Source organism: Paucisalibacillus globulus DSM 18846, assembly GCF_000482485.1.
In the GTDB taxonomy this organism is placed as follows: domain Bacteria; phylum Bacillota; class Bacilli; order Bacillales; family Amphibacillaceae; genus Ornithinibacillus; species Ornithinibacillus globulus.
This window is the reverse complement of sequence record NZ_AXVK01000001.1, coordinates 460879-518549: the sequence shown is the minus strand read 5'-3', so window position 1 is coordinate 518549 and position 57671 is coordinate 460879. Positions and strand designations below refer to the sequence as shown.

The following is a 57671-nucleotide window of genomic DNA, read 5'->3' as shown; positions in this document are numbered from 1 at the left end:
TTCATAGCGCGAAGCATTGCGTCAGCGGTTTGAATGCCAACACCATCATCTGTAAAAGCAAAGATATTTAACTTAGATAAGGCTTCTATATCTGTTAGTTCTTCCCCTTTTAATCCTTTGGTAATAGATGCATACGGTAAAACACGAACAACTGCATCTTGATCAATCTTATCTAGCAAGATATTAATTGTTTCTTCACAATCTGGAACTGGATTTGTATTTGGCATGGAACAAACTGTTGTAAATCCACCTCTTGCAGCAGCCATAGTTCCTGTTTTTATTGTTTCCTTATGCTCGCCACCTGGTTCACGTAAATGGATATGTACATCGATGAATCCTGGGGTTAGAAGTTTTCCTTTACAATCTATCGTTCTGTCGATTTCCTTTATCTCAATCGAAGTATTAATCTTTTTAACTTTCCCACCATCGACTAATACATCGCAGCTTTCTAACTCACCATTATCTACTAATCGTTTAACATTCCTTAATAGAATTCTCATCAATACTCCCCCATTCGTTTAATACATGTGTTAAGATTGCCATTCTCATATAAACACCGTTTTTCATTTGTTTAAAAATCCTTGAACGCCCACATTCGACTAAATCTCCATCTATTTCCACACCACGATTAATTGGTGCTGGATGTAATATAATCGCATGTTGTTTCATTTTTCTTTCTCTATCGATTGTTAATCCATATTTTGTGAGGTAACTTGACGTTTCATATATTTCCTCATGTCTTTCGTGTTGGATTCTTAAAAGCATGACAACATCACAAAATTGAGTTGCCTCATCAAGACTTACATATGGATAATCAAGTGACTCATCTTCATATCCTGGTGCGGCACTTAAATATACTTTTGCACCAAGTCTTTCCAGTGCATGTGCATTTGATTTGGCTACACGGCTATGCTTAATATCTCCTACAATTACAACATTTAAATCTTCTAATCTACCAAATTCCTCATAGATGGTGAGAAGATCTAGCATACATTGTGTTGGATGCTCTCGCTTACCAGCCCCTGCATTGATAATAGGAATATTTATTCCTGATTCTAATTCTGTAAACCAATCGTCTGATCTATGTCTAATTATCGCCACATTGGCACCAATGGATTCAAAGGTTTTCACCGTATCAAATAGTGATTCCCCTTTTTGTATGCTAGACTCTTCCGCATGAAAGTCTAGTACTTCTAAACCCAGTTTTCTTTCTGCAACAGCAAAACTCATTTTCGTTCGCGTACTTGGTTCAAAGAATAAGTTTGCAGCGAAAAGTTGTTTTGGAATGTTGTCGTTCTTTCCCTTTTTATACTTCTCAGCGTTTACTATTAGATTAAAGATTTGTTGGTTCGTTAATTGATCAATTGATATAAAATGATTCACGTATATCCCCCATTGTGTTCAATATTTTTATTTACCTTAGAATAATAGGCAATAAAAAAACCTCTTTGCAATTTGGTCGCAAAGAGGTATACGTGCAGAATTTTATGCACGTAACTTGAGCGACCTTTTAAATCTCTCTGGATTTTATTAAAGGTCTTATCATTATTTTTCATATATGGACACGGAGTCAGTTCCATCATCTATTTCGTTTAGCTGAACAACAATTATCTCTTTTTCTGATGTAGGAATATTTTTCCCTACGTAGTCTGCACGGATCGGTAGTTCGCGGTGCCCTCTGTCAACCAGTACAGCTAATTGTATTTGTGATGGCCTTCCCAAATCCATCACAGCGTCCATTGCAGCACGCACAGTTCTTCCAGTATATAATACGTCATCAACTAAAATTACTTTCTTATTACTAATATCAACAGGTATATATGTGTTACGAATTTCAGGTTCATTTGAGTCCACTGCTTTTACTAAGTCATCTCGATATAGTGTGATGTCTAAGTCACCAATAGGTAATGATAACCCTTCAATTCTTTGAATTTTTTCTTGTAAACGATTTGCTAGTGGTATTCCCCTAGTTTTAATTCCTACAATAACTAGTTCCTCTCCACCTTTGTTTTTTTCTAAGATTTCATGAGCAATACGAGTAAGTGCTCGATTGATAGCTTGTTCATCTAGAATTTCCGTCTTTTTAAACATGGTTTACCCCCCAAACAAAAAACCCTTTTCTCCATGAGGAAAAAAGGGTTTTAAATACATGTATCCCGTATAAATAACCGTACCCTTTTTAGCCTCTCTGGACTGATTTAAAGGTTCTTATTCATTTGTTTTATTATTTCAAAATAAGTGGATTCTGTCAATACATTTGTTCTAACGTCCCCAATAATTCCTTAAAATAACTAGGTGCTTCCACTTCAAATCGAAGCCACTCCCCTGTTACCGGGTGAGTAAATCCTAATACTTTTGCATGAAGCGCTTGTCCATTTGTATCTAATGTTTTACGTGGACCATATTTTGGATCTCCAACAAGAGGGAAGCCAATATATCGCATATGAACACGAATTTGATGCGTTCTGCCTGTCTCTAGTCGACATTCAATATGGGTAAATTCCTTAAAACGATGTAAAACTTGAAAATGAGTTACTGCTTGTTTACCATTTTCAGCTATGCCCATTCTTTGTCTATCTTTTGTATCTCTTCCAATTGGAGCATCTACCATACCAGTATCATGATTGATAACTCCGTGAACAACAGCCTCATATTTTCTTTCAACATCTTTATTAGATAGTTGTTCAGCAAGGCCAGCATGTGCTTTGTCACTCTTTGCTACTACCAATAGCCCACTAGTGTCTTTATCGATTCGGTGGACAATCCCTGGACGCTCAACACCATTAATTCCTGATAAATCATCACAATGATATAAAAGTGCATTCACAAGTGTACCTGATTGATGCCCAGCAGACGGATGCACGACCATTCCCTTTGGTTTATTAACTACTAATAAATCTTTATCTTCAAATACAATATCTAAAGGAATATTTTCAGGTGTAATATCTAATGTTTCAATCTCTGGCGTTTCCCAAGAGATTACATCCTCAAGTTGACATTTATAATTAGCCTTCACAATCTCACCATTTACCTTCACAAGCTTCTTCGTTATCCAACCTTGGATTTGTGAGCGTGATTGATCAGGGTTTATATCAGATAACAGTTTATCAATCCGTATTTTGCTTTCATTTTCCGTAACAACATGTTGTAAGCTCATTTACGCTTTTCCCTTCTGTTTCTTTTCCTCGAATAGTGTTGCAATGATAACAAGGATAACACCTATTGTTAATGCTGAATCAGCAATATTAAAAATCGGGAATTCATAACCGAATATCGTAAAGTCGAAGAAATCTACTACTTCTTGATGGAATAATCGATCAATAAAGTTCCCAATCGCTCCTCCTAAAATAAGACTAAGTGCGGAAGCAAACAATATATTATCCTTACCATATTTATGTAAATAATAAATAATCCCGATAATTACAATGATGGTAATGACGTAAAAGAAACCCATCTTTCCTTCTAAGATTCCCCAAGCAGCACCACTATTACGATGTGAAGTAAGATTAAAAAAACCTTCAATTATTGGTATTCTTTCATATAACTCCATGTTTTTCACTACTAAGTATTTCGTAAACTGATCAATTGCTATTACAAAAATTGCTAAGAGATAATATCGATACATTTCTCGTGTCCTCCGATTTAAACTACTTTATCTACTTATAGATTAGAATAAAACCTTAGTTTATCTTATACTTTATTAGGCAAAAATTCAATGGTTTGTGAGTTGGATTGGATTTTCAAGTAGAGAATCTCGACGTTTTTCTATCTATTAAACAAAAGGGAGTACAAATCACGATGGATTTGTACTCCATAAATTATTAACTAAAAGCTTACGCGTGATAGTGTTTTTCAACTACATCTGCACAACGTGAACATAATGTTGGATGGTTTCCATTTTCCCCAACTGTTTCTGATGCAACCCAACAACGCTCACATGTGTCGCCAGGGTGTTTTTCGACAAGAACATCGACATAGCGATATTCTTTCGCATTAGCAGCACTTTCTGTAATATCTGCTTCTGACACGATAAGTAGTTGATGAACATGTTCAATAGATGATAATACTTCTTTTGTTTCATTATCCTTAGGAACTACTGTAATTTTAGCCTCTAATGATTTTCCAATTACCTTTTCATTACGGGCTTCTTCTAGTGCTTTTAGTACATCGCCACGGATGGACATAAAATGATTCCATTTATCTTCTAAACCAACAAAGCCTTTAATTTCTCTTGGTTCAGGAATGTCGGTAAGCTGTGGACTCTTAGCCTGAACACCAGGAATGTACTCCCAAACCTCATCCGCAGTATGAGGAATTATCGGTGTTAATAGTTGGACTAATGTTGTTAAAATTTCATAATAGCCTGTTTGAATACTACGACGACGGTGATTATCAGCAGCTTCAATATATAGAATATCCTTAGCAAAATCCAGATAGAATGAGCTTAAATCATCCGCACAGAAATTATGGATACGATGGAAAATTGGAGAAAACTCATATTTCTCATAGCTTGCTCTAACTTCCTTTACTAGCCCTTGTAATCGATGTAACATGTAACGATCTACTTCTTCCATTTGTGCTTCCTGAATACGATCGGTTTCCGGATTAAAATCAGCAAGGTTTGCTAGCATGAAACGGAATGTGTTACGAATTTTACGATAGCTTTCCGATGTTTGTTTTAGAATGTCATCTGAGATACGTACATCCGCTTGATAATCTACAGAAGCAACCCATAAGCGTAGAATATCTGCACCTAACTGCTTCAATACTTTTGAAGGTAAAATAACATTACCAAGTGATTTACTCATTTTTCGGCCATTTCCATCTAGTGTAAAACCATGACTAACAATTGATTTATATGGTGCCTTACCGGTTACAGCAACAGCAGTTGAAAGTGAGGAGTTGAACCAACCACGATATTGGTCACTTCCTTCTAAATAAACATCTGCAGGTCTTCTATGATCCTTACGTGTTAATAATACCCCTGCATGTGATGAGCCTGAATCAAACCATACATCCATAATATCTGTTTCTTTCGTGTATTCACCATTTGGACTGTGCTCTGAAGTAAACCCATCTGGTAATAAATCTTTTGCTTCACGCTCAAACCATACATTCGAACCATGTTCTGCAAAAAGATTTGCTACATGCTCTACTGTTTCTTCTGTAATGATTGGCATTCCATTTTCACCATAGAATACTGGAATTGGTACACCCCATGTACGTTGACGAGAAATACACCAATCCTCACGATCACGAACCATATTATATAGTCTAGTTTCACCCCAGGAAGGATACCATTTAACTTGTTTAATCTCGTCTAAAATATCCTCACGGAAGTCTTTAATTGACGCAAACCATTGAGGAGTTGCACGAAAAATAGTTGGTTTTTTCGTTCTCCAATCGTGTGGATAAGAGTGAGTAATAAAGGTCATTTTTAATAATGCGCCTGCTTCTTCAAGCTTTTCTGTCACAACTTTATTAGCATCGTCATAGAACATACCTTCAAAACCTGGTGCTTCATTTGTAAATACACCTTTGCCATCAACTGGAGATAGAGCTTCAATACCATATTGCTTAGAAACGTAAAAGTCATCTTCCCCATGGCCAGGTGCAGTATGAACACATCCAGTTCCGGCATCAGTAGTTACATGCTCTCCTAGCATTACTAATGATTCACGATCATAGAAAGGATGTTTTGCAGTTGCACGCTCAAGTTCTTTACCCTTGAATGTTTTAACAACTAGTGGATTTTCCCATTCTAATTCTTTTGTGAGGTTCTCTAACAGTGCTTCTGCAACAACATATTTTTCATTTTTCACTTCAACTAAAACATAGTTAAAGTCAGGGTGTACACTAATTCCTAAGTTTGCTGGAATTGTCCAAGGTGTAGTTGTCCAAATTACTATTTTATCTCCTACATCCAATACGCCTTTCCCATCAACAACATTAAATGAAACATAAATAGATGCAGAACGCTTATCATAGTATTCAATTTCCGCTTCCGCTAATGCTGATTCAGAAGATGGTGACCAATAAACTGGCTTATACCCTTTATAAATATAGCCTTTCTTTGCCATTTCTCCGAACACACGAATCTGCTCTGCTTCGTAGTCTTTTGTAAGTGTGATATATGGATTATCCCAATCTCCACGTACACCTAATTGTTTAAATTGTGTACGTTGTCTATCCACTTGTGTCATAGCATACTCAGCACATAATTGTCTAAATTCAGCAACAGTTAACTCTTTACGATTAACTTTCTTGTTTTTTGTTAATGCTGCTTCAATTGGCAGACCATGTGTATCCCAACCAGGGATATATGGAGCATGGTATCCTGACATAGACCTGAACCTAGTGATAAAATCCTTTAAAATTTTGTTCATGGCATGGCCAATGTGAAGGTCTCCATTTGCATATGGTGGGCCATCATGAAGGATAAATAGAGGTCTACCTTCTGTTCTTTCTAAAGATTCTTCGTATAGATTTTCTTCTTCCCACCTCTTTTGTCGTTCTGGTTCTTTATTTGGTAAATTTCCTCGCATTGGAAATTCGGTCTTTGGCATCAGTAACGTTTCTTTATAGTCCACTACTATTTCCTCCTTATGTTTAACAATTCATTAATTATTTAGGCTGTAATCGATAATTAATTATAAACCGCGTTTGCAACCCTATTTATACACTTCGCTGTAATCGCGCTGCTAGTGAGCCTCCCTTAGCAGTCTAAGTGTACACTGGCTGCTCCAAGCTAAAACCTATTACTCATCTCATCAATAAGTAACTATTTGCAAAAAGCTCAAAATTTAGAAACAAAAAAAGCCTCTCAAATCCCAAAAAGGGACGAGAAGACTCGCGGTACCACCCTTATAAATTTGAAATAAATAACATTTCAAATTCACTCGATATTCGTAACGTGAATGGTCGTCCAATTCTACTTTGCTTTTCAAATTGGATACTCGAGAGTGATTTTCTAAAAACGTGCTGTACTAGGCTCCCACCAATCCCTAGTTCGCTAAACAAGCAACTTGTTTTTATACTTTCTCTGTCATCATATTTCTATAAATATTTACCTGTTCGTGTAAGCATTATATGTAAATTTTTATAAAAGGTCAAGATTTAAGAATCCTGATTAGCTAATTCTAGCTCTTTACCCATTTCAACTTCAAATAATTCTTCCCAATCATCTGTTCCAATCATATCAAGTTGCGCTTCTACTAACATCTTCAACCGGGTGCGGAATACTTTTGCTTGTTTCTTAAGTTCTTCTACCTCAATTGAAATTTTACGTGATTTACTTAATGCCTCATTAATGATTCGGTCTGCATTCTTTTCAGCCTCTTTGATAATAAGCTTTGATTCTTTGGAAGCATTCCCTTTTACTTCTTCTGCAGTTTCTTGAGCAATAAGAATGGATTTGTTCAATGTTTCCTCTATATTAGTAAAATGACTAAGTTTTTCATTCATTTGATCAATTTTCTCTTTTAATTCTTTCTTTTCTCGAATAACTATTTCATAATCTTTAATAACCTGATCTAAAAATTCATTAACCTCGTCTTCATCATATCCACGAAAACTTCTAGTAAATTCTTTATTATGAATATCTAATGGCGTTAATGGCATAGTTGTTACCTCCCTATAGAATTTTAATAAATAATAATAGTCCCTAATTAGTATACCAAGTAAATTCGACAAAAAGTATGTAATTCCTGCAATTTTAGATAATTCTTTTTGTAAAAGGTCAAATTGGTAAGCCATTTCGAACATACGTTAGCTTTCTTAGTGAAGCAATAATAACTTACTACTAAAAAACTTAAAAGAACGACTCTTTGATATACATTATATATCAAGAAACCGTTCTTTACTATACCTGTAATAGAGCAGTCGTTATTTTTATTTTTTCTTTTTTTGTTTGTCCATTAATTCCAATTAACTTACTTCTTCCTTTACCCCTTAAAGATAATAAGTCACCTTCTCGTAAAATAAACTTACTATCTTCGACAATACGATAGTTAACCTTAACCAGACCTTTTTGAATAAAACTTTGTGCATCTTTTCTTGAAATGGCGTATACTTCTTTCAAAATTGTATCTAGTCTTAAAGAAGAAACAATTTTTTCTGAATTAGTCCAAGTAGATTCTTGTTCAATCATATTAGAAAAGGCTTTTTCTTCAAAATTAATATTTGCCTTCTTGATTCCTGTCAAATTCATCAGGACAAAAGCAGAAATATCTTGATCAAGTAATATTTGTACTTTACCGTCACCAGCGAAAATATCCCCTAATTTCTTTCGTTTAATTCCTAAGGATAAAACAGAGCCTAACACATCTCGATGTGCAATTGAAATAAACTTTTCATGATAGGTCGCCTGTACTAAAGAAATATTAAAATCCTCATCCGAAATTTCTTCATAATATGGAGCAATTAATGCCCTTTTTCTCTCTGAATAGATTCCACCGCCAAATAGTCTCAGTTGAAGTTCTTCATTAGTTGTTCCGATTAGCATTTCAACGATTTGTTGTTCACGAGGATCAAGAAAATCTGTTAATTTAGATTGAAAAGAACGTTCAACCTGGTCTATCCACGACAAAACTTGATCAATGAAACCATGCTCTTCTTTACGAAAATGTTGATAAATATCCATTTAATCCAATCACCCAGCAATAAACCTAACAATTATATTATATAAGCCCCATATTCCTGTTCCAGCGAAACGTAACACAATAATTGCTACAATTGGTGAAAGGTCAATCATTCCAAGTGGTGGGATAATTTTACGAAATGGTTCTAAAAAAGGCTCATAAAGCTTCGTCATAACATTACCAAATGATGACTCACGAGCACCCGGAAACCATGACATAAAAATATAAATAATTAATCCAATAGAATAAATCTCTAAAGCTCTTGCCAAAATATCAAAAATAATATACAACATATACTAAATTACCATCCTTTATTTAAATCTTCTTCAAATGATTCTGATATGGAACCAGATACATCAACATTATCCGGTGCACAAAGGAAGGTTTGTGATCCTAAGCGCTGAATAATACCATCGACTGCATATACTGTGCCACTTAAAAAATCTACAATTCTCTTTGCTTCATATGGTTCCACTCGCTGAAGATTAATGACAACTGCCCGTTTATTTACAATATTATCTGCTATTTGTTGTGCCTCTTCAAATGTCCTTGGCTCACAAAGAACAACCTTAGATGAGGCTGTTTTTACACTTGTTAAATTGATAATATTATTATTTGTAGGTTTAATCTTATTACTTGGTGCCACTTCTTGTTCTTCTTCTACATACTCATATTCATCTTCATCTACAGCAAAAAGAGTTTTAATCTTGTTTTTTATACTCAATATTGTCACCTCACATATTTGACCCTACTAATTTTGAGCCGATTCTAATATGGGTTGCACCCTCTATAACGGCAATATCGAAATCATTACTCATTCCCATTGATAAAAATTCACATGGTGCTTGTTGATAATTTTCTTGTTTTACTTTGTCTCTTAATTCTCTCAGTTCGCGAAATACTTTATGTAATAACATTTTGTCAGCAGAGTGTGGTGCCATTGTCATTAGTCCAACAATACGTATATTTGTATAGTCAGCTAGTTTTTCAATAAACGGTATGACTTCCTCTGGCTGTATGCCGTGTTTAGATTCTTCGCCACTTACATTAACTTGCAAAAAACAATTAACAACAGCAGAAGCACGTTTGTTAATTTCCTTTGCTAATGACAGTCTGTCCAAAGAATGGATATAATCTACCTTATCGATAATATCTTTTACTTTCCTAGTTTGTAAGCTTCCAATAAAATGCCAGGAAACATGATTACCGAAATGATTATACTTTTCGATGAACCCCTCTTGTCGATTTTCGCCAAGATTCAATATACCAGCATTCACTGCCTCCTCGGTTCTATCTATTGTAACATATTTCGTAACAGCAATGATGGTAATATCATCTGGGTTTCGATTGCTCTTTCTACAAGCAACTTCAATCTCTGCTTTAATTTCTGCTAAGTTTTGTGAAACATCCATTACTGCTTTTTTCTCCTCCTTAAAAGTCAACCGCTATAGCCAATAAACCCTAACATCCGACCAGTTTTACCATTATCTCGTCGATGTGAAAAAAATAGGTTTTCATCTCTAAACGTGCAATAATTTGTTATATCTATATTACTACGAAATATACCTGATTGTACAAGGATTTCGACATTAAGTTGTTTTAAATCTAATAAATAATGCCCATCGCTCACAGATGTTAACACTCTATCTGCCAGTTCTTGTGGTATACGATTCTTTACATATTCATCTACCTCATAGTATTCGCATGAAATGCATGGTCCAATTGTAACAAGTACGTCGTTTTTGTTGCATCCTAATTCCAAAAATTTATTAGTCATTTCCTCAGCAATTCGCCCAACCGTACCTTTCCAACCTGCATGAGCTATACCTATATATTTGGTAACGGGATCAAAAAAGAATAAGGGTACACAATCAGCAAAAAATGCAGTACATAGAATAGCAGTCTCCCTTGTTATCAAACCATCTATCCCTTTTAAGGAGGATTCTACTGACCTTGCTCCTCTTCCAACATCTGTTGATTCCACTATATGAATAGAGTTATGGTGTACTTGTTCACCAGAAACCCATTGTTCTAAAGAAATATGTAATATCTTTGCTAACTTATTCCTATTTTCAATTGCGTTATCATAACTATCTGAAACATGCAGGCCAAAATTATTGGTGGAAAAGTATCCTTTACTAGTTCCCCCATTGCGAGATGTGAATCCTACCTTTAGGTTGGAGTCTATATTCATCCACTTTTTAATATATAACAATTGTTTTCCATCGTATTCAAATACGTCTTGCAAAATAATTCCTCCTACTAGTTATGGCTCCATTCATTCAATGTATAATTTAGGACCAGTTACATCTTTAACTAATATAACGTCAGAGCCAATTGTTACGATTTGCTCCCAATATATCATCAATTCATCAGACTTTCCAAAAAAACCACCTTTTTTATCTTTCGTGTAAATCACTAAGGCAATTATTCTTCCACGGTCTGGATCAATTTCTAAATCTGATATATGACCTAATCTACTTCCATTGTTGATTACAATAACCTCTTTAACTTGAAGATCAGATAATTTTATCATCACGGCTCACCTACCCTTACTAGTGATGTATATGCATGGGTTACTTAATTCATTCTGAGCTCGATTATGATTCTACCATGACTTGTAAAATTAAAAGTGGAGCCTGTTATGAAATGTTATTCATAACAGGCTCCTCACAATCAAACTTAATCTTTTCTACGTATTTCCCTCAGGGCTTCTCGTTTTTCATCCAAAGCCATTTTCCTTGCTATCCTCGGTGCATTCCACAATGGAGGTAGTAATAAAAATGAAACTGGAACCGCAGTAATAACAATGGAATTTTGAATGGAAGAGATACTATCGCCCATTGGTAGTATCATTACCGTTGTTAATCCAAAAATCATTGCCCAAAAGACTCTTAACCAGCGTTTTGGATTATCATTCCCTGTTAAAGTTGCTGCAACAGTGTATGACATTGTATCAACTGTTGTAACAACAAATATAATAGCAACAATCAAAAATCCTAGTCCAAACATTGTTCCTAAAGGTAGTTGATCTGTTATTGCCATCACAGCCGCTTCCATACCACCATCATTTAATGCGTTGGAGACAGATCCTGGATTTTCCTTTTCAAAAAACACTCCTGTACCACCAACAATGGAGAACCAAAAATTATTAACAATAGGGGCAACGATAGATACAGCAATTACTAATTCCCGAATTGTTCTTCCTCGGGAAATCCTGCTTAAAAATACGATTAACATTGGTGCATAGCCGATAAACCACCCCCAGAAGAATATTGTCCAGGAACCTAGCCAACCACCATCGCCACGATATAAACTCATCGTAAAGAAATTTTGCAAATGTACCCCTGTTCCACCAACAAAAACATCTATGATAAACATTGTTGGTCCTAAAAGGAGGACCATAACTGCCAGGAAAATCGTAAAGATTACATTATAGCGGCTTAAGGTCAATATCCCACGATCTACACCTGTCGCTGCAGATATAGCAGCAATAATTGCTAGAATAATTACTACAATAATGCTTACTGTCAATGTATTCGGCCAACCAAATAGATGGTTAAATCCATAAGCAATCTGTAACCCTAAAAATCCAAGTGGTCCCAATGTCCCAGCAACAGTCGCAATTATTGAAAAGGTATCTACAGAGGTACCAACAATACTTCTATGATAAATCTTGTCTCCAAAAATTGGATATAATAACCCCCTAGGCCTTAAAGGGAGTTTTTTATTATAATGCACATACATCATAACTATTGTAGCCAATGTTCCTAAAATTGCCCACGCCGTAAATCCCCAATGCATGAAAGACTGGGCAAAGGCTGCAAATATATTATTAAATTCCCCTCCACCATATGAAGGTGGTGTATTCATATAATGATACATCGGTTCTGAGGCAGCCCAGAAAACACCGCCACTTGCCAGCAATGTCACTAAAATCATAGCTATCCAGCGAAAATAACTATAAATTGGTTTATCTAGATTCCCCAATTTCACCCTGCCATACTTGGAAAATGCCAGTCCTAGCCCAACTAAAAAGTTACCTAACAACAGAAGCTGCCAATAGGCCCCAAATAAATTTGCTGAGTGGTCAAACAAAAATGTAATTGTTTTCCCTACTCCTTCGCTGTTAATAACGGATAACACTATAAATACAATCAAAAAACCACCACTTGCAATAAATACAGGCCAATCCAAATGTTTCTTTTTGTTAACTCCCACGCTTTTCCTCCTGAATAGTTAGAAGCAAGTGTCTAAAATATAAATGAATATGCCATTAAAGACCGTTGGGTAGGTAGTGATTATTATATCTATTTCATCTTAATAACCATTGACGAAACCACCGGCTTGCTCAAATTTAAAAATACGATTTATAATTATATAGTTAATAAAGCAGTATGTAAACTTTCGAAAAATTCATGGTTTATTAAGAAATCACATTATCTATCACTATTTTTTTCATATTCAGCCGTATTATTCTATATTTTGTATAATGCCTAATAAGTAAAAATGACTACCAAATCTATTTACGATTTGATAGTCATTTAACCACCCTTCTATAGCCATTACTTTGAAATAAGCAGTATAACTTCGATGAACTTTTTCTTTCAGTTCTACAACTTATTCAAACATTTGTTTATTCATTTGATTTATAGCTGCTTTTTCCAATCTAGATACTTGAGCTTGAGAAATACCAATTTCATCAGCTACCTCCATTTGGGTTTTTCCTTGGAAGAAGCGTTTATTTAATATCATTTTTTCCCGTTCATTTAACTGGTACATACCTTCCTTTAGGGAAAGCTTGTCGACCCAAGAGTCATCTTTATCCTTATCATCACTAATCTGATCCACAACATAAATTGGGTCGCCCCCATCGTTATAGATAGGTTCAAATAATGAGACAGGATCTTGAATGGCATCCATTGCAAACACAACATCCGAATGTGGTACTCCCATCTCTTCAGCTATCTCTGCAGGTGTTGGTTCTTTTGAGGTTTTATTTATAAGTTTTTCACGTACTTGTAAAGCCTTATAAGCAATATCCCTTAAAGAGCGAGAGACCCGGATTGGATTATTATCCCTTAAGTATCTTCGTATTTCTCCAATAATCATTGGCACTGCATAAGTAGAGAATCGAACATTATGACTTAAATCAAAATTATCAATTGATTTCATAAGACCAATGCAGCCTACTTGAAATAAATCATCTACATATTCGCCACGATTATTAAAACGCTGAATCACACTTAACACAAGACGAAGGTTTCCATTAACCAATTCTTCTCTTGCAAAAATGTCCCCGGCTTGCATTTTAACGAATAATTTTTTCATTTCCTCATTCGTTAAAACAGGTAATTTTGATGTATCAACTCCACAGATTACTACTTTATGTCTAGTCATTCTTTACCCTCCCAGTTGGAGATGCTGTTCAAGGACAGTATCTCCTAGGAAGGTAAAATTTATGCAAGTTGACAAATAAAATTAAGGTCTTAAAACTTCTAAATTCTTGTTATATCAGGGCTAAACCATTTTATTAAATTCTTTTTTCAAACGACGTATAATTTTCTTTTCTAAACGTGAAATATAGGATTGAGATATTCCTAACATATCTGCAACATCTTTTTGTGTTTTTTCTTCTTCACCAACTAAACCAAATCTAAGCTCCATGATTTGTTTTTCCCTTGCATTAAGTTGTGATAAAGCATCTTGCAATAAATGCTTATCAACTTTTGTTTCAAGGTTTTTCGTTATTACATCATCATCTGTTCCTAACACATCTGACAATAACAATTCATTTCCATCCCAATCAATGTTTAATGGCTCATCAAATGAAATTTCTGACTTAAGCTTATTATTTCTTCTTAGATACATTAAGATCTCATTTTCAATACATCTTGAGGCATATGTAGCTAGTTTAATCTTTTTCTCTGGGTTAAACGTATTTACAGCTTTAATTAAACCAATTGTCCCGATACTAATTAAGTCTTCAATATTTATACCTGTATTTTCAAATTTTCTTGCAATATACACTACTAGTCGGAGATTACGTTCAATCAATACGGATCTTGCAGAAAGATCTCCCTTTGTTAATAAGATTAATAACTCACCCTCTTCTTCCTTAGAAAGAGGTGGTGGTAATGCTTCACTTCCACCTATATAATAAATTTCCTTAGATTTAATTCCTAATTTTACGAGTAGCTTATACCACCAAACACGCATTTTTAATGTTAATTTCTTCATAACTATTCGCTCCTTTTTCTGGATTGTATGATAAGTTTTTTAGACTATTATTACTAAAAACCAAACAAAACCTACTTCAAACTTTAACGGCCACTAGACCCAACCGTAATGCCTTTAATTACGAACCGGTTAATTCAACACTCATTCCTAGGCAGTGTGAATTGTTGCTAGCTTTATAATTTGAGGATGAAGTAAACAATGATAGCGTTTATCTATTGTTAAATCTGCAAACTGTATGCCAATTAAAATCTTTGTAGCTATTATTTGCTGGTTATCATATAAGATTGTTAGTTTTTCAGGTTTAATTGTAAAGAGAAACTTACTTTTCCCTTCAACCCCATGAAACGGAACAATTTGTATATAGTTCTCCCAGGATACAGGAATTCGTTCAACATCAAATTCCTCGTATGCTTGCCTAAGATTTTCCCAATCATCTTTTTCAAACCATTGTTTTAAAAACGTCTCATCACAAATAATAACTGGTCTTTTGGTAAACGGATCCACCAATTGATTACCACTATCAATATATCCAGTAGTTGAATAAACTTTATTTTTAATGCTAATGGATACGTCATGTAGCTGGTCATAACGGATTTTCTCAATTGCATGCTTGTCCATACGATTCTTCGTAAACCAAAAAGCAATTGGAAATCCAATTACAACAAAGAGCCAACTTATCGGATCTCCAAGTCCACTACTAAAAGAGATTAATCCAGTGGTGGTTAATGCAACTGGGCTTTGTAAAAAATAATGTGCTGCAAACAGCCCACCTCCAATTGCAAATGATACAAAATAAAACAATATTAATTGCTTTAACATTCGATTTATAGAGATAAACCGGAATGTAGCCAAGATAATTAGAATAGAATAAAGTATCTTTCCAAATACAGTTGAAATATATGAATTTGGAAAATAGAGTGTCATTGGTACAATTAGTGATGCAACAAAGGCCCCTATTATCAATCTTCTTTTTGATGTATACTCACGACACAGTACTTGAGTTAACATCAAAAGCATAAAATCTAGGAAAAAATTCAATAGCCATACTGCATCAAGATAAATAGTCATACTATTCCTATCCTTTCCAGCATTACAAAGGGTTCTTTCTAATTTTTATTATTTCACCTAAGAAATTCACTCCTCCTAAACACATGGTAATTCTGGAGAAAACTACTCAGATATTCTTTTTCATAAATGAGTAATCCACTGATTGATGAAGTATAAAGAGAAGTATAAACTAGTTATCAAGCGAAGTCTGTCACTTCTTGTATGCAAAATAATGCTAATTTCAACTAGTTATGTCGAGGATTTTTTGAAAAGAACTATTACCAATTATTCATTTTATAATGTATTTTGATAAAGATTTTTTCTTAATGTTTGTTGCTTTATATTTTCTCAGTTGATAGAAACTGTGCGGTAATTCACTTTAGAATTTAATTCGAGCGTCTAACTCCGCTGGTAGTGAATTAGAATCATTGTACTTAATTACTAAGAAAATAAATACGTTACAAACAATTCATAAATAGGAAAATCTAACTAGCGCAGGCAGAATACGGAGACTCCTGCGGGAACAGCACGTGTCCGAAGACCCCGCAGCGGTGTTTTTTCCGCGAGGAGGCTGAGGCCGTGCCCGCGGCAAGGTAGACACTGTGAGGTCGTTTCGAACAGATGTCGCCCCTGTGCTGGAAGTAAAAGCGGAGTATTCTGCCGGAGCGGGTTGATAGCAGTTCACCAACTCCAGCTATATACAAAAGTTACCGCACAGTTTATACAAATAGTGAATTTCACAAGAATCTTTTAGGAAAATGCCTTAGTAGAAAAGAAAAAACGTACAGCTATTATTAGCTGTACGTTTTTCTAATCAATAATTATCTATTTCTATTTCGGTTACGTAAGAACGTTGGGATATCTAAAATATCTTCTTCTTGACGTGGACGTATTTGTTGTTGCACTTGTTCTTTTACGTGAACATTCTCATCATTAGCTCTTGTTGTAGTAGGTTGGTTTTGATTTACCGTTGGTCGTTGCCTAACTGGCTGTTCAACTTTTTTATTCTCATCAAAACCAGTAGCAATAACAGTAACAATAATTTCATCTTTCAAGTCTTCATTAATTACAGAACCAAAGATTACGTTAACCTCTTCATCAGCAGCATTCGTAACAAGATCCGCAGCTTCTTGCACTTCATATAGACTTAAGTTTGTACCACCAGTAATATTCATTAAAATACCATGGGCACCATCAATTGATGTTTCTAATAAAGGTGAAGAAATTGCCTTTTTAGCAGCTTCTGTAGCACGATTTTCACCGGTTGCAATACCAATTCCCATTAATGCAGATCCTTTGTTAAACATAATTGTCTTAACATCGGCAAAGTCAACATTAATCAATCCTGGTTTTGCAATCAAGTCAGAGATACCTTGAACCCCTTGACGTAATACATTATCGGCTTCCCTAAACGCTTCAAGCATTGGGGTATTTTTATCAACTATTTCTAGTAAACGATCATTAGGTATAACAATTAATGTATCTACATTATTCTTCAATGCTTCAATACCGGATATGGCTTGTGTAGATCTTCTACGACCTTCAAATGAAAAAGGACGAGTGACAACACCAACGGTTAGAGCACCAAGGTCTTTAGCTACTTGAGCAATTACTGGAGCTGCACCAGTTCCTGTTCCTCCACCCATTCCAGCAGTAACAAAAACCATATCTGCACCTTGTAAAATTTCTTCAAGCTGTTCTCTACTTTCTTCAGCAGCCTTTTTCCCTACCTCCGGATTTGCACCTGCACCAAGTCCTCTAGTAAGCTTTCCACCTATTTGTAACTTAGTTTCTGCTTTTGATAAATTTAAAGCTTGTGCGTCTGTGTTAGCAGCAATAAATTCTACACCTTCAACTCCATGGTCGATCATTCGGTTAACAGCGTTATTTCCGCCACCACCAACACCAATAACTTTAATTGTAGCTAATTGGTCAATACTTGTATCAAACTCTAACATTTTTCGTTCCTCCTAATATGCAAATTACAAGATTTCTAGAAGCTAATTTTAATGTGGGAACGCTTATTAATCGAAGAAATACTTAAATAAATTAGCAATTCCAGACTCTTTTTTATCATTTTCGTTTTCATTAGTATTTTTTACCGGTTGTTTTTTCATTCGTTTTGGTTTCGGTTCTTCCACATGAGTTGTTATTGCTGGGAATAATTCTTTTCCTTGTATTTTTGCATTATGATAAGCAAATTGTAAGATTCCAACACTTGCAGTAAATTGTGACTCACGTACCCCGATGTAATCTGGTATTGCAATACGAACATTTGCTCGGAAGACATCTTCAGCAAGCTCAAGAGCTCCTGACATCTTCATTGTTCCTCCAGTAAGAACATAGCCCCCTGGTAGTTCATGATATCCCATTCTACGGATTTCTCTTTCAACATATGCAAAAATCTCTTCCAATCTTGCTTCAATCATATCAGCAATTTGAAGTTGGTTGAATGTTTGTTTGGCATTACTACCAATGATAGTTGCTTCAAATACTTCATCTTCCAGAGCATCATCATAAAAAGCATGACCATGATTTACTTTAATTTCTTCAGCCTCTTCTGTAGAAGTTCGTAAACCGATTGATAAATCTTTCGTAATGTTGTCTCCTCCAAGAGGGACCACGCTAGTTGATACCATATGGTCATTCTCAAATATTGAGACTGTTGTACAGCCACCACCTACATCGATGAGTGCTACTCCCAAATTCTTTTCATCCTTGGAAAGTGCAACCGTACCTGCTGAAAGTGGCTGTAAACAGATATCTGACACTTGTAAGTTAGCACGTTCTACACATTTCAAGATGTTATGTAAGACTGTCTTAGAGCAAGTGATAATTGTACCTTCCATTTCTAAGCGAACACCAATCATACCTCGTGGATCGGTAATTTCATCAAGTCCATCGACAATAAATTGTTTTGGGATAACATCAATAATTTCTCTTTCCGGGGGAATGGAAATTACTTGTGCCCCATCAATAACTCGTTTTACATCTTCGTTAGTGATTTCACGGTTTTCACTTTGAACTGCAACTACCCCATGACATGGTTGAAGCTGAATATGATTTCCACTAATACCCACTACAACACTATCAATCTGCATTCCTACCATCCGTTCTGCTTGTTCAACTGCATTACGAATAGAATGTACGGTTTGATCAATATCAACGATGGCACCTTTTTTCATACCATTTGATTTTGCTGTCCCAACACCAATAATGTTTAATGAGTCGTTTAAAACTTCACCAATAATTACTTTAATTTTCGTTGTACCTATATCAAGACTGACAAGTATATCATTGTTGTTCAACAAAGGCACCTCCTAATTCAGAAGCATCAAAAAACATCGGATATATTTCTTAATGCAATAATTAATTCAAAGTTCATTTAATAACTATACTATAATCTCTTATTTTAAAGGATTTTCTCAAAAAAGGGAATATATAATAGCCATTTATCTATAAAAACTATACATATTTTAATAGATTTAATCCTTTAACTAGATTATTCTTCTAAAACGGATAAATTCTGTCCGTTATTCTTCATTATCATTGGTAATTATTTCTTCCTCTTCCGTAATTTCCTGATTAAATGGCTCAAAATAAGCACCTACTCCAATATGAATAATGCCTTCAACATTTGGATCGAGTTGTGCCGCAATTGATGGATAAACTTTCATCTTTTCTGAAAAGTCTCGTACAGAAGACTCTACAACAAACCCATCACTCATGAATAATATAATTTCTTTATTATTCTCATCGGTCTGTGTCATGTGTATCTCTGAAATGATGTTTCGAATATTTGTTGTTAACTTACTCAATTCCTCAGACATCTCAGTTAGAACTTTTTTATCCGAAAAATTCACTAATAACGGTGCATCCCCAGTTAATTGTTCATCTCCACTATCCGAGAACACCTCTCCATTACCTAAGATTGGATAATAGCTATTTTCCTTTTTTATATACCCAATTCTTTCATGTTCTATCAAATGTATCTCTATTGTCCATGGAAGCTTTGTCTCAACCGTAACAGTATCAACTAGTGGAATTTCTTCCAGAGCTTTAGTAATTTCTTCTTTTTTTATTGTCCATATGTTGGTATCTTTCTTAAGACCGCTTTGTTCAATAACCTCTTTATCAGGGTAGAAGGAATTACCAGTAACTAGAATAGTTTTAACATGGCTAAGTGGTGATTGAAGATAGACTATGATAGATATTAAGAAGAAAAAAATAGATAAGTAAAACACAAGGCGTCTATTAGCCTTCTTTTTACGGGCTTGCTTCAATTTGGGGATACGGTCCTCTATTGAAACAATTTTCTCTTTCGTCATTCCTATTCTTTCCTTTTTTAAAAATTAACACATTAAAACGGCATACCAGATGCCGTTTAGACTGAGTTATTTAAATTATAACATAACAATCACAAAAACATATAGTACACATCTAAATACTTTCACAATAAATTTTTACCAATTATAGTGTACAGTATATTAGTAAGAAATAATAGTTTTAGGCTGCTTAGACCGAATACTAATATTTCCCTTCTTCTACACAGATATTACAAACTTGGTTCATTAATAAAACATATCAAAATTAAAGTTTAGCATTTCTACTTATATTTAACAAAATTCCTACAGAACACAATGTTAAGGTCAATGAAGAACCACCATAACTTAAAAATGGAAGGGTTATACCAGTAACAGGGATTAACCCAATAACCACACTAATATTAATCATTACCTGTACCGTTAACATGGAAACAATCCCTAGTGAAAGAAATCTTCCAAACGAATCCGGTGACTCTAATGCAATTCTTATTCCACGCCAAAATAACAAAATAAATAATACTAGTAATAGTGTTCCTCCCATAAAACCTAGCTCTTCCCCAAGTATTGCGAAAATAAAGTCCGTTTGGGGTTCTGGTAAGTAAAAATACTTCTGCAAACTATTCCCTAATCCTACCCCCATTAAGCCACCCGGTCCGATTGCATACAAGGATTGAATAATTTGAAATCCATCACCTAGTGGATCTTCCCATGGATTTAAAAAGGCCGTTATTCTACTTATTCGGTATGGAGCAGAAATAATAAGCAAAGCAAAACCAAGTAATCCCAATACTCCTAAACCAATAAAATGTGATATCCTTGCACCAGAGACAAATATCATAATCATACAAGTTAGTACTAAAACCATTCCAGTACCAAGGTCTGGTTGTAGCATGATTAGTCCAAAAGCTGTAAACACTAAGAGCAATGCTGGAAGAAATCCTTTTTTAAAAGAGGTTATATATTTCTGGTTTTTCGATAAAAACACAGACAGAAATATAATAAGTCCTAACTTCATAAATTCAGAGGGCTGTATACTGAAAGCTCCGATTCCAATCCAACTTTGTGCTCCTCCTCTTGTTAATCCAACACCTGGTATTAATACGATTAAAAGGAGTCCAAAACAAACTAGCAAAATAATTTTTGCATACTTTGCCCAATTGCTATATGGAATATACATAAAGAAAAACATTCCTGCTACACCAACACCAGCAAATAATACCTGTCTTTTAACAAAATAAAACGAATCATTAAATTTATAATCAGCCCAAATATACGATGAGCTATATACCATTATAATTCCAATAGATAGTAGTAATAATATAATCGTTAATAATATATAGTCCGGCTTGTCCTTTATAGAAATCTCTCTATTTAACAAAAAAACACCCCTCACAACGTTTGTTGGAATAAGGGGCATTTCATCAAATAAATTATTATGGATATTTATTTAAACAAGCCCCTACTTTATTGTATGCACGGCTTGTATAAACATGTCTCCTCTTTCTTCAAAAGTCTTATATTGATCCCAGCTTGCACAGGCTGGCGATAGTAGAACCACATCAGATGATTCAGACATTTCATATGCTTTATGAACAGCATCCTCTACATTCTCAGCAAAAATTATAGTTTTAATCCCTGCCTTAAGAGAAGTATCCTTAAGCTTATCAGCTGTCTCACCAAAAACAACTACACCCTTAACATTTTTAAGATATGGGATTAACTCATCAAAACCATTCCCTCTATCTAATCCACCCGCAAGTAGTATTGTAGGTTGATTAAAGGATGAGAGTGCCTTTTGAGTTGCAAGTATATTGGTAGCTTTCGAATCATTATAAAATAAACGGCCATTTATATTTGCAATAAATTGTAAACGATGTGTAACACCAGTAAAAGTCTTTAGAACTTCAATTATTCCTTGGTTTGTTGCACCACTTAATTTCGCGGCACTCACCGCTGCTAAAATATTTTCTAGGTTATGAGTTCCAACTAATACAATGTCCTTTAAAGCAATAATTCTTTCATCTTTAAAATACAAGTAATCTTCATCTACCCATGCTCCATTTTCTAGTTTTACAGAAACTGAAAATGGCACTCTGATTGACTTAGCACTTCTACTTGCTTCGACAACATTCGGTTCATCTGCATTATATATTAAATAATCATCTTCCAATTGATTAATAAAAATATTGGCCTTCGCTAATTTGTAGTTCTCAAGTGTTTTATGGTAATCCAAATGGGCCTCAAATATATTTAATAGAACAGCAATTTTCGGTTTAAATGTCTTAATTCCCATTAATTGAAAAGATGATAGTTCCAGTACTAATCGTTCTTCATGCCTTAGACTTCTTGCAACTTCTGTAGCAACTATACCGATATTTCCAGCTAACTTAACAGGAGTCTTACTCATTCTTAGCATTTCATAAATTAACATAGTTGTTGTTGTCTTTCCATTCGATCCCGTTATACCTATAATCATTTCCTCTGCCAACTGTCCAGCAAGTTCTATTTCAGTAATAATTGGAATATCTCTGTTAACTGCTTCTTTCAAGATAACATTCTCATAAGGTATTCCAGGATTTTTAACTATTAAATCAATATTATTTAGTACGGCAAGTGGATGTGAACCAATAACCACATCTGCTCCCAAAGAACGTAATTCACTAACCAATTCGTCCTCTTCGGTAGCCTTTAAGTCATTAACACGTACCTGAATACCACTATCAAGTAGAACCTGAGCTGTAGCTGCACCACTTTTTGCGAGTCCTAAAACAAGTACATGTGCATAAGGAAAATTAACTAATTTATTCAACCTAACCACACCTCGATGTAAATACCAAGAGCAGCAAAAACAAGTCCCATCAACCAAAATGTAGTAACTATTCGCCATTCTGACCAGCCAACTAATTCATAATGGTGATGTAATGGACTCATTTTAAATACCCTTTTGCCGGTAGTTTTAAATGAAATAACCTGAATGATTACTGATAAAGTTTCCATTACAAAAACTCCACCAATAATAACTAATAAAATCTCCATTTTTGTTAAAATGGCAACTGCTGCTACAGCACCTCCAAGTGCTAATGAGCCAGTATCTCCCATAAACACTTTTGCAGGGTGTGCATTAAATACTAAAAATCCTAGCAGAGCACCAACAACAGCTAAGGAGAATATAGCAACCTCTATTTGTGGTTCACCATACCACGCTAAAATCCCGAATGCACCGAATGCGATTGCTGCAGTCCCAGACAATAACCCATCTAGTCCATCTGTCAAGTTTACGCCATTTGAGGCACCAACAAGTATAAAGATAATTAAAAATGCATAACCAATACCAAGATCCCACTGAATATCTGTTCCTGGTATTTGAATATATGTTGGGAATCCTTGTTTCTTTAATATAATATAAAAAATAATAGCAATTATTATTTGTCCAAGCATTTTTTGCCTAGAAGTTAAGCCTAGATTTCTTTTTAATACAACTTTAATAAAGTCATCTAAAAATCCTAATAAACCATAACCTAATAGGACAAATAATAATAAACCTAATTCATAGCCTATTTCCCCATCTCCGAATTTACTTACCATAATAAAAGAAGTGATGACTATACTTAGCATAATCAGGATACCACCCATTGTTGGTGTACCAGTTTTCTTCATATGAGACTTTGGTCCTTCTTCCCGTATGCTTTGTCCAAACTTCAAACGTCTTAAAAACGGAATTAAGATTGGGGATAAAAGGACGGTAATGAGAAAAGCTATCGCTATTGTTATAATTAAACTTAAGATATTCATGAAATTTCCTCCTTCAACTACCAACCGTCCAACCCATTTTTCTCTAATCTAATTTATTTTAGTTCTTCAATTATCGATTCTAGTTTCATTCCTCTTGATGCTTTAAATAATATAAGTGATTCTTCATTTAAATATTGTTGTAACTTTGGAATCACTTCTTCTTTTTCATAAAAATGTTTAACATTCATATTAGGATACTTTTTCTGAACTGCCTCGCTTATTACATTCGAATCTTCGCCGATTGTATACAAGCAGGTTATTGAATCATTAATTACTTCTGCTACTGTTTCATGTAAACTTTTAGATTGCTCCCCTAACTCAAGGACATCTCCAAGGACTAAAACCTTGTCCTTATATCCGTCCATTTGTTGAACTACATTAATAGCAGCAATCATGGATGTGGGTGAAGCATTATAAGCATCATTAATGATAGAAACACCATTCATGCCATTAAATATTTCAAACCTCATACCTGTTAGTGATATGGTTTGAAGTGCATGTTGGATTTTTTCAGCATTAATCCCCAGCAACGTTCCTAGTATTATTCCATAGGATGCATTTTTCACATTATGTGAACCCAGTAGTGAAATAGTGTACTCTTTTCCATCCGATCCTTTAAACGATGTTTCATTTCTCTTCAAGTTAATGTCTGAGACAATAAAGTCGTTATGTTGACCAAATCCTACTTTGATTACATTACTCTGAACATGGACATGTGAAAGTAATTCTTCATCCCCATCAATAATTAATTTTCCATTCTTATCCAGTCCACTAAGTATTTCCAATTTTGCTTTTGCAATGCCCGCACGGGTTCCCAAAAATTCAATATGTGATTCTCCAATGTTTGTAATAATTCCATAATCAGGCTTAGCAATATTGGATAGCAGCTCAATTTCTCCGAAGTTACTCATACCCATTTCTAAAACAAGTACTTCTGTATCTCTTTCCATGGAAAGAATAGTAAATGGTAATCCGTACTCATTATTGAAATTGCCATCTGTGAAATGAGTTTTATATTTTTCTTTTGCTACCTGAGCCACAATATCTTTTGTTGTAGTTTTACCATTTGAGCCTGTAACGCCTATAACAATCGGATTTATTTCATCACGATAAGCGCTTGCCAAACGCTGTAATGCCTCTGTCGTATCATCAACAAAAATCACAATCAGTTCTTCGGGTAAACCACCCGGTAAAGCTTTGCTCTTATCCCATAATGTTGCAGTTGCTCCATTTTCACATGCCTGCTTTATATACTTATGACCATCTAAAGATTCCCCAACTAGTGGAATAAACAAAGAATCCTCTGATTTAATTCTGCTGTCAGTAAAAAATCTTTTAATTTCTATTTCTCCATCAACTTTTCCCAGTACATCAGGAAAGATAGACGTTAGCCAATTGACCGTAAATAACATAATTATTTCTCCTTCATTAACAATGCTTCTTTAGCCACCTCACGATCATCGAAATGATACTTGATATGGCCTATTTGCTGATATGTTTCATGTCCCTTGCCCGCTATTATTACTATATCATCATCAGTTGCTTGGTTAATTGCATGATAAATTGCTTTTCTGCGATCAGAAATCACTTGGTAGTTGCCTTCTGAATTAGATATCCCGCTTATCATATCATTTAAAATAACATCAGGATCTTCTGTACGGGGATTGTCTGAAGTAAATATTGCCTCATGCGCATATTTTAATGCAATTTGTGCCATTAATGGCCTCTTCGTACGATCTCTATCCCCACCACAGCCGACAACAACATATACCTTTCGCTGAGCAAATTCAAGTATGGTGGTTAAGACATTTTCTAACGAATCTGGTGTATGCGCATAATCAACAATGACTGAAAACAATTGCTTATGTGTTACTAATTCAAAACGACCTGATACACCTTTTATGGATTCAAGTGCCTTTTTAATGATGGAAAGTGGTACATCATTCGCTAGTGCAGCAGCACTTGCAGCTAACATATTCGATACATTGAACTTGCCAATTAACTGACTATTGATTTCAGTATTACCATTTGGCGTACATAATAAAAATTTAGTACCTGTTTGAGTTAGTGAAATTGATTTTGCCATTATCATAGAATTATTTTGAATGCCATATGTAATAACCTTTTGAGCAGTAGAACGGATAAACTTATGACATGCTGAATCATCTTGATTGATTACTGCAAATTTACTATTGTTCGAATAATATCCACTACCCAATTGAGCAAACAAAAGACTCTTGGCTCGTAAATAGTCATCCATGGAATCATGGTAATCCAAATGATCTTGCGTTAGATTAGTAAAAATAGCAGTATTAAAATCACACCCATACACTCTTCCTTGATCAAGTGCGTGGGAAGACACTTCCATTACGACTTGTTCGACTCCATGATCAATCATTTTCCTAATTGTATTTTGCAAAAATAATGCATCTGGAGTTGTATTATCAATCGGAAAAAAATCTTCACCAATTTTCAACTGTATTGTCCCAATAACACCTGTCTTCTTGCCATAATGCTTAAATATTTGCTCCAATAGATATGTTACGGTTGTTTTACCATTCGTTCCTGTTACTCCAATTAAAGGCACTTGATTAGTTGGAAATTGATAAAACTTCGCCGCAGCCATCGCTAAAAAACGAACTGTATCTGGAACTACAATAACCGGTATGTTAGCCTGAACATCTCTCTCAGCTACAATAACAACTGCTCCATTTTTTTCAGCTTCTACGACGAAATCATGACCATCTACTGTAAAGCCACTAATGCAAACAAATAAATCTCCCGTTTTAATCTCTCTAGAATCCATTTTTAGATTGTTAATTTCTATGTCGTATAGGCTTGAGAATTGTTGTGCGAATGGATGAAAAGAAAGAACTTCCTTTAAACGCATAAAGACATCTTCCTTTCTCCAACATACTATTCTCTTTCTGGGATATTTTTAAGAGGGTAGATTACCATCTTAAAAATAATCACATCCAACTTATTATACCAGAATAATGGTTTATGCTGAATGGTTTTTTACATTATTATTTTATGATATTGTCCAACTTTTTTTGCATTTCATTTTGACGGTTGATGGAAAATGTGACGTAACTTAAAATCATTTATTAAATGTAGTACGTAGGTTTTTATTTAAATATACAGATTTCTGTGTTGAAGTCTAAAGGTGCCCAAAACCATGCAACCAAACGTGAAAACATCTGCCCTCTTATTCAGTACATGCTCCCGTGTCGAGAAAACATCTGCCCTCTTATTCAGTACATGTGCCCGAGTCAGGAAAACTTGGGGCTAGTTACTGCGCATCTTAAACAAATTCCGCAAACAGTTTTTAAAACACAAATTTATTTTAAGTAGGACTATAAACAAATTTAGAATGATAGTCTTATAATACATCAATGCGTTCTACTTCTGCCGCTACCCTACTGTAATTTTTTATTCACTGTCTTTCTCTTTTGCCTTTTTCTCATCTGATAAATATATCCTAATTTTCGAACCTGGTTCCACTTTTGTTCCTGCTGCTGGATCCTGATCAATGATAATGTCCCCTGAACCGCTTGTTTCCACAGATAGGTCAGTCATCATTTGAACTAATTGTTTTTTATCTAGTCCAACCAATTCTGGCACTTCAATCTTTGGTTGCTCTGGCCATAAGTATTCTTTATCTAACCCATCTGTGCGTGGCTCCACACCCATAATTGGAAGACTTTCTTTAATAATTGCACCTACAATAGGTGCTGCTACCGTACCACCAAATTGTCTGACTCCTTTTGGATTATCAACAGCAACATATACTACAATTTCAGGGTCATCTGCTGGGGCAAAACCAATAAATGATACAATATGGTTATTTTCTAGATAGCCACCATTTGCTCCAACCTTCTGAGCCGTACCTGTTTTACCTCCAACACGGTAACCATCCACATACGCCGGTCTACCGGTTCCTTTTGCAACAACACTTTCTAATGCTTTTCGAATTTCTTCAGAGGTTTCTTCAGAGATAACTCTATTTTTCAGTTTAGGTTCTTTTGAAGAAACGATTTCCTTCGTGCGCGAATCAACCCACTGTTTAGCAATAAATGGTTCGTATAAATAACCACCATTAATTGCTGCCGATACAGCCATAACTTGCTGTATCGGCGTTACAGATACCCCTTGCCCAAAGGCAGTTGTTGCTAGTTCTACTGGCCCAACATTTTCTGGTTTAAATAAAATCCCAGAACCCTCTCCTTGTAAATCAATTCCTGTTTCCTGTCCAAATCCAAATTCCTTAATATAGCTAAATAACTTTTCTTTTCCAAGTTCTTCACCTAAGTGAACAAATCCAGGATTACAGGAGTTTTGAACAACCTCTAAAAAGGTCTGCTCCCCATGTCCCCCTGGTTTCCAACATCTTAATTTAGCGCCACCAACTTCTATAGACCCATGGTCATGGAAGTGATCGTCTTGAAGATTGACGACTTCTTCCTCTAAAGCAGCGGCAAGTGTAATAATTTTAAACGTGGAGCCCGGTTCATACGTACTCCATATTGGTAGGTTTCGACTATAAATGGTAGGATCAACTTCTTGGTAATTCTCCGGATGAAAGTTTGGTCTTGTTGTCATTCCAAGAATTCCACCAGTATCAGGGTCCACTGCAATCGCTAATGCACCATCAGGATTATATTTGGCTACAGCTAAATCTAATTCACGTTCCATAATGGTGTTTATACGAGAATCAATAGTTGTAACCAAATCATAGCCATCTTTTGGAGGTGAGTAGACATCAGCAAGTTGATTAAGTCGTTTTCCTTTTGCATCTGAATAAAAGGATAGACTCCCCTTTTCACCGTTTAACAAATCATCGTAATAGAGTTCTAATCCCATAAGTCCTTGATTGTCAATTCCTGCAAATCCTAGTACATGTGATAAATCATCACCAAATGGATAATGTCTTATCGAATCCTTAGCTAAGTAGACCCCTTCAATGTTTAATGTCCTAATAGCCCTTACCTGTTCATCGGATAATTTTCTTCCTTCAGGGTTAATATTTTCAGACATAGATGCCTTTGTTACATGCTCTAATGCTTTTTCAACCGGCATGTCCAATATTTCAGCAAGTTTTTTTGCTGTGTCTTCAGGATCTTTAATTTGCCTTGGGACCAATACGACAGAAGGAGCAGTAACGTTTTCAGCCATTATCTCACCATTCACATCTAATATATGACCTCGTTCTGGTTGGAATTCGATATTTCTACTCCACAATTTATCTGCTTTTTCCATTAATTCATCGCCTAGAACAAATTGTACATATCCCAAGCGAAGATCGATAATGCTAAAAACAATTATGCCAATAAGAAAAACAGCGACTAATCGTTTTCTAACTGTTACAGTTGATACACGCTTCATAATCCATCTCCTTCACACAGGTAGGCTTGTATCAACTATATGTAATTAAAAAATGATTAGAACACTGTTTTTCTTAAACTATTCTTTTAATTTTTTTTATTAAACTCACTCAAAAACATCGTCAGATTCGTTCTCAATCGCTTCTTTATCTGATGTTTCATCGATAGATTTCATTTCTTGAAGTTCTTTTGGTGTTTTTAATTCGATACCAAGGTAAGTCCCTTTATCTACTTTTTGCCCTTCTTCAATACTCTGTGTAACAACATATCCACTACCTAAAATTTCTATATCGAAGGAAAGCATTTCACCTAACTTTAATACATCCCTTAGTGACCACCCAATAATATTTGGCATTGTAGGATTATCTGTTAAAATCAGGAGTTTTTCATTAGGTAATATCTTCATCCCCACTTCCGCACTTAATTGGACAACTTTAGTGCCTTCTCCAATAACAGTATAGTCTACACCAGCTTTACTCAAAGAATCAGTAATAGATGCAACGGATTTCCCTTCAACATTTGGAATCTCGTATACATTAACAGTAGATGTTTCACCCTTATCAGGAGTGATACTCAAATAGTGTAATGCATTTTCCATCACATTGTTAAAGATAAATGAGACAGGGGCTGAACCAGGTTCAATTCCGGACTCGAATTCTAGATTAGGCTGTTTTACAGAAACGTACATCATTAATTGTGGATCATCGGAAGGTGCCATCCCTAAAAATGAGAACACGTAGTTTTCGTGACCAGTTAAATATCCGCCGTTAGGATCAGGAATCTGAGCAGTTCCGGTTTTTCCACCAACAGAATAATCATCTAAATTAAAGCGACTACCAACAGCATGTTCAGATTGCACAGCAGAAACTAGTAACTCTCTTACTTGTTCAGCCGTTTCCTTTGAAATAGGTTCACCTACTACTTCAGGCTCATGATTTTCAATCACATTATTAGTATCTGGATCTACAATTCTATCAATAATATATGGTTTTAGCATTTTCCCATCGTTTGCAATAGCTGTTGCTGCCTTCATAATCTGAATAGGTGTTGCTGTACTCCCTTGTCCGAATGATGTTGTTATTTTCTCTAATGGCCAGTTATAGAGTATTTGACCTTGTACTTCTCCTGGCAAATCAATTCCGGTTGGTTTATCGAAATCGAATGCTTTCAGATATTCAAGAAAAGTATCTGGACCCATTTTCTCCCAAACTAGTTTAGCAGCTGCAACGTTTGAAGATCTTGCAAAACCTTCATCGAAAGAGATAGTGCCCCAACCTTTTCTATTAAAATCATGAATTGGACTTACGCGATCACTAATTTGGTATTTACCAGACATATATCCTTCGTCACCATTATAAACCTTAGACTCTATCGCAGCAGCCCATGTAAACATCTTCACGGCAGATCCAGGTTCAAATGGGGTAGAAATAGCATCATTATACCAGTTTAGAACATTTGCAGGATTATTAGGATTATAACTTGGGCGATTGCTCATTGCTACAATTTCACCCGTTTTGGGATTCATTACAATCGCAGTCATTCTTTCAGGATTATATTTTTCTTCTACCTGAGTCATAACATCTTCTACTAGTGTTTGAATTTTCTGATCGATTGTTAAATAGACGTCATCCCCATTATCTGGCATTTGAATCACTTCACTCGGGTCTAATAGCTTTTTATTATAAATATCTCGTTGATAGGATATCTTTCCATCTATCCCCTTCAGGAGGTCGTTCATTTCACTTTCAATACCAGTTACACCTGTAATTTCTTTAAAAGTAGCTTCTTCAGTTTTCATTTCCGTTTCACGGGCAAATCCAATAATATGGGATGCAAACATACCATTGGGATAATAGCGAATATTCTCCTGAATAAACCGGATTCCAGGAAGTTTTAACGCTTGAATATCATCCTTTGTTTGAAGCGATATTTCTTTACCGATTGCTCCAAACTCTACTTGAGATAGATTACTTTCAATTCCAGAATTCAATCGTCCAAGAATATAATCCTTCTCTGCATTTAATAAAGGAGCTAATTTTTCCGCTGTTTCCACAGGATCAACGACATGTTGTTTCTCCTCTAAATTTTCGGAGTATCTTTCATCAACAATAGCATACATGCGAAAAGTCGGCATATCATAGGCTAGTGTCATGCCATTTTTATCATAGATTTTACCACGTTCTGAGTCTATCGTATAAGATGTTGTCCGCACTTTGGTTGCCCATTCATCTAATGAGACTCCCTCTACTACTCCAGATGCCTGGATATACAAAAAACGTCCTGTTACAATTAAAAATGCCATGATGAAGATAACCATTAATACTCCAGCCATGGCATGTGTAGTCTTATTTTTTTTCATCCTCAATCACCCGTATTATTGATTAAAAGCATTGGCATGTTTAACTTCAGCAGCTTGAATGGTAAAACCACTTTCCCTTGCAATTTGTGTGATTCTTTCTGGTCTACTTAAATCTTTAATTTCAAATACTAACCCTTCATTAATAACTTGTTGATCAACAATAGAATTTTCTATTGTTTGGATTTCACGATTTAATGAATCTGTTGAGGAAGAGTAGGAAACCATATAGCCACCAGCAATTAATAGAAAAGCAGCTACAACAGAATAAAGTATCTTTTCTCCTTTTGTAATCCAGCTTTTTTTACGTATTACAACCTTTTTTTCAACTTGTGGTTGATATGATGTATAGGATTGTTCCCAACTTCTTGCATGATTTGCTGCCATTATTTATTCCACCCTTCCCCATAATTAAAATCTTCTGACCAGTTATTAACTTTTTCTATAATCCGTAGTTTTGCAGATCTTGATCTACGATTTTCTTCTAGTTCAAATTCATCGGCTACTATTGGTTTGCGATTAATTGCTTTAAAAGGAGCCTCATATTCTTTTGGAATTACTGGTAAATTCCTTGGAGTCTCTTTAGGCGTACTCCATTTTTTAAAAGCTTGCTTACAAATTCGATCCTCTAATGAATGAAATGTAATTACAGCAATTTTTCCATTTATTGAAACTACCCTTGCCGCCTGATGCAAAGCATCATGGAAGGCCTGCAACTCATCATTTACAGCAATACGTATCGCTTGAAAAATACGTTTAGCAGGATGCCCACCTTTTCTTCTTGCAGGTGCAGGGATTGCATCTTTTATTATATCTACCAATTGAAAAGTCGTTTCTATTGTATTCGTTTTACGATATTCTTCAATTTTTCGTGCAATTTGCTTTGAAAACTTTTCTTCCCCAAATTTAAAAAAGATGGAGACTAGGTTATTATACGACCAATAATTCACAATTTCAAAGGCAGATAATTCCTGTCCTTGATTCATTCGCATATCTAGTTTGGCATCATGTTGGTAGCTAAATCCTCTTTCCCCTCTATCTAATTGTGGAGAGGATACACCTAAATCAAATAGAATTCCATCAACATGAGTAATATTATGATTTTGTAGCTCTTCTTCTAAATTTCGAAAATTACTATGAATGAACAGCACTCGTTCTTTGTATGGTGCTAGTCTTTCTTTAGCTGCTAGAATAGCATCCATATCTTGATCAAATGCAATTAGTAATCCTTTTTCATTAAGCTGAGAGACTATTCTTTCCGAATGTCCCCCACCGCCTAAAGTACAATCCACATATGTACCATCTGGCTTTATATCTAAACCTTTAACTGACTCTTCTTTTAATACTGTATAATGTTCAAACATTTTTTTACACCTACTTTTGCGATTTCTGGTTAAATATCAAAGTCCATTAAATTCTCAGCAATTTCTGCGAAAGATTCTTCAGACTCATTAAAGTAGTCTTCCCAATTAACGCTCGCCCAGAATTCAATTCGATTCGATACACCGATTACCACACACTCTTTATCTAAACCTGCATAATTGCGAAGAGGCTGTGGAATGTTTATTCTTCCCTGCTTGTCTACATCGCATTCTACTGCTCCAGAGAAGAAGAATCGCGTAAAGGCTCTTGCGTCCTTTTTTGTAAGTGGGAGTTTTTTTAGCTTTTCTTCTAATATTGTCCATTCAGACATCGGATAGGCGAATAAACATTTATCTAATCCACGGGTAACAACAAATCGCTCACCAAGTTCGTCACGGAACTTTGAAGGAACAATAATTCTTCCTTTAGTATCGAAGTTATGTTGGAATTCACCCATGAACATTTAGTCCGCCCCCACTTTCATACACCTATATTACCACAATCCCCCACTTTCCACCACCTGTTTTTCAAAAAAAGTAAAAAATAAGCTAAAACAGTTAATATGAACCAAAAAAAACTGCCTTTCCATGAAGAGCAATTCAGCTAAAACACTTACTAAACAAGTGTTTTTAGCCATCTTTGCTTCTATAGAAAGACAGTTCCATAAAAAGTGGTTCAAAGTGGTGGGACCTTATACATATACAATGAAATGTTCCTTTTCAAACGGACAATTATAAGCTGATAATTCTTCAAAGAAATGAATACCAAATTCATTTAAGTAAGGAATAGGGTTCCATATTCTTTCTTGTAATCCGTTAGGGTACAGAACATTTTCAAGGATTGTAAAATCATTTAGTTCTTTTTGATATCGATCTTCCAAGGCAAGAATAATCCGTTTCTCTAAAAATTCAACATCTCGTATAATATATTCCAGGTTCTTCTCAGCAAGATTATTAACGTCAGACCGAATTCCTTTTGCAATCTCCCGTAAAGGTTCATGTGCTTTTGTTATAGTAGCTTTTATTTCAGTTACAGTTTCCTCAATAGGTGGATTTATCTTTTCTTTAAACCAAGCATCCTTAATGACACTAACCTCACCATTAATTGCAGCCTTAATCGGTATATTATATTTTGTTAATAATTTTTCCGTTTTACGATCAACATACGTAAAAGATAATCTCGGTACTACCGGAGGCATCTTTATATCTAACGCATGAAACGCAGGCTTTAAGACTGACCAATAACTTATTTCACCCGGACCACCAATAAAGGCTAAGGTTGGCAAAACTAAATCTTGCATTAGTGGTCGGGTTACTACATTATTACTTAGTAATTCCGGAGACTTAACAGCAATTGCCACTAACTCTTCCGTTGTTAAAATTACTTCTTGTTGTTTTCCGACCCAATTACCTTCTGGATTCCTACTTAATAAAACCCTCTCTTTATCTTTATGATAAAATAGATTTCCATTATCTTTTGTAGCATCTAAAGAAATAGAATACCCTTTTTCTGTTATTTCATTAAAACACTCGAAAACACCATGACTTATTTCTTCTTGCTTTTGAATCATCTGTACAAAAAATTCACTTTCTAATCTTCGCACCGAATCATTACCTGAATCCATAAGCACAATGCCTTCATTTTTAAATAACTTCAGAATTAATCGAGCAAAAAAATCAACATAAGTAAAGGATTGATTTAGACAATCCTCTACTATTGTAAAAATTCCCTTCGTATATTTCGTCTCTTTTAATTCCTCACTCAAGGTATTTATAAAGTGTGACATATTTTTTTTATCTAACTCTAAATGTGACACAGAGCGCTTATCAAGAACCCGCTGCCCCACTTTGAATTTCTTCATTTTATGGTTACGTTCCATATACACATGATTTATTTCATCAAAATCATGATCTTCTCCCGCAATCCAAAATACTGGAATAACTGGAATTCCTAATTTTTCTTCTTGTTGCTTCGCAAATTGTATAATAGAAATTACTTTATTTACTGAGTATAAAGGACCAGTTAAAACACCAGCTTGTTGGCCCCCAACTACAACGACACTTTCCTCATCTTTTAACCGTTCAATATTACGCAGAGTAGAACTTGGAGCTCCCCAGCTTTTATTTAATTGAGTCAGCACTTCAACAAGCTCTTGTCTTTGAAACGAACGTGACGTTAATTCTTTTAATCGTTTATTATACTCCGTGAATCCATAATCAAAATGATCCATAATACGTTTATTTTGATTACGATAATCTTGGATTAGGTTATTTTGGTTTTCAATCTTTATTTGTTCTACTCGCATTCATTACGTACTCCTTTAAAGGTAATAGTCTATAGGTATTGTACAAGAAAGATTGTATTTTATCATGTTTTCTGATTGCTAATAAAGAAAAGTACTTATCGATAAACAATCATACACTTTTACCCACTTTTAAACGTAAGGAGTATTTATACAAGAATAGCTTTGACGATTCCGATTATCACCAGGATAATATAAAGCACAAAAAAGATTAGAAAAGATATTCTCCATAATAGCTTTAATGCTTTTTGGTAATTGATTTCTACATTATTTTTCCATTGTAGAACAATTACAATAGTAAGGACACATAACATAAGTACAATTATATAACCAAGAAATGACCGTCCAAACAAATAGGAAAACATGGTATTCACTTCTAATATGTAAATAATAGTTGTCCAACTAATCGCCTTTTGAAAAGCTTTAATTGGATTTTGATAAATTAGTTTCAAAGAATAGTATGTTAAAATGGTCATCAAAATTGGTGCTGTAATGATAAATGCAAGCAATACAATTAAAAAATCTAACATATACGAATATTCCCCTCTTAATGGCTAGTTCTTTATATTATTTTTTAATTGTAACAAAATAATAATAATTTGTACGCAGGTTTTCGATATATTTATAATTAACACTATCAATATGACAATCTAGCCAATTTTGTATTATAATTGAACTATAATATATAAAAACTAATTTTCTGACAACATAAGGGGATGAATTTTGTGGAAAATGTAAAGGTTGAAAAACTATTAATCAATTACAAAACATTAGAAGAATTTAAACGCTTTAAAGAATATGGTAATCAAGAATTATCCATGCTAGAAGATTTGCAATCCAATATAGTAGAGAATGATAGTATCTCGCCTTTTTATGGTTTATATTATGGCGAAACACTTGTTGCCAGAATGAGTTTGTACAGAGTAGACAAAAAATATGACAAATACTTCGAACCACAGCATGAGTATTTAGAGTTATGGAAACTGGAAGTTCTACCTCATTATCGTGACAAGGGTTATGGAAGGAAATTAGTAGAGTATGCACAGGGATATAACTTACCTATAAAAACAAATCCAAGAATAAATTCCCAAGGTTTTTGGGAAAAAATGGGATTTCAAAAAGCAAAATACGAAATGCAAAGAGACTTTGGACAAAACCCATTACTTTGGCTACCGGAAGGGATAAAAGAAAAAAGTGCCAACTAAAATGAAGGCCCTTTCATAATTAATTTCAATTATTAACCAAAATGAGAGAAGTTGAATCTATTAAAGACTTTTTAGGCGCAGTTTGTATAGGGTGGTAATTAATAATTTTTTTGTAGCGCATCATACCCGCTCCGGAAATACACTTCGCGCATCCTAAGGCGGCTGTTGAGCCTCCTCGTGCTTCGCACTGCGGGGTCTCACCTATACCTATCCTCCCATAGGAGTCTCCGTGAATTTACGGAGCTAGTATAGAATAAATTGGGATTGTCGATCTTAATTTATATAAAAAAAAAAACAACACACAACCCAAGAATAGAAAAACAACTGTAGCGTAGGCAGAATACGGAGACTCCTGCGGGAACAGCACGTGTCCGAAGACCCCGCAGCGGTGGTCTTTCCGCGAGGAGGCTGAGGCCGTGCCCGCGGCAAGGTAGACACTGTGAGGTTTTTTCGAACAGATGTCGCCCCTGTGCTGGAAGTAAAAGCGGAGTATTCTGCCGGAGCGGTCACAATACACTTCACTAGTATTTTTGTTCGTGTAAGTACTACACAAAGTTACCGCGCAGTTTCCTTCAACTATTTGTTTAAATTAATTCTAAAAAATACATAGCTTTATTAAACTTCAAAGAGGCTAATCATAACGATAAGCCTCTTTTATCTTGCGTTTATAATATAATAGCTGTTAATTTTTATCTTTAATCCAATTCCAAAGATTACCCATTTCTTGCCATGCATTTTCATACCGTTGTAATTGCAATTTCAACTTTTTATTTTCTTCTTCCAATTGTTTTAAAAGTTTTTCTTGCTCTTTTTTTGCTAAATCCTGATGTTCCGCAAAATTTGATTTCATCTTCTCAAGTAACATTATTGCTGATTCTATTGTATCTTTTTCAGGAGTTACTTGTGAATCATCAAAGTTCCAAATTGTTTTTCTCCCACCAAGTTTACGTTCTTCTTTAGCACGTTGTATTTGTTCTTGGTACTCTTTACGAATAGTTGCATTCCATCTAAACCCACATGCTGCAGAAGTTCTTGATAATTGCTTTGCTACCTCTTTAAAGGCTTCAAGTTGCGTTTTTCCTTCTCTTATATGACGAAGTACTGTCTCGGCTAGTATAATGTCTTCATCTTCAGTCCAGGCGTCTTGCCTTGTCGCATTCATAACATCACTCCTTATCTCTTTGCTACCAATGTATGCACAAAGTAGGAGTGATAGAATACTCTTTATAATAATTTTCCAAATTATTCTCTTCTCTAGCTTCGATTTAAAAATGCTAACACTGCATTTTTATGCTCTTCTGAATCCCATAGTGTTGCACATTTTTCCACTTCTTTTTGCATGGTATCTTTTAAGCCTATTACACCTATTTCTTCTAGGAATATACTTTTTAATATTTGCATCTGCCTATAAGATTTAGTTAAATAAGATTTTAATAGTTTGTCCGTATTCTCCCACTCATTTTCATTTACAACTCTATGAATCCAGCCTTTCATTTCTAAAGTTTTCACATCATATATAGTACCTTCCATAATCCACTGATATGCAAAACTGGGATGTACTCGTTTGGCTAATAGTACTCCTCCGCCCCAGCCAGGAATAATACCCAGATTTGTTTGAACAAATCCAAACCTTGTACCACTTTTTGCAATTCGAATATCACATGCAGAAGCGATTTCACAACCTCCTCCTGCAGCACCACCATTCAATAAAGCAATTGTTGGTACTTTAAAAACTGCTAGTCGATGTAATACTTCCATCATCTTTAAAAGACTAGTCTCTGCATCAGCGACAGAAAGGTCTCCATGTAAATCTGTTAAATCCCCACCAGCACAAAACATCCTGTTTCCAGCTCCAGTCACAACTAGAAATTTCAAAGGATCATTATTTGCTTTTTCAAGCACCTGCAATAGACTCTCGGCCATTTCCATTGATATTGCATTCCGCTTCTCAGGTCGATTAATCGTGATTATGCCGTAAGCCTTCTCCGGATGAAATTGATATGTAATTGTCTTTATCATTGGACATCCCCCTTTTATGTTTATGATGCAAAAAACAGACCACATATTCTGTGATCTGTTTCGCTTATGTCCTATTATTTGCTAACAACTTCTTTTCCATCATATTGCCCGCAAGATTTACATACATGGTGTGGCTTTGTTAGTTCTCCACAATTTGAGCATTCTACCATGCCAGGCACGTGTAATTTGAAATGAGTACGACGTTGTCTTTTAACTTTTTTAGAAGTTCTAGTTTTAGGTACTGCCATGACTTACACCTCCTTCAAATACGAAAGAAACAAAAAAATAAAATTTATTATTCTTTCTCAATATCTTTGAATAATGACTCCAGCTTTTTAAAACGTGGATCAATTTTCACTTCATTTGGCTTTTCTGAAAGTACTTCCCAACCATTTCCCTGTTGAATCAATTCATTTGAATCGACGTTATCAGCAAATACTCGAAAAGGAACCTCCAATAGAATATTTTCCTTTATAAATGGCATTAAGTCAAGCACTTCTCCATGAATTGGATGAATTTCTGAATCATCTTCATCAGCAAAATAAGCTGAGCTAGTAAATATCTCTTTTGCTTCGATTTTAAATGGATAAGGAACATCGACAAGTGTACGCGCACAAGGCAAAATCATTTGACCAGTCATAGTAAATGTGAAGAAAAACTGTTCTCCTTGCATATTGCAAATACCTTGAACTTGTACTGGTTCAATTTCTCGTATGTCATTATTCATTATTTCTAGTTCAGAAACATCTACTTCACCAGAAAATGAAAAAGGCTTGTTATAAGCATTTTTCTTTAATTGCGCTAATGTAAATTTCATTAATTTCACCCCAAGGCAACAAGAGTAATTTTAAAAGGAAAATGTACTTTTGTCAATATATTTTCTTTACAGCAGATAAAAATATTCTTATTTGTAGCATTCCCCGACCCTTTTTTCTATAATCAACCATAACAGGAAATAATAATTTTGCAAACTGTTTAATCATATTAGGGGTGTTTAAATGAATATTTGTGGATTAATTGTAGAATACAACCCCTTTCATAATGGCCACGATTATCATATTAAAGAAGCTCAGGAAGTAACAAATGCAGATTGTATGATTGCTGTTATGAGTGGGTCATTTCTGCAGAGAGGAGAGCCTGCTATTATCGATAAATTTCATCGAGCGAAAGCAGCGCTTAACTCTGGAATTGATATTGTAGTTGAATTGCCATTTGTCTATGCTGTTGAAAGTAGTGATTTATTCGCTAAAGGTTCTGTAATGACACTTCATGAATTAGGTGTCAATAATATTTGCTTTGGAAGTGAGTCTGGTGATATTCAAAAATTCATTCAGGGCTATTCCGTATTTATTGAGAACAAAGATATGTTTCAAAGCATACTTAAAACAGCTTTAAAATCTGGAAAATCATTCCCAGATGCTAGTAAAATTGCATATGAAGCAATTGGTTTAACGGAGGATGGAATGGATTTATCTAAACCAAATAATATTCTTGGTTTTAGTTATGTTAAGACTATTTTGGAAAATAAGTTACCCATCCAACCTTCAACAATACGAAGAAAAAATAATGAATACCACGACACAGAAATAACCGGTTCAATTACTAGCGCTACAAGTATTAGAAAGCAAATTTTTGATCACCAAATACACATTTCAGCATTAAAACACACCATGCCTACTGCTACCATTGACCAACTAACTGTTTATAACAATCAAGCAAAAACATTGCATTATTGGGAAAAATATTATCCTTTCCTTCATTACAGAGTTACTACGATGTCCTATGAGGAACTAAGGTTAATTCATGGTGTAGAAGAAGGAATAGAATACCGTATAAAAAAAGCAGCAAAAGATGTCCACTCATTCAATGAATGGGTCGAACGAATAAAAACTAAACGGTATACGTGGACAAGAATACAGCGAATCTTTGTTCATATACTAACGAACACAAAAAAAACTGAAATTAACCTTTTATCTACACCACAATCTGTTCCATATGTACGTCTTTTAGGCATGACAAAAAAAGGACAACACTATCTAAATAAAATAAAAAAAGAAATGAATGTTCCTATTTACCAGAAACTTTCTCGAGATTTACATCCAATGCTACAGCTTGAAGAAAGAGCTACAAATACTTATTATAGTATTTTACCGAGTGAAAATAGGTATTCATTGATGCAACAAGAATTTAAAGGGCCAGTTAGGATTCCCTGACAATGACTTACCAAAATAGGACAGCCCCCCCAACATACATTGTTGGGGGTCTGTCCTCTCTACTCTAATTCCTCAAGCAAATAATTTAATGCATCGTCAAAATTATCTACCGGAACAATAACCATCTCCGTATTAATTTCTTCTGCCGTTTTTTTAGCAACTTCGTAGTTGGAGTCTCCCCCTCTACCAGCCTCATTAGGTGCAAAGAAAACATCAACACCCTCTCGGTCTGCAGCAATTACTTTTTTATCAATTCCACCTATTCTACCAACATTACCTTCATAGTCGATTTCCCCAGTACCTGCAATTTCATGACCTTTTGTTAAATCACCTTCAGTAAGCTGATCATATATTTCTAACGAAAACATTAACCCTGCACTTGGGCCACCGATATTTCCACTTGTAAAGGAAACCTCCGGATTAACTTTAACATCTCTGTCTGTAACTAGTGTTATTCCAATCCCAATTTGTTTTGTTTCCTGATCAATAATATCTAAAATAATTTCTTTTTTTATTTCCTTCTCATTACGAAGAATAGATAATGTCACTGTGTCTCCAAGGTTCTTATTTTCAATATAAGTAATTAAATCGATTGATTCCTTAATTTCTGTATCATCAATACCGACGATATGGTCACCCATCTCTAGGATCCCATCAGAAGGCATATCAGGTGCAACACTGACTACATAGACCCCTTTATAGTCTATTGTAATCTCTTTTCCTGCTGCGGTATAAGCAACCACTGTTGACGCTTCTTGCGAGTTTTCCATCATTTGAAGTTGCGCTTGGAAATACTCATCGTCCGATATACCTTCAGGACGAATATCATTAATATCCATAATGTCATGATGAGGTAAAACTTTTGCTAAGACAAATTGAACTGGTGTTGCTTGCCCCCCACGAACAGTGACTAGATGAAAATCTCCCTCACTCTTGTCAGCACCCTCTACTTGAACAATAGGATTTAAAGCATCAGCACCACCTGGTTTTTGAATATAATATGGTAATTCGTATGTAGAAAGAAAAAAAGCAATGATAACAGCTACAACTAAAGAAATTACTTGCCCTTTAGAAAACTTCATAGTCGACCCCTTCCATAGCAAACATCTCAAGCCTTTCAAACGCTTTAAATAATATAAATAATCTATCTGGGTAAAAGTGTATGGCATATTCAGGTAATGTATGAGCGTATATTGATATAGATATTTAAAACTTGTCTAATTCATTATTTGTTTTAAAGAATAAAATATCAGACTAGTTTTATTTTACTACTATAAAAAAAATAAGTACAGTTATGCAATTACTAGGAGGCAGTCTTTTGAAGCAATTATCCAAAACGTTTATACTTGCTGCAGTAACCTTTTTCTTCGCATTTACATTAATTAAATATCCCAGTAACGCCTTGGAGGCAAGCATCCGCGGTTTAGATATGTGGTGGGAAGTAGTATTTCCCTCTCTGTTACCCTTCTTTATCACTGCTGAACTATTACTTAGTTTTGGGGTTGTTAAATTTTTGGGGGTAGTGTTTGAACCTATAATGCGTCCACTTTTTAATGTTCCTGGCGTTGGGAGCTTCGCTTGGATTATGGGGATGGTTAGCGGCTATCCAACTGGCGCAAAAATATCCGTTCGACTAAAAGAGCAAAATCAAATTACACAAGTTGAAGCTGAGAGACTTGTTGCCTTTACAAACTCTTCCAGTCCTTTATTTATATTTGGGGCTATTTCTGCAGGCTTTTTTCATGATGTAAAATTAGGCGTACTGCTTGCAGTCAGTCACTATGTGGGGAACGCTCTAACTGGAATTTGCATGCGTTTTTATGGAAAAAATATGGATAAGCCTTATAAAAAGGAGAGTCGTAAAATATCGCTTAAAAGGGCTTTTAGCGCCATGCATGAAACAAGAATACTTGATAAGCGACCAATCGGAGAAATTTTGGGGGATGCCGTCATTAACTCCATTAAAACACTGGTTATGGTTGGGGGATTTATAATCCTATTTTCCGTGTTGAATAAAATGTTGTTTCTAATTGGGCTTACACCTATTATTGCAACGCTATTCCAAAGTATTTTCCATGTACTATTCTTACCAGTAGAACTGGCACTTCCTTTTATATCAGGACTTTTCGAAATCACTCTAGGGGCTAATATGGTATCCAAAGAAAATGTTGATCCTTTTCTATCAAGTGTTATAATTGTCAGCTTTATTCTTGGATTTAATGGTTTTTCCATCCAAGCCCAAGTTGCTAGTATTATTTCCAAGAGTAAAATACGTTTTTATCCATATTTCTTTGCACGCATATTACATGGCTTTATTGCAAGCTTCCTTACCATTTTACTCTATAAACCACTCTATCTAGATAAAAAAGATTATAATCTGGAAGATATGCCTGTATTAAACCCTGAACAAGACAGTGAGTGGGTAAATATACTAATGACTTTGGAGCAAATTGGTCCTATCATTACAATAGGTGCCTTCGGATTAGCATTTCTTATATTATATAAGCGAGTTAAAAATAAGCAGTAATAGAAGTATGGCTGTCTTTTAGGAATACCCACTAGACAGCCACTAATTTACTGTTTATATTTACTCTTTAATGCTTCTGCTACAACTACAGGCACTAAGTCAGTTACATCTGCTTTATATTTAGCTACCTCTTTAACGATACTAGAACTTAGGAATGAGTATTGATTATTAGTCATCATAAATAACGTTTCAATCTTTGAATCTAACTTTCGGTTCATTGCTGTAATTTGCATTTCATATTCAAAATCACTGATAGCTCTTAATCCTCTTAAAATAACTTGTGCATTTTTCTCTTCTGCATAATCAATTAATAAACCATCACTTGAATCAACTTTTACATTCGGTATATGTTTAGTCGATTGTTTAATAAGCTCTATTCTTTCCTGTACAGAAAATAATGGTGCTTTTGATTGATTATTGAATACAGCTACTATTACTTCGTCAAATACTTTCGATCCTCTTTCAATAATATCTAAATGTCCAAAAGTAATAGGATCAAAACTTCCAGGACAAATTGCTAATTTAGTCATACTAGCACCCCTTTGTTTAGTATAAAGTGAAACTGCATTTAGTGAGGGTGATTGTTTTCCCCCACTGATGATAAATACAATAAATCATGGTTGCTCTAGCTGCCTATCCCCACTAACAACTCTTATGTAATAGTTGAATTCTTATAGTGTAGGTTTGACAGCTAGTTAACTTGCGATAAACAATTATATCTTTTGATAGATAGTTACCCCTATAGTCCCGTACTTTAACTGTTTTATTAGGCTTAGTCCTGAGACCTGTTCCGGTAATATATCTTTTAAATCATGCTCGCAATAAATAATACCCTCATCATTTAGCAATTGTTCTTTTATAATAGTCTCTAGTAATTCCAAGTAGCTTATTTTACTATATGGAGGGTCTAAAAAGATTAAGTCAAATCTAAGTTCTCTTTTGGCTACTGCAGCTAAAGCTCTAAAAGCATCAGCTCTAAATATCTCACTTTGTTCTTCTAATCTTAACAGAGACGTATTCTCGCGGATGATTTGAATTGCTTTTGGATGTTTATCAACGAAAATACAGTTATCCATTCCTCGGCTCAAAGCCTCTATACCTAAAGAACCACTTCCAGCAAATAAATCCAAGGCTTTTCCCCCTTGAAAAAAAGGGCCTATTATTTGAAAAATAGATTCTTTAACTTTATCTGTTGTTGGCCTTGTATTGTTTCCTGGTACCGCCTTTAGCTGCCTTCCCTTATGTATTCCAGCTATTACACGCATCATATTCACCTCTAATAATCACTCGTTACAATCCTACCACAAAGAAAATAGTATTAAAATAGAATATATTTATTCTAGAAATATTTTTTATCATGTATATTATTTTCACCTTTGTACATAATAGCTTAATGGAACAGCTAATGCGTAGCTTGGTTGTTTCAAAACACGGAGAAGACTTACACTTCCCCATAAGTTCTCCTCCGGTTTCTCCTCTCCCTTTGCCTTTTTGTTTTCTAGCAAGAAAACAAAGGGACCTGCAGAATTATTTCTGCAGGTTTTTTTATTTATTTCGCAATTTGGATAAAGCTTAGTTGGTATTCTTTATAAAGTCCGCAGTAATAAGGACTATATTTCAGAATCAGTCGCATGTTCTGTCTGCGAGGGCCCAGTTTTCCTGATTTAGTTGCATGGTCATGCGCGCCCTTAGACCTCAACAGCGGAAATCCGTATTTTTATATGGAAACGCACGTATTTCAGCTATAAAATGATTAGTAGTTACTGCGCTGTTTACATCTACTATATAGTAGATATTGAACTGTGAAACAAACATCTTTTAGCTAAAAGGCCATTTCATTATCTTTCAGATGTAATGCATGTCTATTAATATTTCCCCTATTAATAGTTCCAAAAAAACAAAAAACCTCCCGCTGTTGGCGAGAGGTATTATATTCCCATTTTATAGTCATATTGCTTGGCTTTGTCAGGTTTTGCATTCTCGTATTCTGTACGAATAAATGGTTTATAGGAACGATCTACCTTTGAAACAAATGAGTATTTCAATAATTTCGTTTCAATTTCATCGATTTTATCTTGATCCACATACATAACCGCATACTTTAACTTTTTTGATATATAAATTATATATCCTAGTCGTTTTAATTGTTTTATGTTTTTTGAATGTTGAAACCAAATAATGATTCCTTGGCGTTTCGTTCTCATGAAAAGGTCCTCACAATTTTAGGCTTATTTATTCAGTAGTTTAACAGAATAACCTCAAAACATCAATATCCATATATTAAGATACTTTACATCCACAGCCTCCACCATGTCCACAGCCATGATCGGTAAGTGCTGCACCATCCTTTGGCACTTTAATTTGATCACTTACACTAAAAGCAATATATTGACTTTTTTCATCTAGTAAACCTTGAAATTTACGTTCTGCAACTTTAAATGTTGCAACTTTATCATTTAAATCCATTGCTCGTTTCTTCACACGAACGGATTTCATTATGTCAGAGTAATCTGGATGATATCTACCAAATCGCTGTACATCTTCATATTGATCTTTCACAGCTGCGAATTCTTTTATTAAGCGCTGTGTCTCTGGATCTGTATCCATAGCTAGTTTTGCGTTCTTGTACTCTTCATAAAGATCAGAGCTGAGCACCATATCTGCTAGCATTTCAGATTTGTCTAATATTGTTACATATTCTAAGGTAGCTATCATAATTTTATTCACCTCCACCAATAGTTTATCATCTTTTTGGCGAAAATGAAAAACAATTAATCTTTCATCATTTCTGCAAATTGCAAAAGCATCCCTACCATTTGAACATTTTGATTCACTTTTTCAACTTTTTGTGAAAATGTCTTTCCATAAAAACGTTTGGCCTCTTGTTCAATATCAGAAACCTTAGACGGATCCCTCGATAAATATCGATACCACTCCGGATTATTCCGAATAAAGTTCATTAGATCTGGTCTTGAAACTAGATGATTATATAATTTTTCATCCATAGTATTCACTAATCCTTAAACCAGCTAAAGGGATTTCGTTCATCCGTACGAGGTCCTTTTTTAGACCCTTGATACTGGTCTATTAATTCTTGAATGGTCGAGATTGTTCCACTTAATTGATGGACTTGTTTCTGCACTTTGTCAATATCCATATTTTCGGCATATTTCATTACTTGATTAAGAAACTCTGACTTATTCTTCTCTTTATTCTCTGATTGAGATGGAGATTCATCCTCTTCTTTGAAACCATCCCAATACGCATCATCATCACCTAGAAGCATCCATTTTTCATAATACTCTTGCCAGGAACGCCCAGATTTCCTTATTTCCTTACGAAGCTTTGGATGTTGATTTATAAAGTCACGGAACCCTTGAATAGTTGGATGTAGAGTGTCATTACCCATATCATTTCACCCCATTTTAACAGCTTTTCATTAAGGCAATCATACACTAGTATAATTTATGCTGTTTCCATGGTTCCTGTGCACTGTCCTAAGCAATCTATTAATTTGGTTTAGTTAAAAAGTTTTGTGTATAATACAAACGGTAAACGCCGACGCCTAAATGTGTATACTCTTCTTGAAGTAGAGCTTCACGGTGTCCTTTACTGTTTAGCCATCCTTCTACAGCGGCTGGAGCATCAACATATTGTGCTGCAATATTTTCCCCAGCAGCAAAATAATATATTTCTTGTTGCTCAAGACGTTCTTTCAATCCTTCTCCGTCAGGACTGTAATGGGAGAAATAATTTTCATCTGACATGTCTTTACTATGAGAGAAGGCAACCTGACTGATTTCCTCTTCCCATATTAATGTATTTTTATTAAAACTTGTACGAATAACATTTGTAATATCAAATATTTGTTGCTCCATACCTTCCTCTACTTGTTTCCATTCTTTATTAGTTAATTTTGGTAACTCAGGTAACCCTCCGCGATACCGCAGTTCATAAGGTCTTTGCAAAAGTAGAATATCTCCAGTCATAACTCGAATGGATGAGAGTTGATCGGTAAATGTGTCAAAGTATACTTGTACATATACATTTTCCGATAGTTTAACTAGTGGGTGCATTTTTATATCCTCTTCGTCCATAAAAAATGTATAAGTCGATATACCGTGTCGATACGCAACTTCTTCTGTAAATTGTAGTTTTGCTTTTACACTTTCATAACTATCACCAAATGTTAAAGGCTCTATTGGAATATTATGACCTGTAGCATAAACCGTTTGAATTATGTCATCTATCACCCCGAACTGGATATATTGTGATTGGTCATTTGTATAAACCCACCAGGTATATCCATATCTACTTAAGTCTTTTCGCTTTGGTTCACCTAGCTCTTCCGTTAATTCAGATGTACCTTTACCTATCCAATGATAGATATCACCTTTAAACTTTTGATTTTTAATAATATTCTCTGGTACTTGCTTGTCGATAGGATCTTTTTGCTTTTGTGAAACAATATGACTAATATTATCAAGTGCCTTCTCCGGTTCCAGTTGCTTTTTTTCTAGAAGAAAGAATGAAATCAATACAACAATAACAAATAATACGAATACTTGAATCCAGCGCATTTTACTCTAGCTCCTTCTATTAAATCTTATAGTTAAACTATATGATTCACGATTTAGTAACATGCATAGAAACTAGTAATAATGACCAACTATCTTAAAATTCTCTAATTCAGTTTTGTATTACTCAGCTTCAACAAAAAATAATCGTTACAATTTAATGACTAACCGAATTTAATCCCACTTAAAAATTCCCATTTTCATTGCAACTTATGACAAATAATACTATTATTAATTTAGTGAGCAAAAATGTGAGGTGTAGAGAAAATGAAATTAGAAAACTTAGGAATTGAAGATACAGTAATGGATCTTAAGCCACTTGATCATTTAATGGGCTTACACGCATTCATTCGTGCTGGACAATGGGACTATGAAAGGGTTACTTATGACTACAAAATTGGTTCCAACGAAGAAAATGTTACATATTATATCCGCATTCAAGGTTATGCTATTGAAGGGGATGTGGACCGCAAGGATGCTGTGATTAAATTACTTACACCTTTACTTGGTAAACACTACTATCCACATGGAGTAGAGTATGGAGAAGGCGAAAACTTCCCAGCAAACCTTGTAGAGCGAGCAAACAAGATTTTACAAAAAGTTAGTGAAGAATTAAAAGAATTAACTGCTTAATAAATATAACAACTAAAATAAGCCAACTACTCATTATTCATAGAGTTAGTTGGTTTTTTATTCTCTACACTCATTAAGAGATAAATGGTATGTCAACACTAAACTAAACATTATTCTTAAGGAATATAAACGTTTTATAGTGCTAAATAAGATGTTCCTTATTGAAAATATAACACACAGTTTGTCACTTGACTTTGAGCCTCTGCAGGCGTGATTTGATTGCCTGAACGCCAGCTTATTAAAAACGTGCTGGCTTGCCAAAAAGGCTATCACGCTTTCTTCTCCAAGTAAAGTGGGCGCATGGTAGTTAGATAGCGGTCCTCTCTAACTGATTCTGGTGCTTGTATTCTCTTGGCGTTAAGTAATCAAGTGATTGATGAATTCGAATGTTATTAAACCAATTGACATAATCGAAGAGCTCCAGATCAAGCTCTTTCTGACTAGAAAAAACAGCCCCTTTAACGAACTCTGTTTTAATTGTTTTAAAGGTTGCTTCAGCGACTGCGTTGTCATATGGTGTACCCTTGTTGCTTAAGGATCGGTCAATGCCAAATGCAGTTAATGCTTCATCGATTAATTGGTTTTTGAATTCGCTCCCACGGTCAGTATGGAATAATCCAAGATGATTCAAACTGTATGGTACCGTCGCAAAAGCGCGTTGAACCAACTTTGCATCTTTCTTTGGACCTGCGCTATGACCAATGATCTCACGGTTGTGTAAATCAACGAGTACACAAATGTAATGCCATTTTTGTTGCACACGAACATAGGTCAAGTCACTGACATCAACTTTCAATGGTTGTTCTTGGGTAAATTCACGGTCTAATACATTGCCAACGTCCGATTCATTCACAGTTGACTTTTGTGGCTTAAATTGGGCAATCGTATATTTAGAAACAACCCCTTCCGCCTTCATGATTCTACCAATTCGACGACGTGAGACCTGCCAACCTTTCTTTTTGAGTTCTTTTTTAATTTTACGCTGGCCATAGACTTTTCTGTTTTCATTGAATATCTGGATGATTAGTTCTGTGAGTTCATCTTCCTCTTTTGTATCATGTTCCTTTGCTTCATAGTAGTACGTGCTTCGTGGAATTTGCAGGACTTCGCACATTGCTGATACCGAGTATTTGTGGCGGTTATTGCGAATCACATCTACTTTCGTCCCATGATCAGCGCGGCTTGCTTTAAAATATCGTTTTCCATCGCAAGTTTTTGATTCTCTTTACGTAGCTTGATTAACTCTTCCTGTTCAGGTGTTCGATTATCCTTTTCTTCAAACGAACCAGAACCATTGTACTGAATAATCCATCGATCTAAAGAAGACGGTGTCAGCTCATATTCTTTGATTATCTCGGATCTTGGTTTACCTGAAGCATGTAGCTGGACGATTTGTTCTTTGAATTCTTTGGTAAAAGTTCTTCTTTTTCTTTTGGTCATGACTGACTCTCCTCCGACTTATTGTTGAGTTCAGTTTATATGACCTTAAAATATTTGTCTAATTAAGTGTAACCGATTCAAAACCCCTCTAGTACAGCTAAACAAAGTTGTACAAATGAATAGTTTTATATGAATTTTGGAACGTCTCTCAACAATTTAATGAAATGAAAAAAGAAGTGGTAGCAATTACGCTACCACTTCTTTTATATACCTAAAATTGCTTTTATTAGACTTGTTGTTTGACCACCATCAAAGAATACATAAAGTAAGAAATATACTGCTATACCTGTAATAGCCGAACCAAACCAAATTACTGCAGTTATAGGTCCTATTTTGCGATGTTTAGTAATATTGCGCTTGAAGGCTAAAAATAGCGTTACAATGCCAAAAACTGCTCCAGTCGTCGCTAACGTAATATGAAAAATTAAAAATACCGTATAATAAATTTCCAATTCTTCAGGTCCACCAAAGCTTGTATTTCCAATGAAAATTGTACGTGACATATAAATAATAAAGAACAATAAGGCACTTATCGCCGCAGCTACCATCGTTTTTTTATGTGCCTTTGGTCTATCTGTAACGATAAATCTCCATCCAATTGCAACTAAAACAGCACTAAGAAAAATAAAAAAAGTACTAATCGTAGGTAAAATTGCCATGATACTATTCCTCTCCTACTAATATGAGAAAGGAGAATCTTTCTTTTCTCTCCCTTCTCTCCCTATTTAATTTACATCATTTGTTGGAACAGTTGCCGGTAATGGGTCAATCTTTAATGTTTCCGGACTAAACCAAGAATAAAATACTTTTGCTAAAATAGATCCATAAATTATTTCCTGCATAATCTTCATAATAATTCCGCCAAGCTGTTGATCTTCTAATGTACTCATCGATGAAAACATTTCAGGGCCTGTAATCTGGAATGAAGACGCAAGACTTGATAGAACATCACCAGGTACACATAATGCTAATGCTTGAATCCAAGCTCCATTTGAACTGTAAGCCGCAAACAATGGTACGTCTGAAAAAATTATCAATACACAGGCTGGAGTGATTAATACACTATTTCCAAAGATATAAAAAATCTTACCAAGTGGATGTGTAATTTGAGCAAATTCCTTAAGTGGTGACATAATTGGAAACCAAACTAAGAAACCAGCAATCAATAATACTAAATGAAAGGATGTATGAAATACAGGTGATGATTTGGTTAAGTCAAATATAAACGGTAGGTGATACATAGAAAATAATCCATTAAATAATATAATTGAAACTAGTGGGAAAGTTAGTAATTTCATTATTTGTTTAATTACTGGTTTAAGAAGTACTTTTTCCCATATCCACACTGGAATACCTTTAATCATAAGTATCGGAAAAACAATTAAATATATCGCCATTTGAATCATATGTGCAGTAAGAGTTATATGAGTTAATAAATCAATAGGCGAACCTTTTACAATATAGAGTAATACCAAGCCTAGATAAAAAAAGCATTGCTGTTTTATCGTTGGCTTTTCTTCAACTCCAAATTTATAACGAAGCGGCCCAGTAATTAAGAAATATATAACACCTAACGAAATAACGAATAAAAAGAAATAAGGACTCCATAATGCACGAAACCCGAATAATTGTAAATTAAGCCACATTGTAATTCACTCCATAGTTATCCTATTATCTATCCTTTTAATTATAACCTAAATTCCATACAGAAACACCGGTTTAATATGACAACTTTTTAAATATATAGTAGATAGTTAAAATTTCCTAACTACCAAATAAAATAGGACCGGGGATACACATTCCCCGATCCAAATTTTTACTACCACCAAATTACTAAGCTAAGTGCAGACACTGTTAAGATAGCCGCCCACACTCCACCGTATATCATTACAGATGCTAATTCATGACCTTTATCCTTCATGTGCATGAAATAATAGAACTGAAATGCTACTTGTATTAGTGCAAGAACTAGTAATAATGGAATAGCAAGCATTTTACTCATTATACCAGAGCCCACAATCAAAAATGCAATGATTGTAAATAGGATCATTGTGGCAAAGGTAATTAACTGCTTTTTCATTTCTTCTTTATTTTGTTGTCTTTGAAATTCATTGGATTTGGTGTTATTAGTCATAGTTTACGCCACCTTCCCCATTAGGTATACCACTGTGAAGATGAATACCCATACAACATCAATAAAGTGCCAATATAGACTAAATGTATTGAACTTCGGTGCGTTGTAAAGATTTAATCCACGTTTTGCATTTCGAATCATAATAGCGGATAACCAACAAAGACCAAATAAAACGTGCCCTCCGTGGAATCCAACCAGTGTATAGAAAGCAGATCCAAAAGCAGAAGAGCGGAAAGTAAATCCAAATTCATGGATATAATGATAGAACTCATAAATCTCACAGCCAAGGAATCCGATACCTAGTAGTCCTGTAATACCTAACCACAATTGCATCTTTTTAAAATCGTTATTTTTCATGTGATACATTGCGTATACACTTGTTAAAGAACTAGTTAAAAGTAGCATTGTCATAAGAAATACTAATTCTAATCCGAAAAGTTCCTCTGATGTTGCACCACCTGCAGTTGAGTTTTTCAATGCAAGATACGTACCAAAAAGGCTAGCAAATAGAACTGTTTCTCCACCTAGGAAAAACCATAATCCTAGGAATTTGTTCTTACCTTCAAGGGTTGCCTTCTCAGGATGCTGTGGCATAACTTCAGGGTTTAAGGAATGATCGTGACTCATATTAGTCAGCCTCCTTTTCTAGTTCTTCTTTCGTGATATGGTAACCATGGTCATCCTTCAATGAACGAACTAGCATACAAGCTAATGCTAACCCCATACCACCAAATAAGAAGATGTAGGCTACATCAGTAACCGTTTGATAAATGAATCCAAAACCTGCAATAAAGAATCCTAATGATATTAAGAATGGAAGAATAGATCCATTCGGCATATGAATATCTCCAAGTGGTTCCGCAGGTGTAAGCTTACCATTACCTTCCATTTTTTCAATCCATAATGCATCTAAACCACGTACTAATGGAAGTTGCTTAAAGTTGTAATGTGGTGTTGGTGATTCAACAGCCCACTCTAAAGTACGTGCATCCCATGGATCTTGTGGTGCAGGATCACCTTTAAACCAGCTGTAGAAAGCATTATATAGGAATAAAATTACTCCTATGGTCATAAACACTGCGCCAATCGTACTTATAAAGTTACCTGTATCCAAACCTTGGTCCTCCAGGAACACCCAGTAACGGCGTGGCATACCCATTAGCCCTAAGAAGTGTTGGATAAAGAAAGTTAAATGAAATCCAATGAAGAAGTTCCAGAATGCCCATTTTCCAAGCCTCTCATTAAGAACTCTTCTAAACATAATAGGCCACCAATAATGTAATGCAGCCAAAATACCAAATACAACCCCACCCACAATTACATAGTGGAAGTGTGCGATAACAAAGTACGTATCATGATATTGGTAGTCTGCTACTGAAGTAGCAACCATTATTCCAGTCATACCTCCAATTGTAAATGAAGGAATGAATGCCAATGACCAAAGCATTGCTGAGTTAATCGTAATATTACCGCCCCATAATGTTAAGAGCCAGTTGAAAATCTTAATACCTGTAGGAACCGCAATTGCCATTGTAGCTATAGCAAAGATTGAGTTTGCAACAGGTCCCATACCAACTGTAAACATATGGTGAGCCCATACCATAAATCCTAAAAATGCGATTAGGATAGTTGCAAATACCATTGCAGTATATCCAAATAAACGTTTCCTTGAGAATGTGGCAAAAATTTCACTAAAGATACCGAACGCCGGTAAAATCAGGATATAAACTTCTGGGTGACCAAAGATCCAGAATAAGTGCTGCCAAATGATACTGTTTCCTCCAAGCGCTACATCAAAGAACGCTGAATCGAACATACGGTCAAACATTAACAAGAATAGACCGACTGTTAAAGCTGGGAATGCAAATAAAATTAGTACACTAACAACGAACGTTGTCCATGTAAATAACGGCATACGCATGTAAGTCATACCAGGTGCACGCATATTTACTATTGTTACTAGGAAGTTAATACCTCCCATTAATGTTCCGGCACCAGATATTTGTAAACCTAGTACGTAATAATCAACACCATGCCCAGGTGAAGTCGCTGAAAGTGGTGCATAAGCAGTCCAACCAGCATCAGGAGCACCCGTGAACCAACTTACGTTTAACATGATTCCCCCAAAAAGGAATAACCAAAAACCTAAAGCATTAACGAATGGAAACGCAACGTCTCGTGCTCCAATTTGGAGTGGCATGACTGCATTCATTAAGCCTAGTAATAATGGCATGGCCGCAAAGAAAATCATTGTCGTACCATGCATAGTAATCATTTCATTGTACAAACCAGCTGACATAAAGTCATTCTCCGGTTTGATTAATTGGATACGTATTAGCATAGCTTCTAATCCACCGAGTAGGAAAAAGAAACCTCCACCATAAAGATATAGTTTACCTATTTTTTTATGGTCAACAGTTGTCAAGTAATCCCATAATACGGCAGCGAAGCTTGTTTTCTGAGCAGTTACTGTACTCACAAAATAAACCTCCCTTTTTCAATCTATAAGCCCTATTTTAATCCACCAGCACTCTCGATTGTGATTTCAGATGGCTTTAATTGCAATAAATATTCTGCAATAAGTTCTGCATCTTCATCACTAACCTTTGGATATGCTCCAGTCATTTTATTTCCTGGTTTGATTAATTCAGGATTTACAATCCATTCAACAAGTTTTTCTTTTGTCATATCTTCTACACCAGCTAGTTTCGTACGGTCTCCAAAGTTAGTTAAGTTTGGACCAATTGCTGCAGGTGATGAACCGATTGCATGACAACTAATACAGTTGTTTTGTTCGAATAGATCTCTACCTTGTGCTGCTGTATCTGTTGCAGGTTCAGCAGTTTCAGGATCAAAGTTTTGCATGTCCGCAACCCATTGTTCAAACTCTTCTTGACTTACTACTACAACTTTAAAGTCCATTAAAGAGTGAGAAGGTCCACAGAACTCTGCACATTTACCCCAATAAACTCCCTCTTCATATGCATTGATGTAGAACGTATTTTCGTTTTCAGGGTTTACATCCAATTTACCCGAAAGTGTCGGTACCCAGAAAGAATGGATTACGTCAGATGATTTCATATTAAAATAAACTTTTGAGTCTGCAGGTATATAAACATCCTGACTTGTTTGGATATCCAGACCCTCATAATCAAAATGCCACCAGTATTGGTTTCCTGTAACATTAATATTTAAAGAATCACTAGCATCCGCATCGTCAGCTAAATCAAATTCATAAATAAGTGTTGGAACTGCAATAATGATTAAAAGTAAAATCGGAATAACTGTCCAAACTGTTTCTAGAGTCTTGTTTCCTTCTACTTGTTTAGGTATAAAATCTTCTTGCCCTTTTTTCTTACGGAATTTAATAAGAGCTAGAACTAATAGAACCATAACGATAAGTAAAACAAAAGACATGATAACAGTAGGTAAAATAATTAAATCCATTGCCTTATCGGCACCATAACCTTTTGGATCTAATGCTGTTAAGTTTTCCTTACCACAGGCTGATAGAAACAGTGCTACAAAACCTAACAGAGAAAATACCTTAAATTTTCCCATCCAACCTTTCATGTGTTTATACCTCTCTTTCTATTTTTCCTTCCTTATATAGGTAATTTAGTAAGGATCTTGATTATTAAATAGGAAAGCAATTTTTTCTACTCTTCCCCTTTAGTCACCCTAACCATTCCTTTTGGCAAAAACTGTTGACTATATTTAATATACCTAAAAAAGTCAAAATTATTGTATCTAAAAGGAAAGTAATGATAAAGGCAAGTACTTTTTTTCTTTTTTGTAAGCATTTTCATGATAAAAACTGAAAATTGTTTTTTTATTTCCGCAAGTACAATAGCATCTCCCATTTTTTTGAGGAAGTTGTCTCTTTTAAAAAACCATCCTGTATACCCCCCTTTTAACCTCAAAATAAAAAGAAACATATAAAACAAGCAACCTTCACTTTAACTTATATGTTACTGTTACATCAGGGTATGTTATGCCAATTGTATCACGGTTCAATCTTACAATCTATTTGCCCCCAGGTGGAAATCTGTCGAATTCGATCGATAACTTCTGACAATTTTGTGAACCTTTTGTTACAAACAAATAAAAGGCTAAATTGCCTTCTTTACAATTCAATCATCGTCTATGTAATCAAAACCAGAAGTACTCGAAAATTTACAGAATATCCCCTATACTATTTCTAGCAGACAATGAAAAAGTTTGCAAGGTTTTTTTACTATTTCCATTAGTTCCTTATTCAATTGCGTCTAATGTTTAACAATTATGTGTCAATTGCAGTTTTAACTTGAATATAATTTGCTTTATAGTAAGAATAAAGTTTATTATTAATATTGATATCATAAAGTGAAACTTCATTCAGTGTGTGCTTTGTTCTTGCTCCGCTTAATGTTAGTCAAACGAATCGAGTGTTTACGGCTGCCCTCCCCCACTCTGCTTTCATAGTTTTTCTGTAATTCTTGAAGTGAGGAGCATAAAGCTAGTTAACTTTCGATAAATATCTGTAGAAAAACACAACAGGATATAAAGTGAGGATAATGGTTTATGATTAGAATATTAAAATGGCTCTCGGTTCTAGCCGTCATAGGAATGACTTTCGTACTAATAGGTGGTGCATTAGTTACTAAAACAGAGTCTGGAGATGGTTGTGGTGATAGTTGGCCACTATGTAAAGGGGAATTAATTCCATCTGAAATAGATATGGAATTAATAATAGAGTTAAGTCATCGGTTAGTTTCAGGATCTGTAGGATTTATTGTTCTTATATTAGCCTTCTTATCGTGGAAACATATTGGCAACATTAGGGAAGTCAAATTTCTGTCATTATTATCAGTAATATTTCTTGTACTCCAAGGCCTAATAGGGGCTGCAGCTGTTATATGGGGACAATCGGACTTTGTACTTGCTGCACATTTTGGTATTTCCTTAATTTCATTCGCAGCAATATTCCTATTAATGTTATTAATATTTGAGATTGATAAGAAATTTGATGCCTCATCATTACATATTAAAAAGAAGCATCGAATAGAGATTTATGCTTTGACTATTTATACGTTAATAGTTGTCTACACCGGGGCATTAGTCCGGCACATAAATGCGAATTTAGTTTGTGGTGATTGGCCATTTTGTTCCAATACAGCCCCACTTGATTTTGCTTCTTATAGCTTTGAACAGTGGATTCAAATGGGACATCGCTTAGCAGCTGGTATTTTATTCATCTGGACTATAGCACTTTTCATAAGAATGATTAAAAACTACCGTAATAGTAAAGTAATGTATTGGGGATGGATCACAACAGTTAGTCTTATTTCCCTACAAGTTTTATTTGGTGCACTGATTATATTTACCTTATTAAACCTAGCAGTTGCTCTAATGCATGCACTTGTTATAACTTGTTACTTTGGAATGCTAAGTTATTTCATTCTCCTATCAACAAGAAGTGCAGCAATGGAAAAGA

The 57671-nt window shown here is 34.9% G+C and carries 56 protein-coding genes and 1 other annotated feature (2 of these 57 only partly in view); of the genes, 5 read left to right on the top strand and 51 right to left on the bottom strand.

What is annotated here, in order from left to right; translation table 11 throughout:
• The 32 genes from K332_RS0102710 to K332_RS0102555 all read right to left on the bottom strand — a co-directional run.
• Nucleotides 1–500, bottom strand: partial view of a dihydroorotase gene (locus K332_RS0102710; protein WP_026906048.1) — the start only. 787 nt of this gene lie to the left of the window's left edge; only the first 500 of its 1287 coding nucleotides appear in the window; the start codon lies at nt 498–500; its stop codon lies off the left edge, out of view.
• Nucleotides 475–1383: an aspartate carbamoyltransferase catalytic subunit gene (locus K332_RS0102705; protein WP_026906047.1), complete on the bottom strand. Its 909-nt coding sequence runs from the start codon at nt 1381–1383 to the stop codon at nt 475–477. The genes K332_RS0102710 and K332_RS0102705 overlap by 26 nt, the downstream gene beginning before the upstream one ends.
• Before the next feature lie 162 nt (nt 1384–1545).
• Nucleotides 1546–2091 carry a bifunctional pyr operon transcriptional regulator/uracil phosphoribosyltransferase PyrR gene (gene pyrR, locus K332_RS0102700; protein WP_026906046.1) on the bottom strand — a complete coding sequence of 182 codons (546 nt, stop codon included), beginning with the start codon at nt 2089–2091 and terminating at the stop codon, nt 1546–1548.
• 157 nt (nt 2092–2248) lie between these two features.
• Nucleotides 2249–3157: an RluA family pseudouridine synthase gene (locus K332_RS0102695; RefSeq protein ID WP_026906045.1), complete on the bottom strand. Its 909-nt coding sequence runs from the start codon at nt 3155–3157 to the stop codon at nt 2249–2251.
• Entirely contained in the window at nt 3158–3625 is a 468-nt protein-coding gene (lspA, locus tag K332_RS0102690; RefSeq protein ID WP_026906044.1) for a signal peptidase II, read from the bottom strand. It lies immediately after the preceding gene.
• 208 nt (nt 3626–3833) lie between these two features.
• Entirely contained in the window at nt 3834–6590 is a 2757-nt protein-coding gene (gene ileS, locus K332_RS0102685; protein WP_026906043.1) for an isoleucine--tRNA ligase, read from the bottom strand.
• A gap of 243 nt (nt 6591–6833) precedes the next feature.
• Nucleotides 6834–7058 (bottom strand) — a binding site (T-box leader).
• A 58-nt stretch (nt 7059–7116) separates the two neighbouring features.
• A complete protein-coding gene (locus K332_RS0102680; protein WP_026906042.1) occupies nt 7117–7620 on the bottom strand; it encodes a DivIVA domain-containing protein in 504 nt (167 codons plus the stop codon).
• Between the two features lie 241 nt (nt 7621–7861).
• A complete protein-coding gene (locus K332_RS0102675; RefSeq protein WP_026906041.1) occupies nt 7862–8641 on the bottom strand; it encodes a YlmH family RNA-binding protein in 780 nt (259 codons plus the stop codon).
• A 9-nt stretch (nt 8642–8650) separates the two neighbouring features.
• The gene (locus K332_RS0102670) at nt 8651–8932 is read right to left on the bottom strand and encodes a YggT family protein (RefSeq protein ID WP_036687866.1); all 282 of its coding nucleotides are present in this window, start codon (nt 8930–8932) and stop codon (nt 8651–8653) included.
• A gap of 8 nt (nt 8933–8940) precedes the next feature.
• On the bottom strand, nt 8941–9363 hold the full coding sequence (locus K332_RS0102665) for a cell division protein SepF (RefSeq protein WP_026906039.1): 423 nt from the start codon (nt 9361–9363) through the stop codon (nt 8941–8943).
• Nucleotides 9364–9373: 10 nt separating this feature from the next.
• Nucleotides 9374–10051, bottom strand: a complete 678-nt coding sequence (locus tag K332_RS0102660; RefSeq protein WP_026906038.1) for a YggS family pyridoxal phosphate-dependent enzyme — start codon at nt 10049–10051, stop codon at nt 9374–9376.
• Between the two features lie 26 nt (nt 10052–10077).
• Complete coding sequence (gene pgeF / locus K332_RS0102655) at nt 10078–10887, bottom strand: peptidoglycan editing factor PgeF (protein ID WP_026906037.1); 810 nt, start codon at nt 10885–10887, stop codon at nt 10078–10080.
• A 30-nt stretch (nt 10888–10917) separates the two neighbouring features.
• Nucleotides 10918–11175, bottom strand: a complete 258-nt coding sequence (locus K332_RS0102650; RefSeq protein ID WP_026906036.1) for a YlmC/YmxH family sporulation protein — start codon at nt 11173–11175, stop codon at nt 10918–10920.
• A 146-nt stretch (nt 11176–11321) separates the two neighbouring features.
• Nucleotides 11322–12860: a BCCT family transporter gene (locus K332_RS0102645; RefSeq protein ID WP_026906035.1), complete on the bottom strand. Its 1539-nt coding sequence runs from the start codon at nt 12858–12860 to the stop codon at nt 11322–11324.
• 399 nt (nt 12861–13259) lie between these two features.
• Nucleotides 13260–14039, bottom strand: coding sequence for an RNA polymerase sporulation sigma factor SigG (gene sigG / locus K332_RS0102640; protein WP_026906034.1), 780 nt, complete (start codon nt 14037–14039; stop codon nt 13260–13262).
• 120 nt (nt 14040–14159) lie between these two features.
• On the bottom strand, nt 14160–14879 hold the full coding sequence (sigE, locus tag K332_RS0102635; protein WP_026906033.1) for an RNA polymerase sporulation sigma factor SigE: 720 nt from the start codon (nt 14877–14879) through the stop codon (nt 14160–14162).
• A gap of 147 nt (nt 14880–15026) precedes the next feature.
• Nucleotides 15027–15947 carry a sigma-E processing peptidase SpoIIGA gene (spoIIGA, locus tag K332_RS0102630; protein ID WP_026906032.1) on the bottom strand — a complete coding sequence of 307 codons (921 nt, stop codon included), beginning with the start codon at nt 15945–15947 and terminating at the stop codon, nt 15027–15029.
• 800 nt (nt 15948–16747) lie between these two features.
• Nucleotides 16748–17884, bottom strand: coding sequence for a cell division protein FtsZ (ftsZ, locus tag K332_RS0102625; protein ID WP_026906031.1), 1137 nt, complete (start codon nt 17882–17884; stop codon nt 16748–16750).
• Between the two features lie 66 nt (nt 17885–17950).
• On the bottom strand, nt 17951–19234 hold the full coding sequence (gene ftsA, locus K332_RS0102620; protein ID WP_026906030.1) for a cell division protein FtsA: 1284 nt from the start codon (nt 19232–19234) through the stop codon (nt 17951–17953).
• 225 nt (nt 19235–19459) lie between these two features.
• Nucleotides 19460–20254: a cell division protein FtsQ/DivIB gene (locus K332_RS0102615; RefSeq protein WP_026906029.1), complete on the bottom strand. Its 795-nt coding sequence runs from the start codon at nt 20252–20254 to the stop codon at nt 19460–19462.
• A gap of 262 nt (nt 20255–20516) precedes the next feature.
• A complete protein-coding gene (gene spoVE / locus K332_RS0102610; RefSeq protein ID WP_026906028.1) occupies nt 20517–21629 on the bottom strand; it encodes a stage V sporulation protein E in 1113 nt (370 codons plus the stop codon).
• An 81-nt stretch (nt 21630–21710) separates the two neighbouring features.
• A complete protein-coding gene (murD, locus tag K332_RS0102605) occupies nt 21711–23060 on the bottom strand; it encodes a UDP-N-acetylmuramoyl-L-alanine--D-glutamate ligase (RefSeq protein ID WP_026906027.1) in 1350 nt (449 codons plus the stop codon).
• Complete coding sequence (gene mraY, locus K332_RS0102600) at nt 23057–24043, bottom strand: phospho-N-acetylmuramoyl-pentapeptide-transferase (protein ID WP_026906026.1); 987 nt, start codon at nt 24041–24043, stop codon at nt 23057–23059. The genes murD and mraY overlap by 4 nt, the downstream gene beginning before the upstream one ends.
• A 53-nt stretch (nt 24044–24096) precedes the next feature.
• Nucleotides 24097–25455: a UDP-N-acetylmuramoyl-tripeptide--D-alanyl-D-alanine ligase gene (locus K332_RS0102595; protein WP_026906025.1), complete on the bottom strand. Its 1359-nt coding sequence runs from the start codon at nt 25453–25455 to the stop codon at nt 24097–24099.
• 2 nt (nt 25456–25457) lie between these two features.
• Nucleotides 25458–26933 (bottom strand): UDP-N-acetylmuramoyl-L-alanyl-D-glutamate--2,6-diaminopimelate ligase, encoded by a 1476-nt coding sequence (locus K332_RS0102590; RefSeq protein WP_026906024.1) that lies wholly within the window; start codon nt 26931–26933, stop codon nt 25458–25460.
• Nucleotides 26934–27475: 542 nt separating this feature from the next.
• Complete coding sequence (locus K332_RS0102585) at nt 27476–29428, bottom strand: stage V sporulation protein D (protein WP_026906023.1); 1953 nt, start codon at nt 29426–29428, stop codon at nt 27476–27478.
• A 105-nt stretch (nt 29429–29533) separates the two neighbouring features.
• Nucleotides 29534–31786 carry a penicillin-binding protein gene (locus tag K332_RS0102580; protein ID WP_026906022.1) on the bottom strand — a complete coding sequence of 751 codons (2253 nt, stop codon included), beginning with the start codon at nt 31784–31786 and terminating at the stop codon, nt 29534–29536.
• Between the two features lie 15 nt (nt 31787–31801).
• Nucleotides 31802–32170, bottom strand: coding sequence for a cell division protein FtsL (ftsL, locus tag K332_RS0102575; RefSeq protein ID WP_026906021.1), 369 nt, complete (start codon nt 32168–32170; stop codon nt 31802–31804).
• Complete coding sequence (rsmH, locus tag K332_RS0102570) at nt 32170–33147, bottom strand: 16S rRNA (cytosine(1402)-N(4))-methyltransferase RsmH (protein ID WP_026906020.1); 978 nt, start codon at nt 33145–33147, stop codon at nt 32170–32172. The genes ftsL and rsmH overlap by 1 nt, the downstream gene beginning before the upstream one ends.
• 29 nt (nt 33148–33176) lie before the next feature.
• Nucleotides 33177–33608, bottom strand: a complete 432-nt coding sequence (gene mraZ / locus K332_RS0102565) for a division/cell wall cluster transcriptional repressor MraZ (RefSeq protein WP_026906019.1) — start codon at nt 33606–33608, stop codon at nt 33177–33179.
• 228 nt (nt 33609–33836) lie between these two features.
• On the bottom strand, nt 33837–35450 hold the full coding sequence (bshC, locus tag K332_RS0102560; RefSeq protein ID WP_026906018.1) for a bacillithiol biosynthesis cysteine-adding enzyme BshC: 1614 nt from the start codon (nt 35448–35450) through the stop codon (nt 33837–33839).
• Between the two features lie 146 nt (nt 35451–35596).
• On the bottom strand, nt 35597–35977 hold the full coding sequence (locus K332_RS0102555) for a DUF3397 domain-containing protein (RefSeq protein ID WP_026906017.1): 381 nt from the start codon (nt 35975–35977) through the stop codon (nt 35597–35599).
• A gap of 186 nt (nt 35978–36163) precedes the next feature.
• On the opposite strand from K332_RS0102555, the gene K332_RS0102550 reads away from it, so the two are divergent.
• Nucleotides 36164–36652: an N-acetyltransferase gene (locus K332_RS0102550; RefSeq protein WP_036687857.1), complete on the top strand. Its 489-nt coding sequence runs from the start codon at nt 36164–36166 to the stop codon at nt 36650–36652.
• 682 nt (nt 36653–37334) lie between these two features.
• Here K332_RS0102550 and K332_RS0102545 read toward each other — a convergent pair.
• The 4 genes from K332_RS0102545 to K332_RS0102530 form a co-directional block, all read right to left on the bottom strand.
• Nucleotides 37335–37814 (bottom strand): RsfA family transcriptional regulator, encoded by a 480-nt coding sequence (locus K332_RS0102545; protein ID WP_026906015.1) that lies wholly within the window; start codon nt 37812–37814, stop codon nt 37335–37337.
• A 92-nt stretch (nt 37815–37906) separates the two neighbouring features.
• On the bottom strand, nt 37907–38671 hold the full coding sequence (locus tag K332_RS0102540; protein WP_036687854.1) for an enoyl-CoA hydratase/isomerase family protein: 765 nt from the start codon (nt 38669–38671) through the stop codon (nt 37907–37909).
• A 74-nt stretch (nt 38672–38745) separates the two neighbouring features.
• The gene (gene rpmF / locus K332_RS0102535) at nt 38746–38919 is read right to left on the bottom strand and encodes a 50S ribosomal protein L32 (protein WP_026906013.1); all 174 of its coding nucleotides are present in this window, start codon (nt 38917–38919) and stop codon (nt 38746–38748) included.
• A gap of 47 nt (nt 38920–38966) precedes the next feature.
• Nucleotides 38967–39488, bottom strand: a complete 522-nt coding sequence (locus K332_RS0102530) for a YceD family protein (protein ID WP_026906012.1) — start codon at nt 39486–39488, stop codon at nt 38967–38969.
• 181 nt (nt 39489–39669) lie between these two features.
• Between K332_RS0102530 and K332_RS0102525 the strand changes: the two genes are divergently transcribed.
• Nucleotides 39670–40884, top strand: coding sequence for a nucleotidyltransferase (locus K332_RS0102525; RefSeq protein ID WP_026906011.1), 1215 nt, complete (start codon nt 39670–39672; stop codon nt 40882–40884).
• 59 nt (nt 40885–40943) lie between these two features.
• Here K332_RS0102525 and K332_RS0102520 read toward each other — a convergent pair whose 3' ends face one another.
• On the bottom strand, nt 40944–41966 hold the full coding sequence (locus tag K332_RS0102520; protein WP_026906010.1) for a SepM family pheromone-processing serine protease: 1023 nt from the start codon (nt 41964–41966) through the stop codon (nt 40944–40946).
• Between the two features lie 236 nt (nt 41967–42202).
• Between K332_RS0102520 and ylbJ the strand changes: the two genes are divergently transcribed.
• The gene (gene ylbJ / locus K332_RS0102515) at nt 42203–43411 is read left to right on the top strand and encodes a sporulation integral membrane protein YlbJ (RefSeq protein ID WP_026906009.1); all 1209 of its coding nucleotides are present in this window, start codon (nt 42203–42205) and stop codon (nt 43409–43411) included.
• A gap of 47 nt (nt 43412–43458) precedes the next feature.
• Here ylbJ and coaD read toward each other — a convergent pair whose 3' ends face one another.
• The 7 genes from coaD to K332_RS0102480 all read right to left on the bottom strand — a co-directional run bounded on the left by coaD (nt 43459) and on the right by K332_RS0102480 (nt 47991).
• Nucleotides 43459–43941, bottom strand: coding sequence for a pantetheine-phosphate adenylyltransferase (coaD, locus tag K332_RS0102510; protein WP_026906008.1), 483 nt, complete (start codon nt 43939–43941; stop codon nt 43459–43461).
• 183 nt (nt 43942–44124) lie between these two features.
• Nucleotides 44125–44676, bottom strand: a complete 552-nt coding sequence (gene rsmD / locus K332_RS0102505; RefSeq protein ID WP_026906007.1) for a 16S rRNA (guanine(966)-N(2))-methyltransferase RsmD — start codon at nt 44674–44676, stop codon at nt 44125–44127.
• 663 nt (nt 44677–45339) lie between these two features.
• Nucleotides 45340–45615: a YlbG family protein gene (locus K332_RS0102500; protein WP_026906006.1), complete on the bottom strand. Its 276-nt coding sequence runs from the start codon at nt 45613–45615 to the stop codon at nt 45340–45342.
• 76 nt (nt 45616–45691) lie between these two features.
• Nucleotides 45692–46126, bottom strand: coding sequence for a YlbF/YmcA family competence regulator (locus K332_RS0102495; protein WP_026906005.1), 435 nt, complete (start codon nt 46124–46126; stop codon nt 45692–45694).
• Between the two features lie 56 nt (nt 46127–46182).
• Nucleotides 46183–46416, bottom strand: a complete 234-nt coding sequence (locus K332_RS0102490) for a YlbE-like family protein (protein ID WP_026906004.1) — start codon at nt 46414–46416, stop codon at nt 46183–46185.
• A gap of 8 nt (nt 46417–46424) precedes the next feature.
• On the bottom strand, nt 46425–46820 hold the full coding sequence (ylbD, locus tag K332_RS0102485; RefSeq protein WP_026906003.1) for a YlbD family protein: 396 nt from the start codon (nt 46818–46820) through the stop codon (nt 46425–46427).
• 100 nt (nt 46821–46920) lie between these two features.
• A complete protein-coding gene (locus tag K332_RS0102480) occupies nt 46921–47991 on the bottom strand; it encodes a CAP domain-containing protein (protein ID WP_026906002.1) in 1071 nt (356 codons plus the stop codon).
• Nucleotides 47992–48255: 264 nt separating this feature from the next.
• Here K332_RS0102480 and K332_RS0102475 point away from each other — a divergent pair, with 264 nt between their 5' ends.
• The gene (locus tag K332_RS0102475; RefSeq protein WP_026906001.1) at nt 48256–48621 is read left to right on the top strand and encodes a YugN family protein; all 366 of its coding nucleotides are present in this window, start codon (nt 48256–48258) and stop codon (nt 48619–48621) included.
• Between the two features lie 307 nt (nt 48622–48928).
• Here the strand turns inward: K332_RS0102475 and K332_RS0102470 are convergent.
• The 7 genes from K332_RS0102470 to coxB form a co-directional block, all read right to left on the bottom strand.
• Nucleotides 48929–50061, bottom strand: a protein-coding gene (locus tag K332_RS0102470; protein ID WP_425414437.1) for an IS3 family transposase whose coding sequence is annotated in 2 segments (ribosomal slippage) — nt 48929–49779 and nt 49779–50061 — 1134 coding nt in all. Because the reading frame shifts where the segments join, the coding sequence is not laid out codon by codon here.
• Nucleotides 50062–50264: 203 nt separating this feature from the next.
• Nucleotides 50265–50720 (bottom strand): DUF420 domain-containing protein, encoded by a 456-nt coding sequence (locus K332_RS0102460; protein ID WP_026905998.1) that lies wholly within the window; start codon nt 50718–50720, stop codon nt 50265–50267.
• Nucleotides 50721–50786: 66 nt separating this feature from the next.
• A complete protein-coding gene (ctaG, locus tag K332_RS0102455) occupies nt 50787–51707 on the bottom strand; it encodes a cytochrome c oxidase assembly factor CtaG (protein WP_026905997.1) in 921 nt (306 codons plus the stop codon).
• 173 nt (nt 51708–51880) lie between these two features.
• The gene (gene ctaF / locus K332_RS0102450; protein ID WP_026905996.1) at nt 51881–52195 is read right to left on the bottom strand and encodes a cytochrome c oxidase subunit IVB; all 315 of its coding nucleotides are present in this window, start codon (nt 52193–52195) and stop codon (nt 51881–51883) included.
• Nucleotides 52196–52198: 3 nt separating this feature from the next.
• Entirely contained in the window at nt 52199–52822 is a 624-nt protein-coding gene (locus K332_RS0102445; RefSeq protein ID WP_026905995.1) for a cytochrome (ubi)quinol oxidase subunit III, read from the bottom strand.
• A 1-nt stretch (nt 52823) separates the two neighbouring features.
• The gene (gene ctaD / locus K332_RS0102440; RefSeq protein ID WP_026905994.1) at nt 52824–54674 is read right to left on the bottom strand and encodes a cytochrome c oxidase subunit I; all 1851 of its coding nucleotides are present in this window, start codon (nt 54672–54674) and stop codon (nt 52824–52826) included.
• A gap of 32 nt (nt 54675–54706) precedes the next feature.
• A complete protein-coding gene (gene coxB / locus K332_RS0102435) occupies nt 54707–55768 on the bottom strand; it encodes a cytochrome c oxidase subunit II (protein ID WP_026905993.1) in 1062 nt (353 codons plus the stop codon).
• A 990-nt stretch (nt 55769–56758) separates the two neighbouring features.
• On the opposite strand from coxB, the gene K332_RS0102425 reads away from it, so the two are divergent.
• Nucleotides 56759–57671: the 5' portion of a COX15/CtaA family protein gene (locus tag K332_RS0102425; RefSeq protein ID WP_026905991.1), read on the top strand. 44 nt of this gene lie beyond the right edge of the window; only the first 913 of its 957 coding nucleotides appear in the window; the start codon lies at nt 56759–56761; its stop codon lies off the right edge, out of view.

What these genes read in the sequence shown, in the direction of transcription:
- K332_RS0102500 (WP_026906006.1), bottom strand. Translation starts at nt 45,615, where the DNA reads ATGAGAACGAAACGCCAAGGAATCATTATTTGGTTTCAACATTCAAAA.
- K332_RS0102545 (WP_026906015.1), bottom strand. Translation starts at nt 37,814, where the DNA reads ATGAATGCGACAAGGCAAGACGCCTGGACTGAAGATGAAGACATTATA.
- K332_RS0102585 (WP_026906023.1), bottom strand. Translation starts at nt 29,428, where the DNA reads ATGAAGCGTGTATCAACTGTAACAGTTAGAAAACGATTAGTCGCTGTT.
- K332_RS0102660 (WP_026906038.1), bottom strand. Translation starts at nt 10,051, where the DNA reads ATGGATGTTTCACAAAACTTAGCAGAAATTAAAGCAGAGATTGAAGTT.
- K332_RS0102525 (WP_026906011.1), top strand. Translation starts at nt 39,670, where the DNA reads ATGAATATTTGTGGATTAATTGTAGAATACAACCCCTTTCATAATGGC.
- coaD (WP_026906008.1), bottom strand. Translation starts at nt 43,941, where the DNA reads ATGACTAAATTAGCAATTTGTCCTGGAAGTTTTGATCCTATTACTTTT.
- coxB (WP_026905993.1), bottom strand. Translation starts at nt 55,768, where the DNA reads ATGAAAGGTTGGATGGGAAAATTTAAGGTATTTTCTCTGTTAGGTTTT.
- K332_RS0102680 (WP_026906042.1), bottom strand. Translation starts at nt 7,620, where the DNA reads ATGCCATTAACGCCATTAGATATTCATAATAAAGAATTTACTAGAAGT.
- ftsZ (WP_026906031.1), bottom strand. Translation starts at nt 17,884, where the DNA reads ATGTTAGAGTTTGATACAAGTATTGACCAATTAGCTACAATTAAAGTT.
- mraY (WP_026906026.1), bottom strand. Translation starts at nt 24,043, where the DNA reads ATGAATATCTTAAGTTTAATTATAACAATAGCGATAGCTTTTCTCATT.
- bshC (WP_026906018.1), bottom strand. Translation starts at nt 35,450, where the DNA reads ATGCGAGTAGAACAAATAAAGATTGAAAACCAAAATAACCTAATCCAA.
- K332_RS0102650 (WP_026906036.1), bottom strand. Translation starts at nt 11,175, where the DNA reads ATGATAAAATTATCTGATCTTCAAGTTAAAGAGGTTATTGTAATCAAC.
- K332_RS0102495 (WP_026906005.1), bottom strand. Translation starts at nt 46,126, where the DNA reads ATGATAGCTACCTTAGAATATGTAACAATATTAGACAAATCTGAAATG.
- mraZ (WP_026906019.1), bottom strand. Translation starts at nt 33,608, where the DNA reads ATGTTCATGGGTGAATTCCAACATAACTTCGATACTAAAGGAAGAATT.
- K332_RS0102595 (WP_026906025.1), bottom strand. Translation starts at nt 25,455, where the DNA reads ATGTTATTTACGGTCAATTGGCTAACGTCTATCTTTCCTGATGTACTG.
- spoIIGA (WP_026906032.1), bottom strand. Translation starts at nt 15,947, where the DNA reads ATGACTATTTATCTTGATGCAGTATGGCTATTGAATTTTTTCCTAGAT.
- pyrR (WP_026906046.1), bottom strand. Translation starts at nt 2,091, where the DNA reads ATGTTTAAAAAGACGGAAATTCTAGATGAACAAGCTATCAATCGAGCA.
- K332_RS0102670 (WP_036687866.1), bottom strand. Translation starts at nt 8,932, where the DNA reads ATGTTGTATATTATTTTTGATATTTTGGCAAGAGCTTTAGAGATTTAT.
- sigE (WP_026906033.1), bottom strand. Translation starts at nt 14,879, where the DNA reads ATGAAGAAATTAACATTAAAAATGCGTGTTTGGTGGTATAAGCTACTC.
- K332_RS0102540 (WP_036687854.1), bottom strand. Translation starts at nt 38,671, where the DNA reads ATGATAAAGACAATTACATATCAATTTCATCCGGAGAAGGCTTACGGC.
- ctaF (WP_026905996.1), bottom strand. Translation starts at nt 52,195, where the DNA reads ATGACTAATAACACCAAATCCAATGAATTTCAAAGACAACAAAATAAA.
- rpmF (WP_026906013.1), bottom strand. Translation starts at nt 38,919, where the DNA reads ATGGCAGTACCTAAAACTAGAACTTCTAAAAAAGTTAAAAGACAACGT.
- K332_RS0102460 (WP_026905998.1), bottom strand. Translation starts at nt 50,720, where the DNA reads ATGGCAATTTTACCTACGATTAGTACTTTTTTTATTTTTCTTAGTGCT.
- K332_RS0102445 (WP_026905995.1), bottom strand. Translation starts at nt 52,822, where the DNA reads ATGAGTCACGATCATTCCTTAAACCCTGAAGTTATGCCACAGCATCCT.
- K332_RS0102580 (WP_026906022.1), bottom strand. Translation starts at nt 31,786, where the DNA reads ATGAAAAAAAATAAGACTACACATGCCATGGCTGGAGTATTAATGGTT.
- ftsL (WP_026906021.1), bottom strand. Translation starts at nt 32,170, where the DNA reads ATGGCAGCAAATCATGCAAGAAGTTGGGAACAATCCTATACATCATAT.
- K332_RS0102550 (WP_036687857.1), top strand. Translation starts at nt 36,164, where the DNA reads ATGAATTTTGTGGAAAATGTAAAGGTTGAAAAACTATTAATCAATTAC.
- ctaG (WP_026905997.1), bottom strand. Translation starts at nt 51,707, where the DNA reads ATGTGGCTTAATTTACAATTATTCGGGTTTCGTGCATTATGGAGTCCT.
- K332_RS0102615 (WP_026906029.1), bottom strand. Translation starts at nt 20,254, where the DNA reads ATGACGAAAGAGAAAATTGTTTCAATAGAGGACCGTATCCCCAAATTG.
- K332_RS0102520 (WP_026906010.1), bottom strand. Translation starts at nt 41,966, where the DNA reads ATGAAGTTTTCTAAAGGGCAAGTAATTTCTTTAGTTGTAGCTGTTATC.
- K332_RS0102555 (WP_026906017.1), bottom strand. Translation starts at nt 35,977, where the DNA reads ATGTTAGATTTTTTAATTGTATTGCTTGCATTTATCATTACAGCACCA.
- lspA (WP_026906044.1), bottom strand. Translation starts at nt 3,625, where the DNA reads ATGTATCGATATTATCTCTTAGCAATTTTTGTAATAGCAATTGATCAG.
- sigG (WP_026906034.1), bottom strand. Translation starts at nt 14,039, where the DNA reads ATGACTAGACATAAAGTAGTAATCTGTGGAGTTGATACATCAAAATTA.
- K332_RS0102475 (WP_026906001.1), top strand. Translation starts at nt 48,256, where the DNA reads ATGAAATTAGAAAACTTAGGAATTGAAGATACAGTAATGGATCTTAAG.
- K332_RS0102480 (WP_026906002.1), bottom strand. Translation starts at nt 47,991, where the DNA reads ATGCGCTGGATTCAAGTATTCGTATTATTTGTTATTGTTGTATTGATT.
- rsmD (WP_026906007.1), bottom strand. Translation starts at nt 44,676, where the DNA reads ATGCGTGTAATAGCTGGAATACATAAGGGAAGGCAGCTAAAGGCGGTA.
- K332_RS0102695 (WP_026906045.1), bottom strand. Translation starts at nt 3,157, where the DNA reads ATGAGCTTACAACATGTTGTTACGGAAAATGAAAGCAAAATACGGATT.
- rsmH (WP_026906020.1), bottom strand. Translation starts at nt 33,147, where the DNA reads ATGTTTGAACATTATACAGTATTAAAAGAAGAGTCAGTTAAAGGTTTA.
- K332_RS0102490 (WP_026906004.1), bottom strand. Translation starts at nt 46,416, where the DNA reads ATGGATGAAAAATTATATAATCATCTAGTTTCAAGACCAGATCTAATG.
- ylbD (WP_026906003.1), bottom strand. Translation starts at nt 46,820, where the DNA reads ATGGGTAATGACACTCTACATCCAACTATTCAAGGGTTCCGTGACTTT.
- K332_RS0102675 (WP_026906041.1), bottom strand. Translation starts at nt 8,641, where the DNA reads ATGGATATTTATCAACATTTTCGTAAAGAAGAGCATGGTTTCATTGAT.
- K332_RS0102590 (WP_026906024.1), bottom strand. Translation starts at nt 26,933, where the DNA reads ATGCGTTTAAAGGAAGTTCTTTCTTTTCATCCATTCGCACAACAATTC.
- K332_RS0102530 (WP_026906012.1), bottom strand. Translation starts at nt 39,488, where the DNA reads ATGAAATTTACATTAGCGCAATTAAAGAAAAATGCTTATAACAAGCCT.